The following is a 57671-nucleotide window of genomic DNA, read 5'->3' as shown; positions in this document are numbered from 1 at the left end:
CCGAGGAACCACGGGTGATCGGCGTATCGGTACGCATCCTCCCGCGGGGAGGAACACCAGTTGCGTTCGGATCCCGCCCGCTGCCACCGGACGGGCCGGAGGGCCTTGGCGAGCGCCGAGCGCGTGAGTGAGTGGGGTGTAGGCGTGCCGTGCATGTCGGCAGCTGACGACGTCAGAGACGGGAGGCACGGGGTGGAGTGGGTGCGACGGCGCCGCAGATTGAAGGCCGCCGTGGGCATCGCGCGGATCGAGCTGGTGTGTGCGCCGTCTGTGTGGTCGGCGATGCTTACCCGATGTGCCCGCCGGTACGGCACCGCGCACTTCGCCGAGGGCATGCAGCAACTGGCCGACGCGGGGCTCGTACGAGTGGAGCTGTCCGGGCTGGAGCTGTCGGAGCTGATGGATGTGGCGGCTCGAAGGGGCCGTTGGTGGAGCCGGGAGGATTCTCCCGGCCGCGCGATGTGCCGCGCCGTCTACGGTGCGGCAGCCGCCATCGTCGATGAGGTGGGGCCCGGCCGACTCGGTGCTGTGACGATCCCGCCGATCGCCCTCTGCGCGGGCGCACATCCCTAGCATTGCGCGTATGGGGGCGTTTCCTTTGTTTCTTCTCAAAGAGGCTTGAAGCACCGGCAATTGCTTAGTCCCCCGGGGCAGTGAGTCCTACGCCACGGAAGGGCCGCACAGGCAGAGGACTACACCAGTGACGTTCCATTTTGGGATGAATGACGGATCCGTCGGGTGTATACCGGCCCCTGGCCGACGAAGGCACGTGGCGAACGACGACCTTTTGTCGACATTTCACTCTGGCGGAAACGTGAAAGTTTCCACACATCTGACTCACAGCAACAGCAGCGAATACGCCGATACCTGCGCACTATGCCGCAATCCCGCAAGCGCTGCTCACCTTCCGTCACAGGAAGGGGGTCTTCCGGAAGGGGGTGTTCCTGGCCAGCCCCACGTGTGCCCAGATAGAGATCTTCTAGACAGACCAACAGCACCAACTGCCCCGGCTGACGTGCTGATTTGGCGCGACGGGGAGGAATTGTGGACATCGGCTTGCGTAGCTCGCATCAGCGCAGAGAGCGTGACCGCACGAACGCAGTGCTCCATGCTCTTCTCCAGCTCGGCCCGGGTCCGCACAAGTCCGGCGAGATCACCGCGCGCACAACCATGGCCGAAGACGAAGTCCGCCGGCGGCTGCTCCAGCTCTTCAGGGCCAAGGTCTGCTATCGGCCGCGCTTCGGGTACTGGGAACTCCGCCCCACCCCGGCCCGTCCGACCGACACGCCGGGGCTCGTACATCCCAGCACTACTCCCCTGCTGGACGCCGCCCTCCTTCTCGACGACATTCACAGCCGCACCGAGCAGGCTGTGCTGCTGCACACATACTCCCCCGTCACCGGCGAGCGTCTGTGCATTGCCGCCGCCGGGGCCCACGACCTGCGCCTCCGCCGCGAACTGGCCTTCACCCCCGGAGCCGTGGACCGACTCCGCCAGGCCCCCCTCGACTCCGACGCGCCGGGGCTGGTCATGCTCGCCCATCTCGCCGGCCATGACACCCCGCTGCGCGAGGACCTGCGTCAGATCCGCTCCGCCCAGGTCGCGCTCACCCAGTCGCCGCTGCCCGGCTGGATCCTGGTCTCTGTCCCGGTCCGCCGCCTGCCAGGTGCCCCGGCCACTCCCGGTGCCGAGCCGCGCGTGGTCGCCGCCGTCAGCATCCTGGCCCCCGATCACGCGCAAGGCGACCCCTTGATCGCCTACGGGCGGCTGATGAGCAACACCGTGCAGGCGGCCATCGAGTCCAGCGTTGTCATCGCACACCACCGCTTCGCGGCCGCCCAGGCCGCGTGACCCGAACACCGGCCGCCTGCCCTTCACAAGGCATACGGCGGCCCCCCAGGCACCCGCACAGCGGTTCCCGCCGCCGGGCGCGTAAGCACGGTGGCCTCGAAGCAGGCCACACCCAGCCAAGGAGGACGACGTGTCAGTCAGGGACGGCAGACAACTGCGCAGGGACCATCCGATGACCTAACCCTGCGGCCCCGGTGCTGTCTGCCAATACACACCGGGCCCGGCCTCGTGCTCGATGCGGTGTGCCACCACCGCATCAGCCGCCGGCCCTTCGTCATCGCCCGACCTGCCAGTCGAGCGAGTCCCGGCTTCTCCTTTCCGAAGGAGCCGGGCGAAATCACTCCCACTCCGGAGCTCGCACCCCTGCCAAGGGGCCTCGACGTTCCACGACACCGGGAACGGATCGCCCTCATGATGCAGCAGCTCGCTGCCGCTTGTCACCCACCCCTGCCCCAATTCTCCCGTTCTGCCCGCCATCCGGGCGCCCTTCTTCACCCTGCCCAACGCCGCACTCAGGCCGGAGACGCGACGGTGCACCCGCATGGGTTCTCCCCCTCCCACTGCTGGATCTCGGCGGGAGTGCTGTGATCATGGCCAGTGCGATAGCGACCCTCCCTCCAGCCGGGGCACGGCCCCTCTCTTCGTCCCGCCACTCGCCCGTTGCGCCCGCACCGCACCCAGTGCACCCGACGCGACCGGCCAAGCAGAGCTCCCTCTATGCCCACATCGAGGGTCGGCCGCTGCACAGGACCGGGCTCCTCGCTCCGCTCCCGCCCCTGTCCGCCCGCATGCAGAAACTCCTCGTTCTCGGCGACCAGGACGACGCATACACGATGGGCAATCTCCAGCGCGGCGGGAAGAACACCGCCGCATCGGACCATGCCTGGGCGATGACACGGGCGTTGGCCGCCGACGCCGCCCGTGTGGGATGGAGCCGCGCCGCATTCCTCCAGGTCATGCTCGACGGCCCGTACAAGGCCGGACAGCACGCCCGAACCCTCCACCACCGCCGCGGCTACGACAAGGCCGCCGCCTGGCTCCAGCGGGCCTGGGACGGCGCACAGCAATACATCCGGTCCATCGACCCCATCAGCACCCGCCAGGACTTCCACGCCGCGCTCGCGGCCTTCCGCTCACGCATCGAGTGCACCCCCTGGAAAGGCGTCGCCGGCAAGACCGACCTGCGCAACCTCATCGCCCGCATGGAGATCTGCTCCCAGGCCGGAAGCTGGGACCACACCGTCTCCGAACGCGACCTCGCCGAACGGATGGGCTGCAGCCGCACCACCGCTCACAACTCCAACCAGCGACTCCTCCAGGCCAAGATGCTGCGCCAGCTCGACAACGGCTCCCCTACCGATGGCGCCCGCTGGATGCTCATATCCCGTCTTCCCTCCAGCACGTCTCACCACTGGTCCACCCCCAAAGGGCCGGAGGCTGGGGGGGCCATGAGTGGCCCAGGAGTGAGACAACAGGACACAGGTGCCGACCTCGACTCCCGCACCGCTGGCCGACTGATGCATCTCGATGCCTTCGCCCACCACGGCCTCGGAGGTAGCGGACTCGCCATCCTGGCGGCCCTCGCCGAACGAGACGGACAGAGCCTGACGGAACTCCGGGCGAGCGCCTCCATCTCCAGGCCAACCGCCTACCGACAGCTGGGGAAGCTCAAGGAACTCGGACTCATCCACCACGATGGTGAGCTGTACCAGCTCTCCCCCACCGCGCTCGAAGGCATCGGGACACCCACCCAGCACTGCTCCCATCCGGTCAACAGCTGGACGGAGACAGCTGAGCGCCTGGGAACGGCCGGAGCAGAAGAACGGCGTTGCCGCCACCACGAGGCCCAGCGAGTCCACTGGCGCCGCGAACAAGTACGGCTCGCCGAGCGCCGTAAGGCCTCGCAGCAGTCCCCTCTCCCCCACCCGGCCGTCGCACAGCCGCAGTACCTCCGCGCGGACGGCCGCGTCATCGACCCAACCACCGGCGAAGTCATCGCGGGACTTTGCATCGCATCCGATGGCCAATGGATCTGGGACGACGAAGCCTTTGAGCGCGGTGAGTGAGCGCCACGTCCAGGGGCACAGAGAAGTAAGAGTCGAAGCAGCAAATGCCTGTTACGGATACGCCAGTAGCCTCCAGGCTGCCTCTTCGCGAGGAATGGAAATCGCCTGAGCGGGCGCGTGCGGGCCCAGGGCGGCGTCGACGTCCGATCATCCCGACGTGACGCAAGCAGGCCACCTCGCGGGATTCCAGGCAAAAGCGCAGGTCAGGACTGCGACTAACTCCAAACTGACCGTCTTGCCGGAGTCCCAGGCGCGGCCCTTCCCCCCTCGCGAAGCAGAGTCCCCCACTCTGCGATTGCGCAGCCTGAATGTGTGCGAGCCGACGGCTGCGCCGTCGACCCACACACAGGGGAGGTCATCCGGGACCTGTAAAGGGCCTTGGATGAGCGCTGAATCTTCTGTGCAGGTACTGACGTTCGTGGACAGTAGGCCCGGATCACGGATTGAAGGCGCTCCACGGCAATGCGCTAGTAGTCACTGGTAGGTGGTCTCCGTGGTCCGGGCAAAGAATTCCTCCACGTGGGGCAGCTCGTTGGGAAGGCCGTTGAGGTAGTCGGCGACAACTGCGCTGATGATCTCAAACGGCTGGATCTTTATGGCCGGCATCGCGCCGAGGAGATCCATCATCCTGCTGACCTTCGCATCCACATCCTTGCGAAGAGTGCAGGAGAACCGCTGCTTCTCGAGGTTGGCGAGGTACTGGTTGTTGAGGATGTAGCCGCGGTACTTGTAGGCCATTTCCGCAAGACGTTCGACATGATCCTTCTCGTCCTCGATCAAATCCTCGTCGACACACGTGGGGTCGAGTGATCCCAATGCTGCTTCAAGGACGGCGTCGACGTAGTGAGCCGGAGTGAGCCTATGGCGCTGGCCAGTGAGGGTCATGAAAAGCGCCTTGTCACGGGTCCCCTGATTAGCGAGTTGCTCGAACGCAGCCCCATACAGGTGAATGTTCCTATTCACGCTCGGGACGGTACTGAGCTGGCCCACGCGATATGCGACTAGCAGAGATGAGTAGCGCGGGGCAGCTTCCTGGAGCTCGCGCAGAGCATCTTCGCGGCTCGTCTGCTGCTGGCTCGGGTCGAACCGCGCCACACGCGGTCGTCGCAGTCGTCGAGGCGCCGGGCTTCCCTGCTGAGCCGTAGCGATCACGTACCCGCCACCGCTGGTTGCAGAATGCCGCGCCATCTCGGTGCTAGTCCCTGTCGAGGGAGTCGAAGCGCGCCCCTCCCACCCGGATGAGGCAGCAACGCCAGGCGTCACCTCATTAAGCGAAGCCCCCGATGGGCTGTGGATCTTCCCACGCTCTGTGCCCGATTCTTCACCCATGTAGGGCTGCGTCCTCACCACATCCTCAGCTGGAGCTGGCTCAGCGGGCGAGACTGCATGGCGACGGCTGTCAGGGGTGTCATGGTCGACCTCCGCGGCGGAGGACTGAGGCAGCGGCTCCGCAGAGGCAGGCTCAGTCGTGCTGGCTTCCGCCGCTTCTCCTCCACTGCTCACCGGAGAGCTGTTGGGCTGAGGCGGAACCAGCGCCTCAGCCACGCCTCCGGCAGGTTCATCCGCCTTGTCCACCGTGAAGCCAGCGAAGAAGGATGCAGCATCCTTATCGAGACCCGCAGGTTGGGACTTCACTGCCCCGCCCTCCGACTCCTGGTCACCTCCGCCGTTCGATTCGACAGCCCCGGCCTTGAAGCCCTTGAGTGAGAAGTTGGGCATCTGGGCGGCGAGCCTCTTCTTCCTCTCTTCGGCCTCGCGAGCCTTCCGCTCCGCAGGGGTCTCCGCGGACTTGGACGGCGTGCCGGAGGCAGACCTTTTGGTGGATCCGTTGCGGCCCGTCATGCGGCTACTCCCTCAAGCTCGGCGGTACGGCTGACGACACGCTTGATCACATCGCCAGTAAACGTTGTCCAGTCCTCAGCCAGGTCGAGTGCCTTATCTGGCTCAACAAGACGACCATTGGCATAGCGCGGCCTCGGCACGGAAGCGCCCGACTCGTCGAGAAGTAGCTCGTTCGCGGCAAGCGCGAGCTCACGGGCTGGCAAGCCGTTGTTCCGACTCACAGTTGACAAGGCTCGAGCTTCTCGAATGTGGTCCTGCATGACCAAGCCTGCTTCGAGCCCAGCGGCCTCAAGAAGCAGCTCAATCTTGACCCGCACGATGTCGAGCTCGGCGGTCGCCTCACCAGCAACCTTCTTGAACCCCAGGAAGCCGATCGCTGCGATGCCGAGTTCAGGGTTGATGAGCCGGACCTCAGCCACGAGATTGGCGATCGTCTGAAGACCTCCGAGCATGGCGTCGTCGGCATTCTTCACGGGCAGCACAAGGTGTGTCACCGCTGCGAGACCAAGGCGCTGAACCGACACATCGCCGGGGGAGAAGTCCACGATGATCCACGCATAGTTGTGTGAAATCTGCGCCAGGAGCATCCCAAGCATGAGGTATGGAGCCTGAACGTGCTTACTCGCCAACCGACTGATCTCGGCAGCGAGTCCCGAGTTGGCTGACCCCGCTACGGTCATGTCCAGGTATGGCTTTACATTCCTGACGACCGTGAATGGCTTGTCCTCAGTGACGGCCCCAACAAAGCCATTGCCATCGTCATCAAACTCTCCACCGAGGATCTTCAGGTCGAGCCGACCATTCCCGTTACTGTCCAGCTCGATGTAGAGGATGGGCTTCGCCTCGTGCCCCTGCTGTGCAAGGTTCTGCTGCTCCTGCGCAAGCATGTGGCTGAGAGTCACACCAGTTGTGGTCTTCCCTTCACCCCCCTTGCCGATCGTTACGCCGATGACGTTGCGCAGTCGGGGCCTCAGCTGTGCCACCAAGTCCTGCAGCCCGTCAGGAGGGGTCATGGCGGTGAACTGGCTCACGATCCTGAGCCGCGACGCGAGTGATTCGAAGGTGTGAAGGTGCACTGATTCTCCGCTATGCCAAGTTTCGCGAGGGGGACGGTACGTTGCCGTGATATCCCACGCAGGCGCCGACAGGTCAGCCCGCGTACTCGTCACGGCACGCAGTGGATGCTACAGCCACAGCAGTGCCAAAGTCACGCACCATCACATCGGTATGCACAGCTGATAGTTGATCGAACTTCCGACCCCCTCGCCCACCGATAGGACGCTCGCTTAGCGAATGCCGATAGGCCAGCATTCCCACTTCCATTACCTCAAGTTGCATTGATATCAGGCTCCCTAGCACCATCCCTTACATGTCTAATCAATGCCCACCTGGGATTCTCGCATCCACGCGAGCTGTATCGGTGGCAGCACTGATGACCCGAGTGAGTAAATGATTAAAGTGTGTGACCTTGTGAAACATGCAGGTCAGAGGCGGTTTTTACTTTTCCTAGACCTTTAAGTCTGTCGAGTGCATGTCATTTGCTGTCACGGAATGTGACCCTGTGTGACTGCCGTTGCACCGTGAGAGGTCCATCGCGCGACGGTCCAGGAGGAGACCTGAACTCCGGGAGGCTTGATGGAAGTCACCTGCTGGTGGGGTAAACGACCATAGGTGGGCGTGCGCACGGAAACTCTTCCTTTGAATGGTCGCCCGTCGTCGATTTCCCTGCATATGACGCGCACAGTGTTCGCGACTGTAGATAGATGCTGAACGGGATGCAGCGTTCACAAGCTCACACACTTTCCTCACTTCCTCACCCGCCCATGTCTCGTGAGCCACGCAACGGATCGTGGACCGATCGACAAGCTCATGACGTCTCCCGACGCGCTCCTGCTACTGGCGGGAACCGCCTAACGGTTGCGACGAGACTGGTGGACTCAACGAGGCGGCGAGAACGACCGGGCCCAGCGAGCGGTCAGACGCCGAGAGAACGATGACGAGATGACGAGCTGCAGGGGTAGCGCTCCGGCTGGGGCTGCGCATAGGCGGCACCACAGCTATACACCTGGCCCTGCAACCTGGTGAGACGGCTACGCACTAAACAGGAAGGCAGGGGTGACAAGGCGAACGATGGAGGCGGGGGCGACCTCCTCAGATCATGAGGGGCAGAGGGCGCCAGTCCGAGGCGGGCGTCCGCCGCCTCTCATCGCATCGATAGAGAGACACGCAGGCCCGGGGCCTACTCATGGCGGCTGGCCGGCACTCACTCGTCGGGGTGAGGCCGGCAGCGGCACAGTTGCAGCGATCGATCGTGGTCAGTTCGGCGCCGTTCGGACCCAGCCAGTCGCCCTGTCCCGTTCCGTGGGTGCACGTCGGTGTGCCACGTCGCAGGCCCTGAGGCTGCTCCCACCTTGGGCGAATGGCTCCGCTGGCGCTCGGATCCAGTTCGGGGTAAGGTGATCAAGTGTCTTAGACACAGCGAGGCCCCACCTTCGGGTGGGGCCTCGCTGTTTCCGGGCTTCGAGATGTACTACTGACGTCCCCGGCGGCGCGCTGCGCTTAGGTCAGCCACACCCGGTGCTGTCGGAACCTTGCCGTGCTTCCGCTCCAGGGTGCGGAGCCGGACCTCCTCCTCGTGCCTTTCGAGGGCCTCGTCGTACCGCTCCTGGTAGTCCTCGACATCGAGCCAGTCGTCTTCGACCATGCCGTCGATGGCCGCCTTGTGCTCTGCGGGAGTGCGAAAGCCACTCAGCATTGGGTTGAGCTGGTAGAGACCTTTAGTCTTCCGGAAAACCATGCGGGCGAGCCCCAGATGAAGAAGCCCACGACCCGCTTGGGAACGATGTACTTTCAGCGCTTCGGCGATCTCAACCTCGGTGGTCTGGCACAGACCCCCGGGCCTCTGCTCGCCCAGAAGGTGGTGCAGTACCCGGTAGCTGATGCCCGGCATGCTCGGGGTGTACGCGAAGACGTTGAAGGAGCCCCAGGTGAGTTCCGCCGGCGCTTCGTCGACCATGGGTACCTCTGCCATCAACACTGCCCTCCGGGGGACTCTGAATCGGACTGCTTGGCCGCTCCTCGACGACGAGGAAGCTCCGGATCGGGCCGAGCCAGCTGTTTGAAAGCTTCGGAGACGTTCGGATCGTCCAGAAGATCCGCCAAGAGGCTCAGCTGGTCCACCCTCACCCGAACTTTCTCCGTCCGGGCCCCACTTCGCTCCCGTACTGGTCGCTCAAACGTCTGGGTACCGCCTCGAAGCGTCGCCGCGGGCTGGAGCTGATAGTGCCCTCGCTTAGGCATGTGAACCAGCCCGAGTGCGGTGAGCTTGGAAATGGACCTGGAGACTTGGCTTTGATCACGCCTCTTGCGCAGGTCTTCCCACATCTGCTCGGAAATGCCCTGAGCGATCTCGTTCTGAGTGACGCATGCAAGACCTCCCGGCTCCTGGCTGCCGATCAGGAAGAGGAGGACGCAGAGACTGACGTTGTCGTCGTAGAAGTAGGCGGAGGCCCAGCGCATGAAGGCGAGCGAATCCATCGCGAACCCGCCGCCGATGAAGCCATCACTTGTGAGGGGCGGCTCGACATGGGCCCTGTGGCCATCAGGGAGCTCAACAACGTTGGGACGAGGTGCGAGACTCCCCGGCTGTCGGTAGGGGCTGGCTCGGGGGCTCGGCTTCTTACGGGGAACTGGAGATGGCCCGAGGGACCCGTTAACGTCCGGGCCTCGGGCGGAACTTGCCGACATGGCGAAGAGCGCTCCTCAAGATCGAATCTTAGACAAGCGGCAGCCTACTAATTGCGCGCATACCGCGCAACGACGCGCTGTATTTGCGCGTTGGCGTGTCGTGTATGAGGTGTAGCGCATGAACCGGACCGCCGAGAGCTAGCCCGCTTGGCCCCTGCGGCACGTGGCGCTCACCCCTGAGGCCTCTCTAGTTCGCACGCGTGCGCATCGGGAAGCCGCGGTGGCTCTCCAGATCGCATGTCGTACATAAGTACGAACAAGTCATTCGCGTACGCGCGTTAGCCTCCGCTCGCGGGGCCCTCCTTGGTGGACTATCGCGACATCCACTTCGGGGGCGTGGTGCATTAAGGCGCGCACGATTGCGCACATAGCGCGCAATCGTCAAGGTAGGTAGGGTGCTCACTCCATACGGCAGCACCAGTTGTATGAGATACACGTCATGATCAAAGCGATCTATACCGCCTCTGACCTGCAGGAACGCGCATCTCTCTAACTTCTAGAGCGTGCGCGCGCGCGTGATATCTGCCCATCACGCATAACGCAAGCACCACGGCCCATCGCACGCCCAACTACCTCACCATCTACCCCGTTCTCGGCCCGCACCAGTTGCCCCCTAGCTCTGCCGCGCCATCTCTACCCGGTTCCGAATCTCCACCACCTCCCCGTCCACCCTCTTTGTCGGGCACCTGTAAGCGCTCCCGGATCACCACTCCCCACCCAATGCGAGGTATGGGAGGTTTGCAGTCCCGCTTGCCCAGGGAGGGCGCCCTGCGCCCGAGTGGTGCGTCGGCGACGTTAGGAGCTGACGCAGGGCATGCGGGCTGGGCTGGTCCAGGCCGCCAAGGGCCTGGCGCTGGGGGTCTGGGGGGCGAGCAGGCCCTCAGCAGGGGGTGCAGGGGGCAACGCCCCCTGACGGGGTCGGGGGTTGGCCCCCGCGGTGCGGGTCCAGGGGCCGCTTGCCCCTGGCGGGGTCCAGGGGCAGCGCCCCTGGGATGTACGGCGCTGAACTTTTTGCATGCGAGAGACCCATTGAATTACCCGCCCCGACACTGCGCTTCCTTCTCAGTGTCCGACGCCCTCCATTCCGTCTTGCGGACCGCAAGGAAAGATCCTTCTCTCATCGGTCCCGCCCCACGGAACTAAGCAGCTCAGACCCTCTATCAGCCCTCTCCGCCGCCAAATATCGGTTCCTGGCGGCGTGGGAGGAGCTTCTCAAAATCCTTGATCGTTCTGCGCTGCCCATCGGACGTGGGGAGTGGTGGACGTGAATCAGTACGGGCGGCTCGCGCAGCGGCACTGGCAGGAGTTCCGGCCCGGGCGCATCGCAGAGATCGATGACCCAGGGGCCTTCTTCGCCGAGCTGGGCGTTGATGTCCAGGACGAGGTGCGGGTCCGTTGGACCGCCGAGCGTCTGTCCGCACCCACCGTGGTGGGGGAGTCCTACCTCGAGCGCGCTGGCCGCCTGCAGCAGATGCGTCACGAGACAGAAGCCGAGGTCCTGCGTGAGCTCGTGCTGCTGCCCGATGATGACGACGCAGACCTGGCTGACGACCCGCACCTCACCGGCGCCGAGCTGGGGGAGGAGCAGTGGCGCGAGCAGCACCTCCACGATCTGCTGGCCGGCCGCAGTGGGCCGGGGGACTTCAGCGCGGCGGAGCGTGTTCGCCTCCGTATCGGCGCTCCGGCCCGGCTCTTGGAGCTGACGGGGCTCTCGGATGACGCTCTTGGCCGTCAGGGGCTGCTGTAAATGGCGGCGCAGGAGGGGGCGTTCCGCCCCGAAGACCAGAACGATCTTGCTCCGGCCATGCCGATGCCCCGCCTGGAGGCGAACCTCGCCGCCCTGCGGACGCTACGCCTCATCCAGGGAGAAAACCGGGACGCGACCGACGAGGAGCGGCGCATCTTGGCCCGGTGGTCGTCGTGGGGTGCACTGCCGAACCTCTTCGCCCCGTCGAAGGAGCGGACCAAGAGTCACCGACAAAAGTACGAGGCCGCGCACGCAGAGCTGAAGGAGCTGCTCAGCGAGACGGAGTACGCGGCCGCGAAGCGGACCACGCTGAACGCGCACTACACGGACGCGGCGTTCGTCCAGGTGATCTGGCGGGCCTTGCAGGCGCTCGGGTTCAAGGGCGGCCGGGTGCTGGAGCCTGGCTCCGGGGTGGGCACGTTCATCGGGATGGCGCCCGAGGGTGCCGAGATGACCGGTGTCGAGCTCGACCCGGTGACCGCGGCGATCAGCCAGGCACTGTATCCGCAGGCCCGCATCGTCAATGAGGGATTTGAGAAGTCACGGATCAAGCCGGGCGAGTACGACGCGGCGATCGGCAACGTGCCCTTCCACTCCGCCCGTCTGACCGACCCCCGGCACAACCCCGGCAACTTCCCCATGCACGACCACTTCATCATCAAGGCCCTGGAAGGTGTACGGGTCGGGGGAGTGGCCGCGTTCATCACCTCGACCGGCACCCTGGACAAGTCCTCCAAGGCTGCCCGTGCCGAGATGGGCGAACTCGCCGACCTCGTGTGCGCGATCCGGCTGCCCAACGGCGCCCACGCCGCGGCCGCCGGCACCGACGTCGCGACGGACCTGCTCGTGTTCCGCCGCAAAGCGCCCTCGCACAAAAAGCAGGGTGCCGTCTTCGCGAAGAGCGAAGAGGTCAAGACTGCGGCCGACGAGCGGATGGACGTCAACGAGTACTACCAGAAGCACCCGCGCAACGTGCTGGGCACTCTGAAGGCCGGCCGGGCCCGGGGCAGCAAGTACCGGCCGGAGGTCCGTGCGGGCAGCGGCGACACCGCCGCCCGTCTCGACAAGGAGCTGCAGCGGGAGATCGCGGCCGCCGTCGAGGCCGGTCTGGCGATGACCGAGAACCCGGCCAGGCGCGAGGAGGAGGTCCAGGGGCCCGGCGCGCAGGAGCTGTTCGGGGACAACGCCGAGCGGTTCGACGGTCGGATCATCGAGTTGCCCGACGGCAGTTTCTGGTCCGCGCGCCTGGACGACAGCGAGCCGCACCCCTGCCCCAAGACCCAGCGCGACGAGCTCAAGGCGCTGCTGCTGATACGTGATGCCGTCTCGGAACTGCTGGACGCTGAAACCTCTCCGGACGCCGACGACGCCTGGCTCATATTCCTGCGTTCGACCCTGAACGCGCACTACGAGGCGTATGTCAAGAAGTTCGGGCCGGTCAGCCGGTTCACCCGGCAGGAGCGGACCCGCAAGCTCACCTGGGACGACCTGCCCGAGGAACTGTCCGAGCAACTGATGGATGCGGCTCTGGATGTCTCGGGGCGGCTGGGATCCAAGCAGCAGGGTGCCATCGAAAACCTCGGCGACGGTGTCCTGACCGAAGCGGACCTGCAGGTGCTGCTCGGGTGGAACGCGGAGAAGGCCCCCACCGCACTGCGCGAGAGCCTGGCCGAACTCCAGTCGCTGCGCGATGAGCTGCGCGACGCGGGGAAGCTCAAGGTCTGGGCCCGCGTCCCTCCGCCGCAGGGCGGCTTCGCGGATGACCCGCACGCCCCTCTCGTCTACGCCCTGGAGGACTACGACGAGGAGGCGGGCACCGCCCGCAAGTCCGAGATCTTCACCCAACGCGTCTCCGCTCCTCGCACCCTGCCCGAGCGCGCGGAAACCGCTGAAGAAGCCGCCGCGATCAGCCTCGACCTGCACGGGGAGATACGCCTCGACGTCATCGCCCGCCTGCTGGATCTGGACGGGCAGCAGGCCGCGCGTACGGCGCTGTTCGGTGTGGTGTACGAGGAGCCCCACACCGAGCGTCTGGTGCCGGCCGCCGAGTACCTGTCGGGCAACGTGCGCCTCAAGCTCGCCCAGGCCCAGGACGCCGCAGCAGTCGATCAGCGGTTCGTCGCGAACGTCGCGGCGCTGGTCGAGGTGCAGCCCAAGGACGTGCCGCCGGGCGAGATCCGAGTGAAGCTCGGCGCCCCGTGGGTGGACGCCTCCTACGTGCAGGAGTTCCTGCGCGAGCTGCTGCGCGACGAGTCGATCAAGGTGGAGCGGGCCGCCGGCTCGACGTGGACGATCAACTGCCGCGCCGAGAAGAACGTCATGACCACCGCGGTGTGGGGCACCGAGGAGATGAACGCGGTCGACATCGCCCGCGCCCTGCTCAACCAGCGGCCCATCCGCATCACCGCCAACTTCCCCGAAGAGGCAACGGCCGCGGAGAAGGCGGCGCTCCGCGCCGAGGCGATGACCGCCACGACGATCGCCAACAAGTACGGCGAGAGGATCAACGACGAGTTCCGCAACTGGCTGTGGAAGGACGAGGAGCGGGCCGAGACCCTCGCAGGCGTCTACAACACCCGGTTCAACAGCTTCGTCCTGCGCAACTACGACGACGCCCCCAAGCTGTCCTTCCCGGGCCTGTCCAACGAGTTCAACCCCCGCGCCCACCAGCAGGCCGCGGTCTCCCGGATCCTCAACGAGCCCAGTGCGCTGCTCGCTCACGAGGTCGGCGCCGGCAAGACCCTCGAGATGTCCATGGGCGCCATGGAACTGCGGCGTCTGGGGCTGGCACGCAAGCCCGCGATCGTCGTCCCCAACCACATGGCCGAGCAGTGGACACGCGAGTTCCTGCAGGCCTACCCCGGTGCGAAGGTTCTGACAGCGTCCACCAAGGACCTCTCCAGCCGGCGCAAGCGCAAGCGGTTCGCGGCCAAGGCCGCCACCGGCGACTGGGACGCGATCATCATGACGTACGGCGTCATGAAGGCCATCCCTCTCTCCTCGGCCGAGCACGAGAACTACATCGCCAACCAGCTCGCCGACTTCGAACGCGACCTCCAGCGCCGCCGCGCCGCGATCATCGCCAAGGGCGAAGACCCCGAAAAAGACGACACCGTCAAGGAGGTCGAAGGCAAGAAACTGGTCCGCGAGCAGGCCCTGCGCGCCCGGATGCACTCCATCCGCGAAGGGGGCCTGTCCTGGGAGCAGTTGGGCATCGACTACCTGTTCGTCGACGAGATCCACAATTTTAAGAACCTGTACAACCCGTCCAACAACGCCGGGCTGAGCATTGCCGGGTCGATCCGCGCGACCGACCTGCACATGAAGCTCGAATACATGCGGGAGAAGTACGGCGCCCGCGTGATCACCGGAGCCTCCGCCACCCCGGTGGTCAACTCCATCGCCGAGGCGTACGTGTGGATGAAGCTGCTGCGCCCCGACATCCTCGCTGCCGAGGGCCTGGAGAACTTCGACGACTGGGTCGCCAACCACGCCGAGATCGACACCAAGATCGAGATCGCGCCCGAGGGCGGCCTGCAGACCAAGTCCCGCTTCGCACGCTTCACCAACATGCCCGAGTTGCTGACGGCATGGTGGGTGCCCACCGACGTCAAGACGGCCGAAGACCTCGGGCTGCCGGTCCCCGAGGTGTACGGGGGCGGCCCGCAGATGGTGAAGTGCCCGGCCACCAGCGTCCACGCCGAGATAGCCGAGATAGCCAAGGTCCGCGCCCGCGACATCCGCTCGCGCGCCGTGGACCCCAGCGAAGACAACATGCTCAAACTGGCGTCCTGGATGAGGCAGGCGGCCCTCGACCCGCGCCTGGTCGGCTACGCCGTCGAGCCCGACGAGCAGACCAAGATCTCGATCGCCGCCGACAAGATCGCCGAGCTGTACCTCAAGCACAAGGACGACGTCTACCAGGGCCCCAAGGACGACGCCCCCGACGAGCTCCCCGGCTCCTTGCAGCTGGTTTTCGCCGACCTGGGCACCCCCTCGGCGGACGCCCTCAAGCAGGGCAAATGGACCGCCTACGACGGGCTGTTCATGGAGCTTGCCGCCCGCGGCGTGCCCACCGACGGCATCCGCTTCATGCAGGAGGCCAAGAGCGACCGCGACAAGGCCGCCCTGTTCCGCGATGCCCGCAACGGCAAGATCAGCGTGCTCATCGGCTCGACCGAGACCATGGGAACCGGCACCAATGTGCAGCGCCGAGCGATCGCCGTGCACCACCTGGACTGCCCGTGGCGCCCCGTCGACCTGCACCAGCGCACCGGCCGCGTCGTCCGGCAGAAGAACCTGAACTACGACCTGGGCCGCGAGGTCTACGTCTACAACTACGTCACCGAGAACTCCTTCGACGCCTACGTGTGGCAGCTCGTGCTCGGCAAGGCGAAGTTCATCCAGCAGCTGATGAGCGGCAAGCTCACCGACCGCACCATCGACGACATCGCGATGGACCTCAACGAATACATGGTGGAAGCGGTCTCCATCGGTGCCGGCGACCCGCGCCTGCAGGAAGTGGGACGGCTCCAGAACGAGATCCTCGGCATGGAGGCCGAGAAGCACGCCCACAACGCCGCCCAGTACGGGCTGCGGCACACCATCGACACGGAGAACCAGCGCGCCGAACAGCTGGAGACCCGCATCGCCTGGCTCACCACCATCGTCGGTGACGCCACCACGCAGGGCACTCGCCGCTCCACCCGCGACACCGACTTCTCCATGACGGTCCTCGCGAGCAACGGCACCAAGCGCACCTACACCAAACGCAAGGACGCCGCAGCCGCCCTGCGCTTCCGCCTCGGCGAGGTGCTCGACGACCTGCGCGGCCAGCCCAACCACCCGCCCATCGAGGTCGCCGAACTCGGTGGCGTGCCCGTCTTCGCCCGCCGGGACTTCCTCGACCTCCACCTCGACTTCGGCGCCGGCCAGCCCGTCCCCGTCGACCCCAAGAAGATGGCCGCCGACCCCGCTTCCGTCTCCGGCACCATCCAGTCCCTCGAATACCGCCTCGCCCACCTCGAAGACGACCTGGCCATCGCCGAAGAGGGGCACACCGACGCCCTCAAAGAGGTCGCGAACGCGCAGTCCTACCTCGGCACCATCTACCACGACGACGACAGCCTGGTGCAGGCCAAGGCACAGGTCGCGGCCCTGATGGCCGAGCTGGAGACCGAGGCCCCCGCCCAGAACAGCGGTCCCGGCGGAGCTGTGCCCAGTTACGCCAGCGCGGGCGCCGAAGACAGCCCGGCCATGGCCCGCTCCGGCGGGGGAGGCGGCGGTGGCGGCCGCTCGCGCAGTCGCACCGGCGGCTCGGTGGGCGGCGCTTCCGCCACCGGCGGAGCGGACGCGGAGGAGGAGCGGGAGGAGTTCCTCCACTACACCGACCGGCTCGGCACGCTGATCGCCGAGCGGCTCCTGGCCGAAGCCCTGCGCGCAGTGGTCGAAACCCACCCCGAGGCCGCCAAGACCCCCGCCGGCCGCAAACTCGCCAGGGCTCTGGAGCAGCTGCACGAGGAGAGTGGCCTCCTGCGCCAGAAGCGGCTCGACGGCGAGGGGCTCTCGCCCGCCGCGTCGATCGTGGCACCGGAACTGTGGCGCACCGCCATCGAGGACGCCATCGAGGACGCCACCAAGGCCCTCGGCAAATCCAACCCCATGGCCACCGACCTCAGGCGCCTGAGCCGCCTGGCCACGCTGCACGAACAGCGCTGGACCGCCACCCTGAGCACCCCCTCAGCCCTGACGCAGTGGAGCGATTCCAACGAACCGCGCGTGGATGAGTCCGGCGCCGAGGAGGGCCGCGAGTACGTGCGCCTCGACAACCTGGGCCTGTCGGCCAAGTACACCGAGGGCGCCGACCCCGTCGCTGCCCACGCCCTGCTGCGACGGCTCATGGAGGATAGTCCCGCCCTGCACTCTGTCGTCAGCGCGGGCCGCCACCTGACCGCCCGCTACCGCGACGGTTCGCGCCTCGAAGCTGTCTCCAACGACGCCCGGCTCGCCGGACTGGCCCGACGGGCCACACCCCCCGCCGCCCCGGACTCCGCCACCCAGAACCCGGCTGAAGAAGCCGCCGAGGCGCCCGCCGCGCCCGTTGTGGACGCACCAGCAGCCGTCCCGGTCACTGCCGCTCCGACTCCGGCTGCACCGCAGCCGACCGCGGCAGCGCAGCCGGCTCCGCCCTCAGCGGCCGTCTTCACCACCCAGCGGGAGTGGGACCACGCCTTCGCCCAGGTGGAAGGCGCCGAGATCACGCTCAGCAGCGCCGCCGACCAGACGTGGGACCGCGAGAACATCCCCCACGCCTTCACCCAGCTCCGTCACGAGCTGTTCTCCGCAGTCGCCGCCCACGAAGACCGTGACGGCCACGACACCGAAGCCGCCCTCACCAACTCGCTGGCCCAGGCCGAGCGGCTCCTGAATTCCCTCAAGGGCCGCGACCGCACCACCATGCAAAAGCCTCTGAACGCCTTTGCCGAGCTCGCCCGCACCTTCCTGCAACGCCATCGCGCCACCCTCGACCAGCACGACGGCGAGAACGACCTCGCCCGCACCATCGAGGCGCGCGCCCGGGCCCAGTTCGAGCAGTTCATGGCCACCTGGAGCAAGAACAACCAGCCCCTCGTCCAGGCCATCCGTGACAACGACGAGGAGACGGTGCGCGAGCTCGCTGCGGCCGACCCCACCGTCAACGGCACTCCGCCCCCGGCACCGCGGCCCACCCGCGCCAAGCGTCAGCCTGCCCCCGCCCCGGGGGCCGTCTCCGTCCCTGAGACCGAGCCCGGCGAGGCCATGGGCACCAGTGGCTACCCGGTGGGCGAGGACCTCTGGGTGCTCGGCGAAGACCGGCCCGCTCCGTACTCGACGACCAACCAACACGACTCCGCCGCAGCCGCGCGCAAAGAGCTGCACGAGGCGCACGGCCAGTGGGCGGAGGACTTCGGACACCACCTGCCCGAAGAGCCGAGCGAAGAACTCGCCCAGATCCTTGAGGAGTTCGCCAACTCCTGGGAACAGGCGCAGCAGACGCCCGACGAGCAGTGGGCACTGCAGATCCAGGCATACACCCGTATCCGCATGGCCGCCAGCGCCCTGGCCGCGCAGCCGGAGTACGTGCGCGCCGACCACCGCAGCACTGGCCGGCTGCGCCACCTCGCCCGCACCGCAGCCCTGTACACCGATCGCCTCGCCCACACTCCGCCGCCCGAGCCGGACGAGGCGTGGCTCCGTGAGCGGGCGCAGCTGTGGAACGAGACCTACCCGAGCCCCGGCGAGATCCAGTGGGCCCTCGACCGCCTGGCCGTAAGCCTCGCGCAGGACCCTGCCCCCGATGACCCGCAGAGCACAGACGAACAGACCGCCCTGCTCAAGGCCCGCGTCGCCGCCGCGCTCATCCCACGCGGCGCGGCCGCCCACCTGCAGGCGATGGACGGCCTCTACACGCTCCTTGCCCAGGCTCCGCGCCTCGTTCGAGACGACGTCCGCCAGCATGTCGGACGCCTAGCACAGACCCTCCTGACCTACCCGGAGGCCGAGACCGGGCTGGCCGGACAGCCGCGCTCCCTCGAGGTCGCCTTCCGCGAACTCGATCCGGCGCCCCCGTACGCGGAAGTCGACGGACACCCCGATCACGAGGGCTTGGCGAGCGCGCACGAAAGGATCGTCACCGCGGCGAGCCGGGCACACGCGCAGAGCCGCCCGACCAAGGCGGTCACCGAGCGGCGCCTGTCCCGCCTCTTGGAGGAGATCGACAGCCGCCCGCTCATGCTGCCCGACGGCCAAGTCGACCCCGCGTGGCCGCACCTGCTGGATGCGGCAGCGCAGCTGGCCCGCCAGGTCGGCCGCGAGCACGAGGAGGAGGGCTACCGCGCCCACTGGGAGAGCTACTTCAAGGACTTCGCGGTCGCAGCAGTGCGTCACGCGGGCAGGGTGCACGCCACGCTCATCGAAACAGACGGGGCCCTGGAGGCCGAGCTGGAAGCCCTCACCCAGCAGGCACTGACCGACCCCGAACTGCTCGCCGCGATGGGCACCCCCGCGCACCCGTTCACCAGCAACGCACCCGTGCCGTACGCGCCGGCGCTGCTGGACTGGCTGAGCGCCCGCGCGGCGGGGATGAGCCCGCTGCTGCGCCACACCCTGCACGCGGACTTCACCCCGCGCGGCTTCACCGGCGCCTTCGCCCGCCTGGCGGCCAGCGCCGCCCGGCACGCCACGGGCACCGAGCCCGCCCGCACCGGCGGGCGCCTCCCGGTGCCGCCCCAGTGGCAGGAGCACGCCGAGCTCATCGACCAGCTGATGGACAAAGCCGCAACCGACCCCAGGACCGCCGCCCTCACGGTCAGCAACGATCCCATCGACCCGTTCCTTGTCGACCTGGTCCGTGAATGGATCCAGGACCAGGTCATGGACCAGGTGGGCTCGTCGCCCTACGACGCGCTGGACGTCGCGCGGATGGAGGCGTTCTTCGGTGACGGCGCGGAGATCGACCTCCTCGCCGTCCACGTCACCGCGCACACCGCGCAGAGCGCCCGCCTCGCCCAACTCCCGCACCCCATAGCCCTGTACGCCGTCCGCCGCGGTGGCGAGGTGCTCGTGTGCCGTGGTGAGGAGCTGTACGACCGGCTCGGTCAGGACCCCGGGCTGCGGATCTCCTGGCAGAACGACCAGGAGCCGTGGGCCCTGTGGTCCCGTGACAGCGGACGGGACGGCACGCTGGCGCTGCTGAGCGCCACGGGCGAAGCCGACCGGTTCGCCGAGGCCGCCCGCGGCCTGGCCCCCTCTGCGGCGCAAACTCTCCTCGCCGAGCGGGCCACCGACTGGCCGGGCCTGCTCGACCTGGACGAGGCGACCGGCAGGGCGCTCGTCGCCTACGCCGCCACCGGTCCGGAGCCCGCGGCACACGCACCGGGCTCGGGGACTCGCGTGCGTACCGCAGCCGAGGGGGAGTGGGCGCTGGAAGTCCTCCATGCCCCCTTCTTCACCCTCGGTGCGTCCGCCGTCGAGGCCGCCGACGTCCTGCTCACCGACATGAACCTGTGGCTGTCCGAGCACCGTGCCCTGCTGGAGGACTTCACACCGTGGCACGTCGAGGCCACCGAGGAGGCCATGGCGGATGCCGCCGTGAGCTTCCCCACCGAGGGCGGCAACGGCGGCCCCCCGGAGCACTGGCTGGCCATGTCCGCGGTCCACCAGCACCTGAAGCTCCTTCAGGTCGAGGCGTCCACCCGCGGTGAGGCCCGCCCGCTGCACCACGCTCTGACCCAGCTGGGCATCCTGCTGCGGCGCAGCGACAACTACCTGGCCCGGGCCGCCTCCCGAGACATGCCCACCCCCAGCCGCGCATTCTTGCGCTCGGCGGCCGGGAAGAGTACCTACGCGCGGCCCCGGGACGCGGTCGCGGCCCTGGCCGACCTGCAGTCCGCCTGGCAGACGTGGACCCAGGAGATCGGTCCGGTCGAGGCGCTGCCCGCAGCGGAGCGGCACGCCGTCATCGCCCTGTCCGCGCTGCTCGACCAGCCGCGCCCCGGTGCCACGCCGCAGGGCTGGGACGCCCTGCTGTCCCAGGTACTGGACATCACCCGGCTGCGGGCCGGAGAGGTCTCCGACCGGATGATGGGCTGGCAGGCCCTGGGCGATGTCGCAGAGGGCATGCGGCAGCGGTGGGCGGCCACGATGCTCACCGAGCCTGGTCTCGCCGCGGCCGCCGCCCGGCAGACCGGTGTGCTGCACCTGACGCGGCCTGAGCTGGATGCCGCGAATCCCCCCACCAGCCACGACGACTTCGCCTCCCGGCACACCTACGTCATCCGGCTCGCCCAGCGCGTCCTGGACGCGGGCGCCCTGCGCGCCGACGAGCGGCACAGCGAGCGGGTCCTGCGCCGGCTGCTTGAGACCCTGGTCGACGGACACGAAGACCTCTCGCAGGGCGTGTCCCCGGTACTGCCCGCCCTGTGCCACCAGATCGCAGGACGTGCCCAGCAGGTCTGGCACGAGCAGGCCGAAGAAGGAGAACTCGGCCACGGCGATCTGCTGACCACTCTGAACAGCACGGCGGCCCGGCACGCCGCTTTCACCCTGAGCCTGGTCGACGAGGCAGACCCGCAGCTCCAGCACGAGGTCGCCGCCCTCACCGAACAGGCCCGCGCCGACGAACAATTGCTGTCCACCATTCGCTACAGCGCCTCGTCCTCCGCCACGGTGCCCCAGGCACCGGCCCTGTGGGCGTGGCTGGAACAGCACAAGCAGGACATGTCTCCCCGCCTGCGGCGCGCCCTGCGCAGCGACATCGGCCAGATGGGCGACCTCGTCGGCCTCTTCGGCACCATGTGGCGCACCCTGCTCGACGCCGCCCCCGCCGCTGCGGCGCCGCAGCTGATCCCGCTGCCCGCCGCCGGCACCGAACTGCCCGGCGTATGGCAGCCGTGGGCCGAGGAGGTCGCCGAGATCGCCGACGCGGTCAGCAGCGACATCGACCTGCACCTGCGCCTTACCGGCAACCTCGGCGACGACGCGGACGACCTGGTCAGCAGCTTCACCGAAGGACACCTCGCCGCCGCCCAGGACGTCCTGCCCGCCGGGCTGCTCGAGTTGTACTTCGCCGAAGACAACGCGACCACCACCGCTGCCGACACCCTGCACACCTTCCTGCTCCGGGAAGCCACCGCGCGTCTGAACACCGCGACGATCCGCAACGACGCTCCCGCCCCCGGGGCGCCGGTCCCGGCTGCCGCGCTGGCCGCCTGGCACCTTCAGGACCCCCAAGGAATGGGAGAGGCGGAAGACCCGTACCCCGACCAGGCGGCCGCCCGCGCCGGAACACTGCAACTCCTGGCAGCGCTAGGTGAGTTCACCCGGACCTGGAGCGGGGCGCAGTACGCCAGCGAGAAGGCCCTCAAGACGATCGCCGACGAAACCGCCGCCGCACTGTGGCAGGACGCGACCGCCGAGCAGATCGGCACCCAGCCCGACGCCGCCCAGGGGTGCCGCACGCTCGTCGAACTCACCCACGCCTTCCAGCTCCGCCTCGAAGACGACGACATCAACGAACCCAGCATCAGCACACTGGCCTCGGCCGCCTACGAGCATGCTGCCCGCATGCACGCCACCACCGAAACCCTGGCCACCTCCCCACAGGAGCCCTGGCCGACCGGGGCCGAGGACGGCGAGCAGCAACGTGCCCGCACCCTCGCCCAGACCATCGACGCCCACCTGCCCGCCTCCCAGCTGATGCGCGCTGCCGGATCCGCGACCTGGGACCACGCCGTCACCTACACCGCACCCGAGCTGTACGCCCTCGCCCTGCGCACCGGCGTCGGCACCCCGGTCTGGGACAACGGAGTTCTCACCGTCACCGCTGGCGGCGAGGACGGCGAGCGGCGCGTGTTCACCCCGGTGGGCGAGGCGGCCGGCGACACCATGCGCATGAGGCTGCGCCGCCCCATCGGCGTCACGCTGGAAGAGCGTGCCCAGGCCTTCGAGACCACCGTCACCGAGCCGGTGACCACCGAGGCCGAACTCGACGCGGCGGGCGCGGCGCTCACCGCGCTGCACAAGGACGCGGTGCGCCACCTGCGCACCGTCCTTAACGACAACGAGCAGATCACCGCGCTCGAGGCGGCCCTGCCGTTCATCGGCGGTGCGAGCTCCTGGCAGCGGCAGGCAGGCGAGGCGCGGGAGTTGGCGAAGGCCGCCGCCCAGGCGATGCACACCGTCACGGAAGTGATCGGACGGCACAGCAGGCACCACACCGCGCAGCCCGCCCACCACGCCCTGCTCCTTCTGCAGCGGGCGGCGGACCGGCTCGGCGACCACCTGGTGCCGCAGCACCTCAGCGCCAGCGGCGAGACCTACCCGGCTGCGGACATGCAGCAGGACCATGACGGGATCACCGCACTCGCCTACCTCCTCGACCACCTGCCGTTCTCCGACCCCCTGCCGGCCGAAGCAGGCCGGGAACTGGAGGAGGCCCTGCGGCTGCGGGACGGGCACCGTGAGGTCGGCGGACTCGCCGGGGAGATGCACCGCCACCAACAGCTCGCGGACGCCGCCAAGACGGTGCTCAACCACAGCGGAGCCGACCGCGCCTTCTTCGCGCTGGCGCTGCACAACCTGGCACGCCACCACGTCGACCGGCTCACCCGCCATCTCGCCCTTCCCGCCGACGACGCCCACCGCGCACCCGTCACTGACACCCAGGCCGAGGTGGCGCCCGTCCCGCCCGGCGCCAAGCCCTACGCCGACGCCGCGGCGGGGCGCACCGCACAGGAAGACCTCCTGGAACTGGTGCGCGCTGCTGTCCTCGACGGCCGGCGGCCCCTGACGGCCGACCACGCGCCCATCGTGCTGGCCGCACTCATGCAGGCCCGCGACCACGGCACCGTCTACAGCGACCACGGCGCACTTACCGCGTTCGCTGAACAGGCACGAGGCCAGGCGCACCTCCACCGCCTCGATAAGGCCGACGGCGCCGACGCACTCGCGGCCGCGGCCCAGGCCGCCGCCGCGCACGCCGGGAATCTGGCCGCCAGCGCGCGGGACGCCGATCCTCGTCTGCACCTCGCGCTGCTCGAACTGCGCCGCCGGGCCGAGAAGGCCGGCGCGCTCGCGGCCCATGCCGAGCCCGGCGCCGAGCCGCAGGCAGCCCAGCAGGCCATGTCCGAGTGGCTGTACGGGAACGAGTGGCAGGAGGGGCTGCCCGCCGAGCAGATCACCCTGCTGACGGAGGTCATCACCCGCGGCGGGGGAGACGTCCTGAGCGGCGGGCCGCTCACCGCATGGTGGGAGGCGTTCAAGGCCACCCGGCCGGCCGCCGTCGCCACCGCACTGGACAGCGAGTTCCCCGGCGGAACGGTGCGCGGGTCGATCACCGCATTCCGCAACCGTCGCGTCCCGCTGCTGGACCAGATCGAACAGGTTCTGGCGCTGGACGCGGTACGTGAGAGGCTCTCCAGCCCGCATACCGACGACCTTGGTGCGGCGGCACTGCGCCGCCCGGCGCGCATCCTCGCCCGCGACGAGAAGCTGGACAGCCGCGCAGACGCCTACCGGGCCACCCTCGATGTGGCCCGGGCCGCCCGCTACATGGCCGAGCGCGCCGCATTCATGCAACTCCCGGCCGCCGACCAGGCGGTGATCGCCGCCCTGGCCGATACTGCACGGGACCAGGCAGCGGACTGGATCGCCTCTGCCGACGAGCACCGAATTTTCCCTGACGGTGCGCAGGCCCCGTTGTGCCCGCCGTCCCCGGCTACCGCGCCTATGGGCAGCGTTACCGCATCCGAGCGCCATATCGCACAGGTCCTGGACGACAGCGGGCTGGTGCCCGCGGCGTGGGGCGGCGGCGGATACACCCTGCGCCCGAACGTGGACGGCAGCGTCGCGATCACCATGACGATGCTTCCGTTCGAGGCACCCAACCGGCGCGATGAGCGCATCGGAAGCCTGCGAAGGCTGGGCTTCAGGCCCGTCACCGTTGCCGAGGACAACCCACGCAGTGCCCACCGCGGCGAGGCCCGTCAGGTCACCGTCACCGCGCCCCGCAGTCTGGACGCGGAACGTCATCAGCTCGCCGCCGAGGTCCGCGCCGTCCTGGACGCCCACCGCTCGCGCACCGAGACCTTCCAGGTGCACTTGGCCACCGAACGGGACTTCCCCGGCGCCGCCACCACCACAGCTGTCGTCGCGCGCGGGAGCTTCACCCTGGACTCCACTCTCCGGCGTGCCGGATACACCACCGAACGGCTCGCCGACCAGACCGTGGCGGTGCGCTGGCCGCAGGGCGCGGTGCCGATCGGCCCGAACACCCCTGCCCACGTCACCCGCCCTGCCGCGGTGCGCCTCGCCGCAGTCACCGCGGCCCTGCGCCCGGTCCACACCGAGCTCACCACCCTGCTGTCGGCCATACAGGACTCGCACCCCGGCCTCGTCAACCTCGACGAACTCGACGGCATGGGCGCGGAACTGGCCGTGCTCGATGAGGACTTCACCCTGGCCAGCAACCCTCCGGGCATCCTTGACGTGTCGCCGCGCCGCCACGCACTGGGGCGCACCAGTGTCTACGGCCTGCTCGACCTGCTCAAGAGGGACGGTGCGCGCCGCAACGAGGCTCTCGACCAGGCTCTGGTCGAGGTGCACGGGCAGGGGGCCGACCGCTTCGTCCATGGTCTCGCGGGCACCCTGCAGCGCCTGCTGCACGAGTACGCCAGCGGCCGGGACAACCTCACCCAGACCCGGCTCGCCGCCCCCTACAGCACGTGGGAGGAAGAACGGAGCCGCCTCGCGGCCCAGTCCACCCAGCCCCCCGCCCCCGCTCTCGCACCGGGACCGGAAATCTCCCCGACCACCCAGGCCCCGGCTGCGGACGTCCCGGCGCCGTCCGGCAACGCGGCGCGTACCGAACGCGATGCGGCCCCCGGACCGGCAGACGACCAGCAGAACAGCGTCCCGCCTGCCGCGGGCGGGGGCGCCGGACGTGACAACCCGCCGCCGCCCGCCCCCGGCGGCAACGATCAACCGGACCAGCCCGCCGAACAGCCCGGCCCCCAACCCGCCCCGGCCGAAGCCGCATCGACGCCGGCTCCTGTCTTCACCGCGCTCAAGGAGATCCGCGTTCCGCGCCGCGCCCTCAACCAGGCCGTACGGGACCTGGCCGCCACTGGCCACTTCAAGGCACGAGCCAGGCAGACGGGCCCCGAGACGCAACTGCGCCAGGCCCTGGACACCTTCAGGAACGTCTCCCTCAACAACCCCGGAGACTTCCACGCGGCCGTCGAAGGCATCGACGCAGCGGTCAGCGCCGTGCACCACGCCTGGGCGGATACCACGGTGCCGGGCGACGCCGCCCGCGCACTGGTCGCACTGGAGCAGGCCGCGAACACCTTCACCGGCTCCTGGCGGGCGACCGTCACCTCGGCGGCCTGGGACAGGCTCTTCCGCGGCACTCCCCGCCCCAGCCTTCCCGCACAGCCCGCCCCCATCGCAGCAGGCAGTCGCAGCCCGGCCGAACAGGACCGGCCGGAGGTCGTGGGCGCCGCCGTACCCGGCGTCACCCTGGCCGAGCAGCACGAGGCCATCCGCGCCATGATCAACGACTTCGGGACGCTGAACCCCGTTCCCAACCCCGCCGGGGCAGGACTGGCCGCATTCGTCCGCCGCATGCAGGACCCGGCCCAGATGGACGCGTGGCGCCAGGAACTGGTCGCCGCCGGAACCGGCATCTGGATCAACGCCCGTCACCGGAAACTGCACGGCATTTCGCGGCTGGACCCGGCCCCCGAAGGCATTCTGATCTCCACGCGGGGTAGTGCCGAGCGGCCCGTGACCAGCGTGGTGATGCGCTGGGAGGAGCTCCCCGCCTGGCTGAACCTCGGGCTGACCGAGCAAACGCGCGCCGCTCTCCTGGAAGCCGAAGAGGCCCTGGCCGCCGCCCCCGGCGACGGCCCGGCACGGGCGCGACTGGGAGACATCCAACTGACCATCTGGGACGCCCTGCAGGCCGCCGGCGCGCCCACTGGTGAGGCCCTCGCAGCCTCCTGGAACCGGTACAGCCCCGCCGGGGCGGAGCCGGACTCGCTGTTCGATGTGGACACCACCACGGTGGACACCCCCTACACCCGCCTTCAGGACTTCACCCGCGCCACCGCGGACCTCATCACCGACAGCTGGGCACTCATCGCCCACCCGGACTGGCCCGCCGACGACCCGCGCGCCCGGCAGTTGCACGAGGCGAGCGCAGCCGTTCGGGCCGCCACCTCCACCACCCCGACCGAAGCTGTCCGCGCGGTCCTGCTGCTGGCCCGGGCCATCCAGGACACTGACCTTCTCCAGGTCCTTGTACCACTGGATGTGAAGTACCTCTTCGAATCCTTCGCCGCCCGCGCCCGTCAACACGCTGACCGGTCGGCGGCCACCGCGTGGGGTACCCAGTGGCGCCAGGTGTTCCCCACCGCGGCCGAACCCTGGACTGAGGACCCGTTCCTCCTGCCCCGCCTCGGCTACCCGGACCCGCGCCCCACTGGCCCCCAGACGCAGGAGCCGCTGCACGCCTACGAGGCAGGCAGCAACCAGGCCTACGAGCAGATCACTCACCCCGGCCACCCCGACCGCCGGGCGTACGCAGTGGCCGGTGTCGAGGGGTTCACGGTGCTGGCCGCGCCGGACATCTTCCACGGCCCCGCCTACACCCTGCGCGCCCCCGACGACACGGTCGTGGCCACGCTCGTCAAGGAGGGGGAGAGCTGGCACACCGTGCTGGGGGAGCAGCTGCCCCACCCGGGCAACCCGGCGATCACCGTGCTGCCCCCACAGCCTCCGCAGCCCCACGGACAGGACAGCTTTCACCACGCAGTCCTGAACGCTCTGCGTGTCTGGGCCGAAGACCAGGCCATCGCGCTGCCCGGCCACCCCTCCTACCGCGACGCCATCCGCCTGTCGTGGGCCTTCGCCGAGCTCGAGCCGTTCACCGATGCGCTGCTCACTGCTGCCCTGCGCACCTGGCCCCTCACCCACACCCAGCAGCCAGCCCTCGATGGCGTCCTTCACGCACTGCACGCAGTGCACGCAGAGACGCGAGCCGAGCTGGACGACGCCCAGATCCGGGCCAAGGCCGACGCCATCGAACAACTCGCCCCTGCCGCACAGGCACTGCGCGTCCAGCTCGAAAACGAGCAACTGCATGGCAGCGACCTGTACGGGCTGATCCGCGTGCTCTCGGGCCGTGCTCTGGAGATGCCGGGGCGCCTGCGCGCCTTCGCCGACGAACGCACCATCCCCGCACCCGCGCCCGCGGCTGTCCCGTCGCCCCGAACGGCCGCCCCCGCACCGGAGGACGCCACGATCTCCACTCCCGCACCGGACGACGGACCGCCGATCACGGAAGGCGGTGAATGGGACCCCCAGTACCCCGTCCCCGAGACGATCGGCCAGCTGTGGCGTACCGCCCAGGCCCAGGGCTGGACCATGACCCGGAGCACCGACTCCGGTTTCGCCAGCCAGCGCCTCAACGTCGAGCTTGAAGCGCACACCGTGGTCGGCCTCCATCGGTTCAGTCTGGAGTGGCATCCGCGCAAGGGGCGGTTCGCCGCCGACAAGCAGCGGTCCTTCGCCCTGTGGCCCGACGGGCGCACCGGGCCGCGTGGCGGCACGACGCACCCCAGGGTCGAGGATGCCCTCCTGGCCATGCAGCGCTACGCAGCGATCCCCGCTCCTGTTCAGGAGAAGACCGAGGCACCTGCCGTACAGACGGTTGCGGCCGAGCGAGCAGCCACCCCCGCAGCTGTGCCCACGCAGCCGATGCTGGTCGAGGAGCCGGGCAGTGCACCCGCAGCGGACGAGAGCACCGCCATGCCGTTCGACGCGCTGGAAGTCGCAGGCATGCCCGGCTACTGGTGGCGGCTGGAGCCGCCGCGCGAAGGCTCCCGCGGCGACGTCGAGCACATCACCGTGGGCCACGGTGCCGAGCAGATCGGCCACGGGCACGGTCCCGTCGTCGGGGATGGCGCGGTCAAGTGGCGGATCACGGTCGGCGCCGACTACATGCCCGGCGAGCGCACCCCGTCCGCCAGCGCGAAGAAGATCGCCGAACGTCACCAGGCTCTGCAGGAGGCCGCTCTCGTCACCGGGCCCAGGCCTGCGGAAACCGTGTGGATCCATCACGAGCGGGACGACGGAAAGGAGACACGCACCTACGTATTCGGTGTCGCCGAGGGCGACAAGGATGCCCTGGCTGCTCTGGAAGCCGCAGACTTCATCCGTATGCGCAGCGTCGGCGCATGGGTCCAGAGCAAGGGCACCGGCCCCGAGACGCGGGCCTACAAGACCGGCCTGTTCGTCCGGCGCATGCTCAAGCACGGCCGCTCCATCGCCGTCCACTACAACCGTGACGGCGCGCCCGCCGACACCACCCTGCCCGAGCTTGACGACGCACGGCGCGGCGAGCTCGACGCCCTCCCCCAGGGGGAGCGCAGGGACTGGAGCCCGATCGAGTTCGAGACCGGGGACCAGGTCCTGCTCAAGGGCTCGCACCACTGGTGGCACACGGTCACCGATGTCCAGCCCAGGCAGCTGACCGTGGAGCTGGAGACCGTCGCCTACGCAGATGTCCTGGCCCGGCGCCGAGGCGAGGAGCTGCTCACCGCCGCCGACCCGGTCGGTGAGATCACCACGGCCCGCCCCGGCAGCGTCGGCCTGGTCGGCGAATCCCCCGAGATCCTCGAAGCCGAACATGCCCGGCTGGAACTGCCGTTGGCCGATGCCGCGCACGCTCCCTTCGTCGAAGCCCGCCGCAGGCAGATCGCCACCGAGCGGGAACGGGTGTCGGGCGGCCTCGCCCGCAGGGAGAAGCGTCGTGCCCAGTTGCAGGCAATCCTCGGCAAGCAGAAGGAGCTCAAGAAACTGAGCGGCCGACTCGTGCGCAACGAGGTCGGCGAGCTGCTCGGGGCTGTCGTCAGCCGGGACAAGATGCCCGACCCACCCCAGACCCGGAAACAGAGCCGGAAGTGGATCTTCGTCGACGTGGACGGCAACGCCATAGGCGAGCTGGACCGCAAGGGCGACGCGGAAAAGTACGCGATCAACCGCGAAGATCACCTTCACGCGGTCGCCCCCCTGGGCTGGCGAGGCGATGCCTGGAAGCAGATCGCACCCGGAGTATCCGTGCGCCTGCCCGCACCGCAGGGACCTCGACTCACGCAGGAGAGCTGGACCCCGGCATTCACCGTGACCAGCACCAACAGGGACGCCGACGGCTCGGTGACGGTGGACGGAACCCACCAGGGCACCCCCGTCAGCTACCACCTGAGCGCGGAGGAGGCCAAGACCCGGCCCCTGAGGGAGGCCGTAGGCGAGCACGCCCTGCTCCCCGAGACCGTCGTCACCCGCGCGGCAAGGCCCGCCCTGCTCACCGCACTGGCCCACCCCACCGGCAACGGCGTCTCCTACCCGATCTTCGGCGACAGCGAGCTGATGCGCAGCATCCAGGCCGTCAACGCCGGCGCCACGGCGATCAAGAGCCGGCCGACATCGGTGGCCAAGCTCCGTGAACAGATCCTCACGGCGCGCGATGCCCTTGCCCGTCTGGCTGAGGTGGCGAGCGCGGACGGCGTGGACGTGATGCCCGAGCGGGCCCGCGCCGCGGTCGAGGTGATGGAGTACTGGGCTGCGCAGCTCGGGGACCTCGCTCCTGCCGCCGCGCGCCTGACGGCGGCAGCAGTGCCGACAACCGACCTCCAGAGGCCCGTTGACACATCCACTGCCGAGCCGACCCCCACCGCAGCACCGGCCCCCGCACCGGAGGCCCAGAGCGATGCAACGGGCGGCAGGCCCTGGACGAAGATGAGCCGAGAGGACTTCGACAGCGCCCCCCAAGCAGCCGCACCGGACAGCGAGGCTCTGCTGGAGGACCAGCTGGACCTCGACAGCTCCCAGGACCGTCCGCAGGACAGCCCGGTCTCGATCCACGACGCTATGCGGCTCGGCGGCACGGAGGTGGCCCGTGCCCTGCTCGCACGGGCCACCACCGGGGAGCCGGTAGCCGACGGAGCATTCCTGCGTGCCCCCGTTCTTCTGGACGCCGAGGCCGTCGGCTCCGTCGTCACCCGCCCCGACGACAAGTACGCCGCCACCACCATCGAGAACCAGACGTCGCGGCAACCGTTCGAGACCATGTCCGGCGCGGTCGCTCAGGTCGTCCAGGCCTACGACGATTGGGTAGCAACCGGTGAGGAGCGCCACGCGCGTGCCCGCGAATTCGGGTTCGACCAGATGTCTGCCGTACCCGAGGGCGAACTGCCCGAGAACGCAACCCCGGTGCCCGACCGCCCCGGATACCACCAGGTCAGCGTCTTTCCCGGCACCGTGGTGTACGGGCCGGGCAACCGGAAGATCGGCTCGGTCGAGAGCCGCACCTACAACCAGGGCAAGCACAAGACGCTTTACGGCAACGACCGCCCCATCCGGGGCGAGAACACCATCGAGAGCTCCGTACGTCACCTCGTGGAAGTGCACGCCGAACTCAACGACGTCCCGAACCGCAACTCCCTGTTGAACAACTTGCCGGCACGCGACGTGTGGATCGAGCACCACCGCAACCACACCAACGTGTGGAACGCCAGCGACCGAGAGCATCGCTTTGCACTCGAAGTCGCTGGCGGACCCCGCGGCTTCAACCCGCGCAACCAGGACATGGCACGGCTCCAGCACGGTCGGTACCTGCATGCGATGCCGAAGAACCTGACGTACGAGACCCGCACCGAGAAGGTCAACGCGCTGGTGGCGCTTATGGCGGCACGCGGACTCGAGATACCCGTCTTCGAGAGCCTGGAGGCCAAGCAGGCTGCTGCAGCCCAGGGCACCACCGCGCCCATGGAGACGGCGATTGAGAGGGCGCCGGAGGCTGTCCAAACCCCGACCGGCGAGCCTGAGCCTTCCCAGGACGCCGCCCCCGAGGAGCCGACAGCGGCAGAGCCCACTGCGTCCGTGGCCCGCCCGCACGTCGCCCCGGCCGAGGACGGTACTGCACCGGCTGAAACGCCCGTGCCGGTGCTCACCGAGCTCGCCACAGTGCTGGTGGCCGACCCGGAGGCAGGACAGCACTGGGAGGAATCCAACCCGCGCCCCTCCCAGCGCCTGGCCGTCTTCCGCGACGCGGACCTGCGCACCAATGTGATCGTCACCGGCACCGAGCCGGGGGAGGGTGACGCCGAGCTGCGGGAGTGGCTCAAGAGCCAGCACTTCGGCTACCAGGGAGAAGGACGCTGGGAGTCAAACGAGGGTGGGTGGCGCAACCATCCGAAGACGGCAGTCATCGCGAGCCGCCTGGAGAAGACCGCTCTGACCCGGATCCAGGCCCTTGACACCGTCTGGCAGCAGACGCGGGACCGGCTCGGACAGGCGCTGACCCTGGAACTGCGCGCCCAGTACGAGCAGACGGCCCGGGAGGCCGAGGACTACCCGCTCACCGCCCAGCAGCGCGCCATCGTCGTGGCCGCCCAGAACGGCCTCAACGTGGCCGTCCAGGCCCTGGCCGGCACTGGCAAGACCAGCACGATGGTCGCCCTGGCCCGCCGGATGCTGAACCGGCGCATCACGTACCTCGCCTTCAACTCGGCCAACGCCGGGGACGCGCGGAAGAAATTCGCGGGTCTGCGGCACGTCAGCGTCTCCACCGCCCACTCCCTCGCGGCCCGCGACCTGCGCTCCACCGACCTCGCGCAGAAAGTCTCGGACGGACAGCAGGACGGCGGGGTGGGCACCAACGCGAACGCCGACTGGGCGGAGCTTCTCGGGGTGCGCTCGCATCCCCACATCGACGGCGGCGACGAACTGGCGCCTGAAGACATCGTCGTCCTGGTCAAGGAGGCCATCAAGAACTTCCGCAACAGCGATGCCGAGCTGATCGGCCCGGAGCACGTGCCCGACATCGAGCACCCCCTGCTCGATGTCGCGGCCCGACCCAGCCGTCTGCGCCGAGAGGTGCTCGGCTACGCGCGGGAGGCATGGGCCGACAAGACCGACCCGGAATCGCGGGAGCTGAACTTCCACCACGACGACTACCTCAAGCTCTGGGCGCTCTCGCGTCCGAAGATCCACGCGGACACGATCGTCTTCGACGAGGCACAGGACATCAATCCGGTGCTGCGCAAGGTCGTGTTCGACAACATGCGCCCCGCCCAGGGCGCGGCCGCGCAGGTCGTCATCGTCGGCGACCCCAACCAGGCGATCTACGGCTTCCGCGGCGCAGAGAACGCACTCGAGGACTGGCCGGCCGACATCGAACTCCCGCTCAACAAGAGCTGGCGGTTTGGCCCCGAGGTCGCCGACATCGCGAACGTGTTCCTCAAGCTGCTCGACTCTCCGTACCTGATGGAGGGCAACGACGCGATCGCCACGCCCATCGGACCCATCGACACCCCCAACGCCGTCCTGGGCCGCAACAACACCGGCGTGGTCGCCGCCGTCCTGGCCGCCCTGGAGGACGGCCGCTCCGTCCACATGGTCGGCGGCGGCGACGAACTGCAGCGCATGGCCGAGGGCGCCAAGGAACTCCAAGAGAAAAGCAAGACGCGCAAGCACCCCGAGCTGGTTCCCTTCCGGTCCTGGCAGCAGGTCCAGCGCTACGTCGACAAGCACGACAGTGCCAAGCAGCTCAAGTCGTTCGTGCGCCTGGTCGACGAGCACGGAGCCGACACGCTCATCGACATGGTCGGCCAGCTCACCGAGAACGCCGACGAGGCCGACCTCATCGTGTCCACCGCCCACAAGTCCAAGGGACTTGAGTGGCACCTGGTCCAGATCGGCACCGACTTCCGCGGACCCAAGACCAGCACCGATCCCGGCCAGCCCGTCGAACTGCCCGAAGATGAGGAACTGCGCCTGGCCTACGTCGCCGCCACCCGCGGTATGCGCGGACTCGACCTCGGATCCCTGCAGTACATCGAGGACCTGCGCGTCCTCGCCGAAGAGCGCCACGCTTCCCGAGGAGCCGCGATGACCGACGGCGTGCCCTCGCCGACCCCGCAGACCCCCGCGGCGCAGGACGTGCCCGCTGAGCCCGCTGTTGGCGCATTGGAGCCCGACGCGACGGAGCTGACTTCGTCCCCAGAAGGACCCGCGCCCGGACCGGTGGTTCCTGAGCGTTCCGCCTTCGCGGTGTTGAAGCCGGGCGAGGCCAGCGCCCTCGCTGCGGCCGACGGCACCTTGTGGTGGGGAGGCAAGGCAGCGAGTCGCAAGAACCCGATCAAGGAACCGGTCCTCGTCCGACTCCAGTTCGGGCGGAACGGCGTCGTCGACGTCGAAGAGGTCGCCACCGGCAAGAACATCGAACGCATCCGTACGGGGACGCCGCTTTTCGCCGCACCGGCGACGGCCGCTCCGCAGGCGGAGCCGCAAACGCGGGCCGCCGGTCACGAAGCGGCCCCTGAGCCCGTCGAGGAGAGCGCACCCGACGCGCAGGGCGACGTGTCCGGTACTGCGCCGGAAGTGACACCGGAGGCCGAACCCGCAGCCACGACGGTGCAGCCGCCTGCCGTGGAAGACCCGCCGTTCAAGGTCCGGGCCCGGGCAACCGATACCGGCCGCCGCTGGGCCGTGCTGGACGCCACCGGCGACATCGTCTGGATCCGCCGCCAAGGCGAAGCCTCCCTCGAAGCCCTCTTCGCGGACAAGGAAGAGGCCGAACGCACCCGCGACAGCCTCACCCTCGCCCCCGACCTGCGCGCCGCCGCGCCCGAACCGAGCACCGCAGAGGTGCAGCCTCACCGGCCGGGCCCCGCCCTGGCACCGGTCCTCGGCACGGTCATCGCCAAGGACAGCCGCGGCACCGACCAGCTCGTGAAGGTCCAGGTCGACGACGGCACCGGCACACAGATCTACGTGGCCTGGAACCCCGTCGGCGGCGACCAGGTGCAGCTCCAGCAGACCGTGTACCTCTCCGGCGCCCTGGGTGCAAAGCGCCCCTTCAACGGACGGATCGAAACGGCCGTCGAGGGCGGCACCGTGGAAGGCGAAGCCGCCCGCCACGACCGCCACAACCGCACCCATCCCGCCCCCCAGGGGTGGACGGCCGCCGACCCGAGCGCCCAACCCGACATCGAGGTCGGCCAGCAGGTCCGCATTCTCGATCCGCACCACCCCGCACACGCCGCCACGGGCCGCCAACAGGGGCCGCAGCAGCTCTACAGCACGGTCACCGTGGAGCTGGCCGACGCCGACTCGTACGCCGGCACCAGCGCGGACGGCCGCGTACTGGTCTTCACCCACAGCCAGGTCGTCGCGGTGCCGGGCACGGCTGCCCCGCAGCCGCAGCAGACCGCCCCGGCCCCGGCGCCAGCCGCAGAGCAGGACCTCGCCGCACGTGACGTCTCGCCTTCCCTCCTCACCAAGCTCAGGGACGACTTCTCCTGGGCCCAGCGGGCCGGCCGGTGGACGATCGCCGACCTTGAGCCGCGCCCTGACGGCTCCCTGGTCGACGTCCTGCTGCGCAAGAGCGGTGAGTGGGTTCAGGCCGTGGAGGTCGGGCCCCACACTCTGCGGGACGAGCGCGGCCACTTCCACGGGCTCGACGAGGTGGTGGCCTGGCGGGACGCCACTCAGCTCGTGACCCTCCTGGACCGCCGCGAGCGAGCACCGAGCCCCGGCGCGGCAGCCCCCGTTCTCGTGCAGGACCGAACACCCAAGCCCCCGCTGTTCTCCAGCCCGCCGCAGAGCATGGCATCCGCCCAGCTCGAAAGCCGGGCCAGCGCCCTGGACCAGTGGCTCAACGCGTACGCGGCACAGGGCGACACCAATGCCAGTGTCCGCGCCGTCGAACAGCGCGACACGCTGCGCGCAGAGCTGGAGCAGCGCCGCCTGCGCCGGACCGACGCCGAACAGCTCGGCGGCACAGACGGCTTCCGCCAGGATCTGGACGCCCTCACCCTGGAGACCGCCGACCCCAGCGGCGCCCAAGGCGTTCTGCGCAACGGCACTCGCCTGGGCACCGTCGTGGCGAGCGCCGAGGGCTACTACTTCGTCCCCGACGGCCAGTTGGCCCTGGGCGAGGGCACCCCTTACGCCAGCCCCGAGGGAGCCGCGGTCGCGCTCAGCCGCTTCCTGGCCGGTGTCCCCGAGAACCAGCCCCTCCGCCAGCCCGCAGGACCCGCATCGATACCGGCCCCGCGCTTCGTCCTCACCGATGAGGACAAGTTCGTCCATACCGCTGAGGGCGTGATCGCCCGCACAGCGGACGGGAAGCGGATCCCCACCGGGGCCGATTCCAACATGCTGCTCAAGGCCCATTTGAGCAGCGTCGTCCACCACAAGGCGGACCCGGACCAGCGCAGCCAAGAGTTCATCGTCAATTTCTGCCGCAAGCACGGAAAGGACGAGGCCGGAACCCACCTGAGTTCCGGAGGCCGGCTTGCGATCATCACCGTTGCCCCTGAGCGCTACGAAGTCCGGACCCCGGATCGGCTCACCGAGATATTTGGCCCCTGGGGCAACCAGATCAAGACGCGGGCGCGGGCCAACCAGATCGCGGACGCGGTGGAAAGCATCCGCGACGCGCAGGGCTTCCCCTTCCCCTGGGACATGCCCAATCCCACCCGCCGGGGCCTGCCCATAAAGGCTTTCCACTGGAGGGACCAGCACGGCCACGACATCAAGCAGGCGATCCTGCACGCCCTGGTCACCCAGGGCCTCGACGAGCGGGATCGGCGCTACGCCAAGGAATACTTCCAGAGCACCGGCCGCAGGCTGACCGCGCCCACCTCCCAGGCCACGCCCCGGCCCACGCCCCAACCGGCCGACCCCTCCATGCCGGCACCAGGCGACTTCGTGATCACCAACGTCAAGAAGGTGCTCGGCGAGGTGGCCGCAGCGGACGGCACCTTCTGGTGGAAGGGTGAAGTCAACAACCCCCAAGCGACCCAGCTTCGCTCAAACCTCGACCCTCTCGAGGTGCCGATTCTGGTGCGGATCGAGGAATCCCCGGATGAGAAGGGCGCGAGCATCGGGTGGGTCCGAGTCCTGGACGCAGCCACCGGCAACGAGATACAGAACACCCGCTCCACCAGCCACATCCTGGTGGCCACACCTCTCGCATCCGCGGCACCGGCGGGGCAGCGCGACGCGACTCAGCGCCGCTTCGTCTCCCTCGGCCAAGTCCGCACCCACCTGATCTCCGCGAAGATTCCCGGACTGAGCCCTGGGCGCCGCACCGAGATCCGCAAGATCGCCCAAGACCGCGAACTCGTGGAGCTCACCGACGACGGCCAGTTCGCCATACGCCGGACCGGCGACACCTTCGAGGTGATTCCCGCTGGCAGTGGCCTGCCCTTCGACGGGCTGCTGCCCGACCTCTACCTCACCTCCGAGACCTCCCGCGACCTCGCCGTCACCCCCCAGCCGCTGGAGGGCCTGTCCTCGCTGGAGGAAGCGCGAGCCTTCGCGGGCCGGCTCACCGAACTGGAGACCACCAGCGGTACGCCGATCGACTGGAGCGACCCCCAGCTGGGAACCCGGCTCAGCGCTGCGGACTTCATCCACTTCAACCACACGATCCTTGAGGAACGCGCCCACCACGACCGCGCGAACGACTACGCCAACTCTCCCAGCGACGCCATGTGGCAGCTCTTCGAGGAGCAGCCCCAGCGACCCGACCAGAGTGACGACACCCTTCGCTGGGCAGACACGCTCACGCCCGGCGACTGGGTCTGGCTGGGCATCAACGACGAGAACAGGGCCTGGGAAGTCATCCAGCGCACCGACACCCAGTTCGGCACGGTTGCCATCACTCTGGACGACGACGAAACCTGGCACCTGCCCCGCAACTTGTCCGTCCGGCACCCAGGTAGCGACATCGTCCTCGACGACGACGGCGAGCCCATCGGGCTGCGGCTGGAGGCCGAGCACGTCCTCAACGACGACGTCATCGAATTCGACCTCGCTCCCGACGGCACCCCGATCGCTCCGACCGGCGCCGCCGGAACGGCCGCGGCCGACACCATCCGCATCCGCGGCCGCGCCCTGGTGACTCACAACCACCCCCACGGCGGTGGCGAGCGCACTTACCTGATGGATGCCACGATCGTGAACGGCGCGGACATCCAACCGGCGTCCGTCGAGTTGGTTGCAACCGCCTTCGCACTACCCGAGCACGTCTACCGGCTATCCCTGCGCGCACCACTCACACCACAGGAGGCACAACCGCAACCCACCGCCCGGGCCCGGACGGTCGACACGCCAAAGCCCGAGGAAGACCGCGAATTTGTGGAGGACCTTGGCATTCGCTTCCCGATCCACTACGCCGGCGAACTCGAGCTCCTCGCCGAACTCAAAGCGGAACTGGAACCGGAGCTGGAAGCGGAGCTGGAAGCGGACCCCGACCTCGAGCTGGACATCGAATCGGAGCTCGAAGCAGATCTGGAAGGGGCGTCCGAACTTGGCACAATCGCCGATCCGGACGTCGATCTCGAGCCCGAGGAGTTGGAGCCGGAGGACGACCCGGAGATCGAAGCCGACGTCGCGCCGGGGTCCGAAAACGAAGCGGACGCTGACCCGGACGAGGGCCCCGAACTGCCGGAGGACGCAGCGCCGCAGAACGTGACGGCGCTTCCGACCCGGTTGTCCGAGGGCGAGGAACTGCGCCTGAGCCTGCTGCGCCTGCTCACCGCGCCAGACGCCCCCACTGCCCCCACCGAACACGCTGTCCTTGACGACGTCCCGCTCTACGTGCGGGTAGCGCACAGTCCCCGGCACGGCCGAGTCGTCCAATTCGGATTCGATCCCACCGCGAAACGTGCAGCCGCACAGTTCACCGCTGCGGAACTCGAAGGCGCCACCGGGGAACAGGTGCTGCGCGGCGTGCTGGCACGACGTCCCCAGCCCCAGCCTGCGGATTCCGGACCACTCGTCCCGGACCGCCTGCGTGAGGACCTCCTGAAGCTCATGGACAACCCGGCCGCACCTCGGGTGCCCACCTTCCAGCGCAAGATGAGCGCCTTGAACCTGTACGTGGCAGTCACGGGGCACCCGGAGCACGGGAGCGTGCTGCGCTTCGGCTTCGATTCCCAGACCGCGCCCGTCGGCCTGTTCACCCGAGACGACCTCCAGGGCGCCCCCAGTGACAAGGTCGTCCAGCTCGTGGAGCGCTACGGCGAAACCTTCGTGCAGGAGCGTATAGACGCCGAGCGAGCGCGCCGCGTCCGCGACCGTGTCAAGGCCGCGGCCCGGGAACGCCAGTCGCCACGCCTGCCGACCGCGGCACCTTCCGGACAGATGCGTCAGCCGCGTCCGGACGACCACGGACGACAGTCGGCCCCGGCTTCGACCCCGAACCGGTGAGGGGGCGGCGCGGACCGCCTGGGGGAACCGGCCACAAATCTTCTGGGCCGTCCTTCCCTCCAGGCGGGAGGTTCGCCAGCACACGGCACCTGTGAAGGGTGGCGATCCCTAGCGTCGAAAGGCACTTGATCTGCCCCAGGGAATGCAGGCGGCCCGGCCGCCACCCGTGATCATCAACGAGGTGACGAATTGGCCACCGCGCCTGAAGACCTCCCGCTTTCGTCCCGCAGCGCAGATGGCGCCTGGGAGGAGGAGGACGCACCGTCGGGGCTCGCTGCTACGGCGGCGGGGTGGGCGAGCGATGATGACGCCCCGCGCGTCTTGGCCCCTGACCCGGTTGCGGGCTGGTCCGCAGAGGACGAAGCCCCGCTGGTCGAACCTGAGCAGATCGCCGGGGAAGAACAGGGCGCTGCCCTGCCCCCCGGGGCGGGTGGCGTGTGGGGGGAGGATGACGCGCCGTCGGCTCTTGACGCGGTGGCCGAGGGATGGGGGAGCGAGGACGACGCGCCCCGTGTCCTGAACCCGCTCGCAGCGGAGCAGGCACCCGCAACTGCGCCCGATGCGGTCTGGGCGCAGGAGTCTCCATCCGAGGTAGCGGCATCGGCTCCGGGATGGGCTGCAACGGACACGGCTCCGCGCGTACTTGCACCTAAGCGGGAGGTCGGCGAAGGGGTCGGTTCAGCCGACACCACCCGTGCGGTCGGCGCGTGGGGGGAGGAGGACGCGCCGTCGGTGCTCGACGCCGTAGCCACAGGTTGGGGGAGCGAGGACGACGCGCCCCGTGCTTTGGCGCCCGGCTCAGGCTGGGATTCGGAAGAAGAGCTGGCGGTCCCCGGCCCCGTGGCGGGCTGGTCTGCAGCGGACGACCTCCCCCGCGTCATCGCACCTGACCAAAGTGCTGAGGAAGTAGACAGTGCAGCCGTCGTACCCAGCGTGGACGACGCGTGGGGGGAGGAGGACGCACCGTCGGGGCTCGCTGCTACGGCGGCGGGGTGGGCGAGCGATGATGACGCCCCGCGCGTCTTGGCGCCCGATGCGGGTTGGGCATCGGAGGAGGAGCCGCCGTCTGGGCTGACGTTTCCGGACGCGGTTGCCGGCTGGTCCGCAGAGGACGAAGCCCCGCGCGTCCTCGCCCCAGAGCAGGACGCGGGGCGAACCACCAGCGTGGACGACGCGTGGGGGGAGGAGGACGCACCGTCGGGGCTCGCTGCTACGGCGGCGGGGTGGGCGAGCGATGATGATGCCCCGCGCGTCTTGGCGCCCGATGCGGGTTGGGCATCGGAGGAGGAGCCGCCGTCTGGGCTGACGTTTCCGGACGCGGTTGCCGGCTGGTCCGCAGAGGACGAAGCCCCGCGCGTCCTCGCCCCAGAGCAGGACGCGGGGCGAACCACCAGCGTGGACGACGCGTGGGGGGAGGAGGACGCACCGTCGGGGCTCGCTGCTACGGCGGCGGGGTGGGCGAGCGATGATGATGCCCCGCGCGTCTTGGCGCCCGATGCGGGTTGGGCATCGGAGGAGGAGCCGCCGTCTGGGCTGACGTTTCCGGACGCGGTTGCCGGCTGGTCCGCAGAGGACGAAGCCCCGCGCGTCCTCGCCCCAGAGCAGGACGCGGGGCGAACCACCAGCGTGGACGACGCGTGGGGGGAGGAGGACGCACCGTCGGGGCTCGCTGCTACGGCGGCGGGGTGGGCGAGCGATGATGATGCCCCGCGCGTCTTGGCGCCCGATGCGGGTTGGGCATCGGAGGAGGAGCCGCCGTCTGGGCTGACGTTTCCGGACGCGGTTGCCGGCTGGTCCGCAGAGGACGAAGCCCCGCGCGTCCTCGCCCCAGAGCAGGACGCGGGGCGAACCACCAGCGTGGACGACGCGTGGGGGGAGGAGGACGCACCGTCGGGGCTCGCTGCTACGGCGGCGGGGTGGGCGAGCGATGATGATGCCCCGCGCGTCTTGGCGCCCGATGCGGGTTGGGCATCGGAGGAGGAGCCGCCGTCTGGGCTGACGTTTCCGGACGCGGTTGCCGGCTGGTCCGCAGAGGACGAAGCCCCGCGCGTCCTCGCCCCAGAGCAGGACGCGGGGCGAACCACCAGCGTGGACGACGCGTGGGGGGAGGAGGACGCACCGTCGGGGCTCGCTGCTACGGCGGCGGGGTGGGCGAGCGATGATGATGCCCCGCGCGTCTTGGCGCCCGATGCGGGTTGGGCATCGGAGGAGGAGCCGCCGTCTGGGCTGACGTTTCCGGACGCGGTTGCCGGCTGGTCCGCAGAGGACGAAGCCCCGCGCGTCCTCGCCCCAGAGCAGGACGCCGTGGAGGCAGACGGCTCAGCCGTCCGCACTAGCGCGTACGGGACGTGGGGGGACGAGGACGCACCCTCGGGCTTGGCCATTCCCGCTGAGGCCCCGGGCTGGTCTGCGGCGGACGACGTCCCGCGGGTCCTCGCACCCGCACACAGGCCTTCGGATGGCCCCGAGCGCCCCGACCTGCCGGGTCAGGACAGGCCCAGCAGCACCCGCACGGCAGCCCAGACAAACGGTCGTGCGGCCGCCGGGGCTCCTCGCACAGCGGCGCGCAGTCCGCGCAGCACCGGTAGCCAGGGGTCGGACGCCGACGCCCGCGGTGACCCAGACGCACTTACCCGGTCCACCGCACCCGGACCCGCCGACGACACCGCTCCCGAACGTTCAGTCTCCGAAAGGCGCCCGGCGCCGCACGGCACGGCCCCAGCAGGCACCCCGCCAACGGACGGGCTGAAGGAAGTCACCTCATCGGCGGTCGGGATGCCGCCAGGGCCTCCCAGGACGGCCACAGGCGATGCGACTCTCTCCGCTTCTGAGCCGAAAGGACCGGGCACCGCCGCGCAGCACAACACCGGCGTCCAGCAGACGCAGCAGACCACCCCCGCGGCCACAGGCCACGGGCAGGAGAACGACGTGCCCGCAGCGCCGGGCCAGGGGCCGGGGCAACTCGACCAGGAGGGCCACCTCGCAGCACTGATGGACGTGGCGGACCGGGCCTTTCAGGACGCGACGGTCGCTGACGACGGCGCGTTGCGTGCGGTGTTGCGCTCCTCGGCTCGCACCGAGGAGCGGCTGGAGGCGGTCATGCACGCCACCCGCGCCCACTGGCGCGACGCCGAACGCCACTACGGCCTCGCTCGGGAGGCGTTGGCAGAGGGACAGAAATCGCGCCTGGAGCACCACGCGTCTCAGGTGATCAGAGCAGCGGTGGAAGTCCAGCGGGCGGCTGGTGTCGCTACCAGCGCGGAGGCTCTGAACGCTGTCATCGAAGGGCTCAAGCCGGCCACGGAGCAGGCCCGGCTGGCGCAGGCACGCGCACAGCTGGAGGCGGATCTCGCCGAGCTCGCAGCTGAGCACGACAGGCAGCTGACCGCAGTGACACGCATGGACGAAGCCAACCGCGACCAGTTGCACAGGCATCAGTTCCACGCCAAGGAGAAGGTGCCCGAGCTGGGCTGGTGGCCAGCACTCGCCACAGACATGGCCCACGCGCTCGAGGACCGCCTGTGGCTGGACGAGACAGGTGCCGCGCGGCTGCTGAAGGAACCGGTCGGCGAGCGGATCACGCCGGGACGGAAGATCAACGCCGAGCGGGTTGCGATGCTGCGCGCGGCCGGGTTCCTGGTGACGGACACGGAGACCGACACCTCGACGCTCCTGCGTCCCTCGCTCATGGGGCGAGAAGCGCTCTACCTCGCGACGCTGTACCCGGAGGGGCTGTACGCGGATGCGCGCGCTGCCTACGAGGCGCGAAACGAACAGTCGCGTCGGCCGTGGATGACCAACGAGGACCGCAAATCGGCGGCGCGGCGTCTGCCGCCGTTGAGCCGCTACGAGATGCAGGCCGTCCGTGAGAAGCCGGTGCTGCTGGATGAGGACCAAGTCCCCCCGATCAGCGCGGAGGACGCGGCCCGGCATGCCGAAGAGGCGCAGTTGGCGCAGAGGTTCGCGCGATGGGTGGCAATGATCCGCGGTGAGCTGCCGGACGCCCCCCAAGACCCGCGTACGGCTCAGGGCCAGAGTACGGAAGCCGTGGACAGCACCGTGGGACAGGACGCACCCACCGGCGAAGTGCACGCAGATGAGCAGCCGTTGACTGAGATGTCGCCAACGACTTCGGACGACGACAGCCTCCCAGTAGGCCCAAGCGAGGACACCACGACTCCCGATGAGGAGCCCGAAGGCGCCATGGGCTCGCGCGCCGCAGATGGGACGTCCCCGCGACTGCTGCTCGCAGAGACCGGCGATGAGTCGCCTGAGACAGAAGGCTGGTCTGGCGACGCACCGTCGGCCCTGGCCGCGACGCTCACCCCTGCAGTTTGGGCTGACGACCAGGTGCCGGCAGCACTCGCCGAGTCACCCGGGCCTCAGGAGGAGTCGACCCCCAGTTCAACCGCGCAGCCGTCGCCTGCTGACGAGTCACGCAACGCGTCGCCCGCAACTGAGAGTGCGGGGAGCAGCACCGAGGACGACGGAAGCAGTAGCGAGCCCGACGCTGAGACACGGTGGCGCAAGCGGCTGGCCAGCAACGAGGCAGTCGGCGCATCCCTGGGGATCAACCCGGGTGCGGGGGAGAGCTACGAGGGGTACGCCGGCCGGTTCGACGGCGACTACGACATCACCCTGCCCAGCGGCCGCTACTGCTATCGCGCGCCCGGATTTGATCGCAAGAAGTACAGCGTCCGGTACATGCCCGATCCCACCTTCGAGACGAATTCCAAGAGGATCGGGGCGGTCAGCGACCCCAGCGAGATCATGCCCATGATCCGCAGGCACGCCGCCCGGCATGCCGACAAACGCGACCCACTCGCGGTCGAACTCAACGAGCACGAACAGAAGGCTCTCGACGACGTTGCCCGCGGGGTCATCTCCAGGTCCCGCGGCGAGTGGTACCGCCACAACGCGCAGGGCATCGCCACCCAGCAGACCTACGATTGGACCACCCACGCGCTGTGGACCCTGAGCGCGCTCGGCCTCATCCAGGTGCCGCCCGTGGGCCCCGACCGGCCCAAGGCCTTTGCGGCGCTCACAGAAGTTGGCGAGCAGCGGCTCGGCCTGCGCGGGGCACCGGTCGCCGCCGGGCCGCGCCCGGACACCCAGGAACAGACCGCCCTCTTCGACGAGCCGATATCCCCCACCGCGCCAGAGCCTGACGGCCAGGCCGCCAAGGCAGCGGAGTCCCAGTCCTCGACGGAAGAGGCGCAACCTGTACTGCCGCGGTTCTCCAGGGAGCGCCTGTCAGCTCTCGGCGACATCGCGCGCGGCACCATCAGCGTGGTCGACGGCGAGTTCATGCTGACCAACCCGCGCCGCCCCACCCGGCAAGCCCCTTCGCAGAGCCACCTCCGCATGGTGCTGAACGAGGGGCTGGCGGAAGTAGCAGGCGGGCAGGTCCACCTCTCCGAACGCGGCCTTGCCTGGTACGCCCACCACGATGCCACGCTCCCCAATGTCCCCCCGGACATCGAGACCGTCGATCGAGCGCCGCTGCCCCCGATCGACTACACACCGACGAGCGCCCTGCCGGCGCCTGAGCCGAGCGGAGAAGCTCCGCTGCCTCCAGCACCTGCGCCCCTGCCCGCGGCCTGGCACAGGAGGGGAGGCCGCCCCAGTGAGGAGAGCATCGAGGCCACCTACGCGGGTGCGGACCGAGCCGCTGCACGCGCCAGCCGCTCGACGGCACGCAACGTCGCCGACTTCGCGGCGGGCCCCGACCACACCTTCTGGACATACCAGCATCCGCTGGCTCAGTACGACGAGAACGCTGCCGCCGCATTGGAGCACGTGGCTGATCCGGTCACCCGCGAGTACGCGACCCGGGCCGTGCTGAACCTGCGCGCCGCCCTGGTAGAAGCGGGTGAGGACGCCACTGACTACTACGTCCAGAATGTACGGAACCCGCTGTGGAAGACGACGATGGGGGTGCAGGCGGACGACGTCCACCGGGGCCGTGTGAGTGGCACCGTCGTGACCTACCTTCGCTCGGTCGCAGAGCATGCCGAGCACCATGGTCTCGACGCGGTGACCATCGTCAACACGCTCGAGGATGCCGCAGGCTGGGCAGGGGAACTGCGTGCCCTGGGCAACGCTGATATGGAGTATCCGCGGCTGCCCGCTGCAGAGAATGTCGCGGAGGCCGCCCAGTACGTGGCCAACGCACTGCGCGCCTACGCGCTGGGACAGACCGACACGGTCGACACCGTCGCCGGGCGCCGAGAGGCCTGGCGCACGGTCGAGCCACGCCCGGCAACCAGTGCGCCCACCGGCCCTGCCCCGGAGGGTCCGCGCGCGCGGCCTGCCACAGACCAGGAGACACCGGGAGCGGGCACGAGCACAGCTCCTGCTCCGCCGCCGACTTTCCCCCGGCTCGCGCAGGCCCGCCGCAGGGCCCTCGTAGACATCGCCTACGGCAACCTCAGCGAGGTCGACGGCGTGTTCATGAAGCGCACCCCCCAGCTCACCGTCGAACGGGCCTACTCGCAGCACGCCGTCACCGAGGTCATCGAACACGGTTTGGCCGAACGCTCAGGCCAGCAGATCCACATCACCGAATACGGGTCCGCCTGGCTGGCCCACCACAACATCAAACTGACCAGTGGCAGCCAGCAGAACCCAGCGGCCCCCGGGAAGACGACGGCACCGCAGATCGATGCGCATGCCCCGGCCGCTCCTCCAGCCGCAGCGGCCGCGCCGAGTACTCCCCAACCCGCGGCCACGGCCTCCACTGCACCCGCCGTCACCGAACCGCCCGCCCCGACAGACGCCGACCAGGCGCAGACAGACGTCCAGGCCCCGCCCAGCCTCGACGGTGCTGAAGACGCAGCCACCGGGCCGACGCCGGCCGAAGACAGCGCCGGCGCCGTCGAAGCTGGAGCCACTGCCCCGACATCAGCCGACGACCAGAACCGCGCCGCGCAGGCCGCTGACCGCACGAACAGTGCCCGGGACCAGGTGACGCAGGCCCCGACCAGGGCCGCAGGACCGGCGTTGTCGCAGCCGGAAGAACTCAGTCCCAGCCAAGGCCCAGCCGAGGCGCCTTCCGCCGACCAGCCGATCCCGATGGTCCCGGCCAGCGAGGCTCCGCAACCCCAGCTCCCGGACATGCCGACATCCCGCCCGCCCGCGGCCACCGGCAACCCGCTAGCCGATCCGCGACCCATCACGGATTCCAGGGCGCAGGGCAACGTCGCCCCCGCCACGGCGATCCGCAGCGCGAGCACACCCACTCCCGCCGAGCAAGGAGGCGGCCTGCCCCAAGCGGGGTCGGCAGCGCCCGTACCCGAGGCGACTACCGCCGCATCCAGCAGCCCGCCGGGACCTGCCTCCCCCGGGCCGACCGGCCCTTCGCGTTCACCGGCCACCGCACGTGAGGAGAGCCCCATGGCCACCAACGGACCCTCGAACCAGGCGCCCGCCAATACGGCCACATCCTCCGGCCAAACAGCGGTCCGCCCGCAGCAGTCGGCCTCAGAAGCCGCGGCGTACGCGGACGCGGCGGCGTACACCACCGCCCACGAGGCACTGCTGACAGAGCTCGACCAGCACGAACTGTGGCTCGCCCACACTCCAGCAGCCGCCGCGGCGGCCGCATCGCTGGACAACACACGCACCCTGGGGATCCCGGGCCTGACGGCGCTTCTTGCTCTGCAGCGCGCTCTCCCGCCGGTCGCAGGGGACCGTACGCAGCTCACTGGCCTCACGCAGCTGCTCGGCCACCACATCCGGTGCGCGCAACTCAGCCTGGCGAAGGCCTTCTTCGGCCAGGCAGCACGCGCCAGCAGCAAGGATGCGTTGCGCCGTCTGTACGACGGGGCGCGGGAAGGGAGGTTCCTCGATCTCTCCCAGCAGACCCAGGACGGCGAGATGGAGCTCGGCCACTACCTCCATCACCGCTCCCAGCAGATTCCCCCGCAGCCGGCGGGCACCGAAGGCCCCGCCGAAGTGGTCGAGGAGGCCACCGCGATGGCTGCAGACCACGACGATGACAGCCAGATGCCTGTATTCGAGCGGCCCGGTGAGGTCCTCCTGAGCGCCGGGCAGGCTGCCCCGCGCCTGCACGCCCACGCCCAGAGCTACCTGGTCAACGGCACCACGGACATCGTGTTGCTCGCTCACATCCACGGCCGCCCGGTGTACGCGATGGTGGCCGAGGAGCCCGGATCGGGCTCCGCGCTCTACCTGGGACTCGCACTTCGCGGGGAGGAAGCGAACGCACGGACCGTACACATCGGGGCCGAACAGCTCGCACAGGTCACCCCGAACGAGCTGCTTGCAGCAGTGACCGAGTGGATGAACGCAAGCGATGGCGGCGACCGCCCATTGCTCGACTACCGGCCCTCCGCAACACCTCGATCAACGGCGGGCCCGGCCTCGGTGCAGGGTCAGATGGCCCCGGCCGAAGTGAAGGAGCCCGCACGGGCCGCCGCGCCCGACGGGTCGGCCGCAGTGAACACCGACACCACGACAGCACCCCAAGACACCGCGGACGAAACCGACGAGCCGCAGGCCACCCCCGTCGCCGCACAGACACCCGCTTCCGAGGCCGCCCCGGCGGTTAAGGCCGCGCCAGACGCCGAACCGGAGAAGAACGCCCCCGACACGGCAGCCACGCCGGCGCAGGAGGCCCAGCCCCCTACGGTGCCCGGGGCGGCCACCGGCGAGAAGCAGGCAGCGCCGCCGACGGTCACCGCTGCAGCCGCGCTCCGGACGGACTCCGCGACCGCCGAGCAGGAATCGCGGGCGCAGGGCACTACTCAACAGGGAGTGAGCCCAGCCGCCCCCACGAAGGCGCCCGCGCCCGGCACGGTCGCCCCTGTCGAGCAGCTCACGGCGCTGGCCCGCTCCGCCCTCACCGGCCTCGGCGTCACCCTGGAGGCAACGGGCGTCCTCACTGCGGACCGCACGGTCGTGATCACCTTGGAAACCAGTGGCACCGCGGAGCGGGACCGCGAGATCGCTGGCAACCTCCGTCCCGCACTCCACAAGGCGATCCGCGAGCACCCGGACCAGAGCCTCGCCGCCTACCGAGTCGACTTCCAGCACACCCCGCAGGCGGGCCAGGGGGCGCTGCAGGAAGCTCCCGGATCGACAACTATGCCGGTGCCGCGCGAGCGGCTTATCGCCGCCAACACGGCCGCCGCCAAGATCTTCACCGACCAGCTACAGAGCGACCCGAGCGGCCAACTGGCGCGGACGTACCTGACCGAGAAACGGCAGCTTCCCTCCGCCGTACAGCAGGAATGGGGTCTGGGCTACGCGCCCTCCGACACTCGCGCCGGACGCTGGGACGTTGTCGTACGTGCACTTCGCGACCAGGGCTTCACGGAGGAGGAACTCCTGCAGGCGGGCCTCGCCAAACGAAGCCAGCGCGACACCCTCATCGACCCGTTCCGGGACCGGCTGATGTTCCCGATCCACGACAAGCAGGGGGACATCGTCGGCTTCAGCGGGCGGCGCATCGACCGGCCCGGCGAGAGCGAGGCACAGGCCAAGGACCGCGGGGGACCGAAGTACCTCAACACCAGCAACGACGCCACCCTGTTCAGCAAGGGCGACCTGGTCTTCGGGCTTCACCACCCGGCACAGGCGCGAGCCCTGGCCAGCAGCAACGGACCGCGCGTCAGCGTCGAGGGCTACTTCGACGTGATCGCCGTCGCGCGAGCCACCGCATCCGTGTCGCTCGACCAGCGGCCGGTGGTCGGAGCCCCGATGGGCACCGCCTTCACCCAGCCCCAGCTCACCCTCCTGCGCGGCCTCGACACGGACACCCCCCACTCCCACATCGTGTTCCTGGACGCGGACGACAGCGGCCGCAAGGTACTGCTCGACAAGTGGGAGCTGCTGCTGCAGGCCGACGGAGAGACGACGGTCACCAGCGCCCCCGACTCCAAGGACGCGGCCAAGCTGTGGGAGGACGGCATCACGGCAGACGGCGACGGTGCGACTCCGGTGATGCAGGTCCTGGAGGCGCGTCAGCCGCTCCTCGACGCCGCTGTCGAGGCGGTCTTGGTGAAGAACGCCGATGAAGGCGAACGCGCCAACCACACCTTCGCCCCCACCAACTACCACTCCCGGACCAAGAACATCGCCACCCAGGCCGCGCGCTACATCCACCAGTGGGTACAGGCGCGGACCCCCGGCGACACAGCCGCACTCGAGCAGGCCGCCCTCACCTGGGCAAAGCGCCTCGACCAGGACTGGGGCATCCCCGGGCACCTGACCGCCACCGCGGTGCTACTCGGGCCCGGCACGCACCACGAGGACTACGAGAACGAGGTCTACCAGCAAGCACTGGACCTGCTCGCCGCAGACCCCGACGACTACTTCGCAAACGACTCCCACGTGGCGGGCCGCCAATCCGCCGCCGATTCAGCTTCCGCGACAGCACCGTCCTCCCCCAGCGGCACCGGGCGTACGGCTGCCCGGACCGGGCAGTGGCCCACCGGGACAAGGGCGAGCGGCCCCCTGACCCCCACCAGTACACCGATAGCAGAACCGGCAGCCGCAGGCGCCGACTTGGCGCTGAACATGGTGCTGCCCTCGGCCGTCGACGGCCAGCCGGTCAAGCACACTGACCGCACCACCGCCGCGTACGCTCTGCAGATCGCTGTGCACGAACGCCTGGGCCAGCACACCGCTGAGAGCCCCGAGCCTGACCGGCTGCCTCAGCCTCTGAAGCTGGGCACTGTCTACGGCGTCGACCTGAGCACATCGGGCGATGACCAGACCAGCGATGACCCCACCGTCGTGGTGTGGCTGGGCACTTCCCGCAACGACTCGCTGCGCATGTCCTACAGCCGTTTCGTCAAGATGACCGGACCCGAACTCCTCGCCGCAGTGGAGTGGCGCGCCGCCCAGTCCGCCGGACTGCTCGGAGCCCCCCTGAGCCAGACCTGGCGAAACGCGGTGCGCAGCATCCTCCCGACACAGTTCCCTGCCCAGCCGACCCCCGCCCAGCTCGCCGACCTCCTCGACACGATCGCCCAGGGCCCCGACGCAGAGACCGACGAGACGCGGCACCATGCCGAGCAGGCCCTCGCCGCGTACACCGCCGGACACCCGGACCTGGCCCTCAACGTTCTTGCGACTGATGACCACATCTGGGTCCTGCGCAACGATGACGGCACCTGGATCCAGGAGGAAGCGCCCGGAACCCCGGTGAGCTGGAAGGAAGTTGACAGCACGGTCGATCGAGAGGCTGTCGAGCTCCAGGACATCGCCGGGACCGCTGCGGAACTCCCCGGTGGTGATCCGGCGCCGATGCCGGCCGATCTCACGGTCGCCCACCACAGTGCGCACGAAGCCCTCGCCGCGCTCCGCCCGTACTCCATCGGCCTGCCCAACACCCGCTACGAGAAGATCACCGACCTCGTCGCCCAGATGGATACCACTGTGCCCGCCCTGCGCCGGCTGCACGGGCCGGACGGCGAACAGCTGATGAACCGGGCCCGGTCGTCGTTCATCCGGATCGTGGAAGGACTGGCAACGGTCGCCTCCAAGATCCACCTCAACGGCCTCAGCGCCCGCCTGGAGCGCACGGTCGCCCACTTGCGCGGTCAGGACACGGACAGCCTGCCCGTCCCCCGTGTGGTACGCACCGACCGGCGCATGCAGGACCTCGCTCATATCGAGCGCGACCTCGAGCGTCGTATGGCCGCTCCCACCACTTTGCTCGAAGAGCGCGGTGAACTTCAGGAACAGTGGATCATCAATCGCGCCCGCTGGAGGGCGCGTTACGAACAGCTCCACGGTCAGGCGCCGGACGCGGAGTTCCTCCCCGACAACGGTCTGGTCGCCGGCGCCCCGCCCGTCCCCAACTTGATCGCCGCGCACGATCTTTTGGTGGAGCGTCTGTCTTCCCGGGTCGTCGAACTGCGCGACGTCGACCCGCACACCGGAGAGGAGTCCAATCCCTACGAACCCACCGCCGACCTCTTCAACGGAGTGGCCTGGGCCTACCAGCAGCGCCTGGTCGGAATCATCCCGACCGGACAGGACCCGGAAGGCCCCATCCTCCCCGCTCAGCTACGAAACGCTGCGCTGACGGTCACCTCGCACCAGCAGGCTTCCCCACTCACCCTGCGGCGTGCCATGAACGTCACCGCCGAGCGGGCCGACCGCCTCCTGCACCGCCTGGAGGAGCAGCAGATCCTCGGCCCCTACCGTGCCGACGCCCCGCGGACCGTCCTGGCACGCCCCACCGACATCGACACTCTCCTTGCCCGGCCCGCTATCCCACGAGCCGTCCGCACACCTCCGGCAACATCAACGTCTGAGCCCGCACCAAACGCGAAGGGCGCCGGGCCCGACGCGGCGGAGTCCGAGGGGCCGGGCACCGGCGACCTCGAAGCCCGGATCACCGAGCTGGTCACCAAGCTCTTCGCCGACCAGCAAAAGCGCAATGAGACAAGAGCCGAGCCGGCCCCCGCCGACGTGGCTGCGCCTGCATCCCGCGTGCGCAAAAACCTGCGCAAGACCCAGGAAGCCGAGAACAACGCCCTCGCCGCCGGCCAGACCACCTCACTCGCACCGAGCCAGTCCTGATGCGGAGACCGTAATGACGACACCGACCCCACTTCAGACCGAACCGACCGCACCCGTACCCAAACTGTCCCCCGGAGCACCGCCGGGCATGAACGCGGAAGAACTCGCCCGCTACGCACGTAATCTGAACCTCCAGAGCGGTCCTCGCCGCGCACGGGCACTGGACAACGCGGCCGCGCCCCCCGAGGCGGGACCTCGGGATCTGGCTGGCATCGGCACCGCGATGACCGCCGCACGAAGCAACCAGGCCTACTACTTCAGCCACCCCGACTGGCAGGCCATCCTCAACATCCACCAGCAGGTCGACGACGTGCTCGCCCGCCTCAACGAACAAGCACAGACCACACCCCAGACCGCCATCCCGGCGGCCAAGATCACCACCCTGGCCGCGAGCCTCATCGCCCGGCACGCCGCCAAGATCAGCGCCCACCTCGACAAATGGGAACAGCGCGGCACACCGGGCGGGCAGGCCATGCGGGCCCTCACACGAGACGCCGAGGGTCACGCTGCCCGGGCCTCGGGCCTCGACTCAGTACAAGCACTCGACACCCCGCGACTCCTTGCCGCCCATGTCCTGAAGCTCAGCAGGGAGCTGCGGCGGGCCGAGCCGGGCGACCCCGAACAGGACCTCGGTCTTGACGACCCGGACGACCCGGAGCTGGACAGCGCGCTGTCCGCCGGCGCACAGGCTGACCCGGAGCTGGCGGAAGCCTCCCAGCTGATGTCCGCACTGATCGAGATGGGTGGCCGGGCTCGGCGCGCCGGACACCGCCTCACTCTCGACGTGCGTTTGCACGGCATGGTGGAGACGGCCCAGCTCCGCGGATTCGACATGATCTCCGGAATCGCGCAGGCCGTGATGCGGCGCTACGACAACCAGGACCGCGGCACCGACGGCCGCCGCAACATCGCCGCCATGATCTTCCACTACGCCGAGCAGCGCCTGGAGCGCATGCGCGGAAGCCTCGGCGCCGACGAGCAGCGCGACTTCGGCCACTACGAGACCGACCCTCCCGAGCGGTACATGGAGGCGCTCTACGAGGAGTCGCGCACCGTCCGCGCCGAGCTGAGCGCGAAGAACCTGCGGCCGCAGGACCGCCCGGAACTGCAGATCCGCTACCTCCTGGCCCAGAAGGAGATCGCAGCCGCCGGATCATCCGATGGCGAGCCAGAAATGGGCACCCAGGTCACCTTCCCGCCCAGCGACCTCGTGGCCGGAATGCAGACCGACAGCCCGGTGGAGACCCGCCTCGCCCTCATCAAGGCGCTGCGCCGGCAGGTGGAGAACAACCCCTTCCACCGGGACGCCCAGTTCCTCAACAAGGTTGCTGACCGCTTCGCGCAGGAGATCGCCGGGCCGCCCGAGCTCACCGCCCAGGCCCTGGCGGCCGACCTCAACGCCGATCAGATCCGCGCGGTAGCCACGCACATCGTCGAGCAGGGCACGGTCGCCTCACCGCTCGTGCTGAGCGAGAACGCCGAGCTGAACCTCACCCACGCGCAGGCAGAACGGGCCCTGGCCGTTCTCCAGACGCTCAACGTGGTCGGCCCGCCCAACGGCCTCAAGCCACGCGAAACCCTCACCCTCTCCCGCAAGGAGCTGCCCGCCCAACTGGAGTTGCTCGATCAGCGCCTGCCGAACCTGCTCGAACTGCAAAAGGGTGCCGCCCCCGACGCGGCACCCCCGGCATCCGAAGCCCCGGCCCCGCCAGCGCAGGCCGAGGCCGCACCCAAGCCCGAAACCCCCACCCCAGCCGAGCCCGCGCAGGCGCAGACACCGGCAGCGCCCGCACCTCCTGCCCCGGCCCCGGCCGCCCCTGCCCCGGCCCCGGCCGCCGGCGCGGAGGCCCCGACCGATCAGGACCTCGCTCAGCTGTTTGAGGGCCAGGAAGACCGGGTCAATGAAGCGACCCAGAAGCTGATCGCTGGCACAGAAGCCCGGGCCGCCGCCCACCCGGCACCCGCCGAGACCGCGCCTGCCAAGCCCACCAACGTGGACGAGGCACAGCACAACGCCCAGCAGAACCAGCAGACCGCCGGCGTCGGCGTGCACTGACCCAGCACCCACACATCTCCACACGAAAGGACGCTTCCGATGGAAGACACACGGCTCACGGAGCACCAGAGGAAGGCGAGGCTGCGCGAACAGCAGGAGGAAGAACGCCGTACGAGGAAGGTCGTCGCAGATCTGCGGCTGCAACAGCAAGAACGCCAAGCTCACGACGAAGCGCGCCAGGCCGAGGTGTCTTCCGCAGAAGAGCAGCACTACGCGCAGCTGCCTCGCCACTCCTACACCGGCATCCGCTGACCGGGCGGCCGGGCAGGGCCCTCACTGTGCGGGCCCCTGCACGGCCGCCCCGTCCCGGGCGCCGATCAGGCGCGGCCTTGCGCCCCCACCCAGCGGGCGATGCCCTCGTACGCGTCCAGCGTCCGCACATGGTGCCGGCCGAGCTGCTCGCGCAGATCCTTGCCAAGCTGGTCGTAGAGCGCGACCGCAGCACGCGGGTTGACCTGCTCCCCGGTCAGCTCAGCCAGCGCCATCCACTGATCGATGACCTCCGGGTGGCTCGTGGAGTCGTGCTGCGACAGCAGATCGTCCAGATGCTGCCGGGCAGCGCGGAGAGCCTCCTCGCCTCCTAGCGGCACCTCAGTCCACGTCTCATCCGTGATTCCTACCGGTGCGGCCGCAGGGCGGTCCGGGAGCTTCCCGCGCACCGCCGGCTCGCCGACATCGATCACGGAACGGAGTGCGTCGGTGACTTCGCCCAGGTCGAATGACGCGCCCTCGGCGATGACATCTTGAAGGCTTTCGACCTCGCTCAGTAGCAGCTTCAGGCGTCCGACGACCAGCCCTTCGCGGCGAAGACACCGGAGAGTGACCTGGGGCCAGTCGTCCCGCAGGGCGAAGGCCACCTGCGCCGGAGCACCGTCGGCACCGGTGAGCACCAGCAGCGGCGCCAGTCCCATCGGCTGAGGACACAGGACTTGGCGCACGGCATTTTCGAGGGCGGGCCACCACGTGGCCCGTGCCGTACGCCGCGGAGCCAGTGCCTCATCCGCCAGGACGCTGCCGTCCGCCAGCACGAGCCGGTCCCAAGAGCGGACCGCCTCACGGGCTTCGTACGGATCGAACCAGACCTGGGTCACCGCGCCATGCGCCGCGTTGGCATCCAGGACTCCGGTGTCCATCCGCAGCGCCGTACGGACCTCCTGCAGGAGGTGTGCCGCTGGATCCTGTTCCATGAGATGTCACCTTTCAAGGGTTGAAGGACGGTAACGCGCCCGCACAGCGGCCGGGGCAACAGGGCCCGGCCACCGGACGTCAATCGCAACAGCGCCCATGCCGGGAGGCCGCCGCAGCATCCCTGCAGCGGCCTTGACGGTGCAGCGGTGCAGCAAGGTGCCTCGATCGGGTGGGCCCCAGGCGTTCGGGCCCGGCGACTGATGGGTCGGCGCTACTCTCGGCGGGGCGCGGACCTGGTGGGCCGCGCCGTGGGGTCTGGGGAGGCGACTGCTCGTGGTGTCCGGTACGTCGGCCATGTCGACTGCGGAGGGTGGCCCGGCCGCTGCGTCCGCGATGACCGCGGCGCGGCCAGGCGAACTCGCCGCCTGTGCCGCGGTGTTCGTTCCGTCTGATCTTCCGCGCGCGGGACAGGTCGCGTTCTGGCGCCCTGACGGCCTGCCCGTACCGGAAGCGGCCGACCGACTGACGGTCGTGCGCCCGCACGGGGTGTCGGTTCGCCGCCGGGCGGTGGAGGCTCGTCTCGTGCCAATGAAGGACGCTTTGGCGTTCCTCGCGGAAGCCCGACGGACGCCTGGAGCGGATCCTGCGTCCGCGTTCTGGGGCGCGGCCACCGTCCTGGCCTTGCAACTGCTCGGCCGGGGCCGGCTGCTGCCCGGTGTCAGCCCGGGGGGATTTGACGCGTGGCGGATCGGCCCGCTGGACCGGGACGACGTATTGCGGATACAGGAGTTGGCGGCCGCCATGCCGCCCGAGGCCCGAGCTGAACCGCTTGCGGGCGAGGGACCCCTGGAACTGCCGCAGGCCGAGCCGCTGCTGCGGGCCTTTCTGGACGCGGTCGCCGATGCGCTGGCCCGCACCCCCGCAGGCGCGGTGGCTACGGGTGAGGAGACCTGGGCCGCTCACACCGCGCGCAAAGTGGAAGGACCGCCGCGGGAATGGGCGCAGGACATCGCCGCCGGGCTCGACGCGGGAATCGGCGTCTCCCTGCGCATCGAGCTTCCCAGCCCGGACGATACGTTGGGCAACCGGGCAGATCCGCACGCCCCAGAGCAGAACGGCCTCACCGCGAACACCCCATTCGCCGAAGACCGGTTGGCGGCTGTCGTCCAACTGCACCACCTGGCCGACGGCTCCCTCGCCGACGCGAAGGACATCTGGTCAGGTAGAGCAGCAGCAGGTCTGTCCGCACCGGAGGTGCGCTCCCAGGCGCTACTCGCGCTGCGCCGGGCCGTCCGGGCCTGGCCGCCGATGGGCCGACTGCTGAACATGGCGGCCCCGACCGCACTGGTCCTTTCCGACGACGAGGTCGGCGATCTGCTCGGCGACGCGGCGCAGACGTTGGCGGCAGCGGGCATCCAGATCCACTGGCCCAAGGAGCTGGCCAAAGAGATCCTGGCCCGCGCCGTCGTCGAACCGGCCGAGAAGACGTCATCCGACCTGCCCTCGCTGTTGTCGGCCGAAGCCCTGCTGTCGTTCCGCTGGCAGTTCACTCTCGGCGGCCGAGAACTCGACCAAGCGGAACTCGACAAGATCGCCGAGGCCACCCGGCCCCTGGTGCGGCTGCGCGACCAGTGGGTGATGATCGACCCGCTCCTCCTGGCCCGGGCCCGGAGCCGTGAACCCCGCGAGCTGACCCCCGTGGAAGCGCTCGGCACTGTGCTGGCAGGCAGCGCGAATATCGGGGACGAGCGCGTGCCCGTGACCGCCCGGGGCTGGCTGGCCGACCTCACAGAGCGCCTCGCCGACCCCGAAGCCACCGCCCGCCGCACCCCGCTGCCCGCCCCGGCAGCGCTGGCCGCAACCTTGCGGGACTACCAGGTGCGCGGCCTGACCTGGCTGCACCAGATGACCTCGCTAGGCCTGGGCGGCTGCCTTGCCGACGACATGGGCCTCGGCAAGACCATCACCCTCATCGCTCTGCACCTGCACCGCGCGACCATCCCGGGCATGGCCGGGCCGACCCTCGTGGTCTGCCCGACGTCCCTGATGGGCAACTGGCAGCGGGAGATCGAACGCTTCGCGCCCGGCACGTCCGTGCGCCGCTACCACAGCACGAAACGCAGTCTCGACCACCTCGACACCGACACCGGCTTCGTGCTGACCACGTACGCCACCATGCGCCTGCGTCAGGCCGAACTCGCCAAGCCCGCATGGTCGATGGTCGTGGCTGATGAGGCCCAGCACGTGAAGAACCCGTTCTCGGCTACTGCGAAGGCCTTGCGCACGCTGAACACCCGGGCCCGTGTTGCGCTCACCGGCACCCCCGTCGAGAACAACCTCTCGGAGCTGTGGGCCCTGCTCGACTGGACCACCCCCGGGCTCCTGGGCCCGCTGCGGGCCTTCCGCACCGCGTACGCGCGCGGGGCGGAGAGCGGCGAGGACCCTGAAGCCGCCGGCCGACTGGCCGCCCTGGTCGCCCCGTTCCTGCTGCGCCGCAAGAAGTCCGACCCCGGCATCGCCCCGGAACTGCCGCCGAAGACCGAGACCGACCACCCGGTCATCCTGACCAGGGAACAGGTCGGCCTGTACGAGGCGCAGGTCCGCGAGACCATGGCCCAGATCCAGCAGAGCGACGGCATCGCTCGGCGCGGCCTAGTCCTCAAGCTCCTGGCGGCACTGAAGCAGATCACCAACCATCCCGCGCAGTTCCTCAAAGAAGACGAGCCCACGAAGACCGCGGGCCGGTCCGGGAAGCTGGACCTCCTGGACGAACTCCTGGATACCATCCTCGCGGAGGATGAGGCCGTTCTGATCTTCACCCAGTACGTCGGCATGGGCCGCCTCATCCAGG

At 69.4% G+C, this 57671-nt stretch carries 14 protein-coding genes (1 of these 14 only partly in view); 9 read left to right on the top strand and 5 right to left on the bottom strand.

Annotation, left to right across the window (positions count from 1 at the left end; all coding sequences use genetic code 11):
• The first annotated feature begins 153 nt into the window (after positions 1-153).
• The 3 genes from OG413_RS41080 (at position 154) to OG413_RS41070 (ending at position 3917) form a co-directional block, all read left to right on the top strand.
• Positions 154-573 carry a hypothetical protein gene (locus OG413_RS41080; protein WP_266814806.1) on the top strand — a complete coding sequence of 140 codons (420 nt, stop codon included), beginning with the start codon at positions 154-156 and terminating at the stop codon, positions 571-573.
• Between the two features lie 528 nt (positions 574-1101).
• A complete protein-coding gene (locus tag OG413_RS41075; protein ID WP_266814805.1) occupies positions 1102-1851 on the top strand; it encodes a hypothetical protein in 750 nt (249 codons plus the stop codon).
• A gap of 788 nt (positions 1852-2639) precedes the next feature.
• Complete coding sequence (locus OG413_RS41070; RefSeq protein ID WP_266814804.1) at positions 2640-3917, top strand: helix-turn-helix domain-containing protein; 1278 nt, start codon at positions 2640-2642, stop codon at positions 3915-3917.
• 474 nt (positions 3918-4391) lie between these two features.
• On the opposite strand, the gene OG413_RS41065 is transcribed toward OG413_RS41070, so the two are convergent.
• The 4 genes from OG413_RS41065 to OG413_RS41050 all read right to left on the bottom strand — a co-directional run bounded on the left by OG413_RS41065 (position 4392) and on the right by OG413_RS41050 (position 9296).
• Positions 4392-5759, bottom strand: a complete 1368-nt coding sequence (locus tag OG413_RS41065) for a hypothetical protein (protein WP_266814803.1) — start codon at positions 5757-5759, stop codon at positions 4392-4394.
• Positions 5756-6790 carry a ParA family protein gene (locus tag OG413_RS41060; protein ID WP_266814802.1) on the bottom strand — a complete coding sequence of 345 codons (1035 nt, stop codon included), beginning with the start codon at positions 6788-6790 and terminating at the stop codon, positions 5756-5758. The genes OG413_RS41065 and OG413_RS41060 overlap by 4 nt, the downstream gene beginning before the upstream one ends.
• A gap of 1499 nt (positions 6791-8289) precedes the next feature.
• Positions 8290-8775 (bottom strand): hypothetical protein, encoded by a 486-nt coding sequence (locus OG413_RS41055; protein WP_266814801.1) that lies wholly within the window; start codon positions 8773-8775, stop codon positions 8290-8292.
• 14 nt (positions 8776-8789) lie between these two features.
• The gene (locus OG413_RS41050) at positions 8790-9296 is read right to left on the bottom strand and encodes a hypothetical protein (RefSeq protein ID WP_266814800.1); all 507 of its coding nucleotides are present in this window, start codon (positions 9294-9296) and stop codon (positions 8790-8792) included.
• Positions 9297-10770: 1474 nt separating this feature from the next.
• On the opposite strand from OG413_RS41050, the gene OG413_RS41045 reads away from it, so the two are divergent.
• From OG413_RS41045 to OG413_RS41025, 5 genes are all read left to right on the top strand, one after another.
• Positions 10771-11253 (top strand): hypothetical protein, encoded by a 483-nt coding sequence (locus OG413_RS41045; protein WP_266814799.1) that lies wholly within the window; start codon positions 10771-10773, stop codon positions 11251-11253.
• The gene (locus OG413_RS41040; RefSeq protein WP_266814798.1) at positions 11254-39078 is read left to right on the top strand and encodes a UvrD-helicase domain-containing protein; all 27825 of its coding nucleotides are present in this window, start codon (positions 11254-11256) and stop codon (positions 39076-39078) included.
• Between the two features lie 2928 nt (positions 39079-42006).
• Positions 42007-51636 (top strand): toprim domain-containing protein, encoded by a 9630-nt coding sequence (locus tag OG413_RS41035; RefSeq protein ID WP_266814797.1) that lies wholly within the window; start codon positions 42007-42009, stop codon positions 51634-51636.
• Positions 51637-51649: 13 nt separating this feature from the next.
• Complete coding sequence (locus OG413_RS41030) at positions 51650-53692, top strand: hypothetical protein (protein WP_266814796.1); 2043 nt, start codon at positions 51650-51652, stop codon at positions 53690-53692.
• A gap of 39 nt (positions 53693-53731) precedes the next feature.
• A complete protein-coding gene (locus OG413_RS41025) occupies positions 53732-53944 on the top strand; it encodes a hypothetical protein (protein WP_266814795.1) in 213 nt (70 codons plus the stop codon).
• A 65-nt stretch (positions 53945-54009) separates the two neighbouring features.
• Here OG413_RS41025 and OG413_RS41020 read toward each other — a convergent pair whose 3' ends face one another.
• Positions 54010-54879: a hypothetical protein gene (locus tag OG413_RS41020; protein WP_266814794.1), complete on the bottom strand. Its 870-nt coding sequence runs from the start codon at positions 54877-54879 to the stop codon at positions 54010-54012.
• Between the two features lie 295 nt (positions 54880-55174).
• Here OG413_RS41020 and OG413_RS41015 point away from each other — a divergent pair, with 295 nt between their 5' ends.
• A protein-coding gene (locus OG413_RS41015; protein WP_266814793.1) for a DEAD/DEAH box helicase crosses the window boundary here: on the top strand, positions 55175-57671 show its 5' portion. 422 nt of this gene lie beyond the right edge of the window; the window shows 2497 of its 2919 coding nt (coding positions 1-2497); the start codon lies at positions 55175-55177; the stop codon falls past the right edge of the window.

The organism is Streptomyces sp. NBC_01433 (genome assembly GCF_026340105.1).
GTDB lineage: Bacteria > Actinomycetota > Actinomycetes > Streptomycetales > Streptomycetaceae > Streptomyces.
The sequence above is the reverse complement of the archived record's forward strand: the minus strand, read 5'-3'. Positions and strand labels throughout refer to the sequence as shown.

Excerpts from the sequence above, each read along its gene's own strand:
- OG413_RS41070 (WP_266814804.1), top strand. The coding sequence starts at position 2,640 with ATGCAGAAACTCCTCGTTCTCGGCGACCAGGACGACGCATACACGATG.
- OG413_RS41080 (WP_266814806.1), top strand. The coding sequence starts at position 154 with ATGTCGGCAGCTGACGACGTCAGAGACGGGAGGCACGGGGTGGAGTGG.
- OG413_RS41050 (WP_266814800.1), bottom strand. The coding sequence starts at position 9,296 with ATGGATTCGCTCGCCTTCATGCGCTGGGCCTCCGCCTACTTCTACGAC.
- OG413_RS41020 (WP_266814794.1), bottom strand. The coding sequence starts at position 54,879 with ATGGAACAGGATCCAGCGGCACACCTCCTGCAGGAGGTCCGTACGGCG.
- OG413_RS41040 (WP_266814798.1), top strand. The coding sequence starts at position 11,254 with ATGGCGGCGCAGGAGGGGGCGTTCCGCCCCGAAGACCAGAACGATCTT.
- OG413_RS41065 (WP_266814803.1), bottom strand. The coding sequence starts at position 5,759 with ATGACGGGCCGCAACGGATCCACCAAAAGGTCTGCCTCCGGCACGCCG.
- OG413_RS41025 (WP_266814795.1), top strand. The coding sequence starts at position 53,732 with ATGGAAGACACACGGCTCACGGAGCACCAGAGGAAGGCGAGGCTGCGC.
- OG413_RS41055 (WP_266814801.1), bottom strand. The coding sequence starts at position 8,775 with ATGGTCGACGAAGCGCCGGCGGAACTCACCTGGGGCTCCTTCAACGTC.
- OG413_RS41030 (WP_266814796.1), top strand. The coding sequence starts at position 51,650 with ATGACGACACCGACCCCACTTCAGACCGAACCGACCGCACCCGTACCC.